The sequence below is a fragment of the Priestia sp. 179-F W1.4 NHS genome, assembly GCF_045369295.1.
Lineage (GTDB): Bacteria > Bacillota > Bacilli > Bacillales > Bacillaceae_H > Priestia > Priestia zanthoxyli.
This window is the reverse complement of sequence record NZ_JBIQFF010000011.1, coordinates 1-49308: the sequence shown is the minus strand read 5'-3', so window position 1 is coordinate 49308 and position 49308 is coordinate 1. Positions and strand designations below refer to the sequence as shown.

The window sequence follows — 49308 nt, the reverse complement described above, 5'->3', positions numbered from 1 at the left end:
GAACACGGAAGTTAAGCTCTTTAGCGCCAATGGTAGTTGGGACTTTGTCCCTGTGAGAGTAGGACGTTGCCAGGCACTTGAAAAAAGACTAGCTATTTTAGCTAGTCTTTTTTTATTATTCACAAAGTATAAGCTATCTACATAAAATGGGGTAAATGAACTGCATAAAGAAGTTACATCTTGTCGATACTTATTTAGTGGAGGTGGAGAGTAATGGAAAAACAAATTAAAACATGTTCCGTTTGTCATGAACAGCATACAAAGGGTATTGAGGTGTTTTCCAGCTTTATATGCCAACACTGCGAGGTAGAGATTGTAGAGGTGGATTCATCTCATTTTCGTTATCAATTGTTAGTAGATCAATTAAAGAGAATATCAGGAGCGTTTTCTTACTAAAAGCCCTTTTTTATAAGGGCTTCTTTATATGGCTCAAAAAAATCATCTAAGTTTGTTATAATGAAAGAAAAATGAATTTTGATAGGAAAAATGCTTACATATTCTTTTATCAAGTTAACAATGTTATATTTACAAAAAGTAAGGAATGGATGTATGGATACATATTTACCTTTATATAACCGTTTAGTAAGGCATAGCGAAAAGAGGTCACTCTCTTACCACGTGCCCGGCCATAAAAATGGTCAAATTCTACCTTCACATATTCAGTCTTCTTACGCAGATTTTTTGCAATACGATCTAACGGAAATTAGCGGATTAGATGATTTACATGAAGCAGAATCTGTTATTAAAGAAGCACAAGAGTTAACGGCAAAGTTGTATGGAGTAGATGAAAGCTTTTTTTTAGTTAATGGTTCTACTGTAGGCAACCTCTCAGCAATTTTATCTCTTTGTCAAGAAGGAGATAAAATTGCTGTTCAAAGAGATTCTCATAAATCTATTTTTAATGCTATTACTTTATCAAAGGCATCACCTATTTTTTTAGCTCCTGAAATAGATTCAAAAACACATCTTAGTACAGGTGTATCCATTAAAACAATTAAAGCGGCTTTAGAGCGTTCTGAGGATATAAAAGCATTTGTATTAACAAATCCTACTTACTACGGGGTGGCACGAGATTTAAAGGAGACCATTGACTTTATTCATAGCTACAATATTCCTATAGTTATTGATGAAGCTCATGGAGCCCATTTTATTTTAGGCAATCCTTTTCCGTCGTCAGCTGTTACGTATGGAGCTGACCTTGTCGTTCAGTCAGCACATAAAACGCTACCAGCTATGACAATGGGTTCTTATTTACATATGCAGGGAACATTAGTGAATAAGCAAGCGGTGCGCCATTACCTACAAGTACTTCAGTCAAGCAGTCCTTCATACCCTATTATGGCTTCTCTCGATTTGGCACGGTATTATCTGCAGCAGTTTACACAGCATGATATCGATAGAATGACTGACAATATTCATTCGTTTGTTGAAAAGATTAATAAGATTGATACACTTTCAACTATTAATGTGGAAACAGATCAAACTGCTACCGACCTTTTGAAAATGACATTGACTTGTTCGGCGGCAACAGGATATGATTTGCAAAAGGAACTGGAAAAACAAGATATTTATACAGAACTAGCTGACGTTAACTATGTATTGTTTGTTCTACCGTTAAGCAGCAGTTGGGACTTTAATGATACAATTAAGCGGGTTAGACAAGCAGTAGCAAATATACAGCGTAAGTCGTATGAAAAACCACTAATCAAACCATTTCGTTTTTCAAGGGCAACGGTTCTCCTGTCTATGGAAGAAAGAAAATTAAGGACAAAGCATATGTGTTCGTTTGAAGAAGCGATTGGGTGTGTAAGCGCACAATCTATTATTCCATATCCTCCTGGAATTCCTATTTTAATGGAGGGAGAAACGATTACGGGCAATCATATTGACTACATTTTGCATATTCAAAGGTTAAATGGTCATATTCAAGGCGGCTCTTGTATGGAAGAAGGAAAGATAGAAGTATTTAAATAGAGAAAGGAATTTATACATGTCAGGAACGTTTATTACATTCGAAGGGCCAGAGGGTGCTGGTAAGACGACCATCATCCATATGGTTCAACAAAAATTAATACAAGATGGCTATAACATTGTATTAACAAGAGAGCCTGGAGGCATACGAATTGCTGAACAAATTCGTGAAATCATCTTAAATCCATCTAACACGGAAATGGATGCCAGAACAGAAGCACTTCTTTACGCTGCGGCTAGGAGACAACATCTTGTAGAAAAAGTGATTCCTGAGCTAAATAAAGGGAATATAGTATTATGTGACCGTTTTATTGATAGCTCACTTGCTTATCAAGGAAATGCGCGGGGGATAGGTGTAGAAGATATTTTTGCTATCAATCAATTTGCTATTGAGCAAACGATGCCACAGGCCACTTTATATTTTGATATTGAGCCTGAGGTAGGATTAGAAAGAATTAATAAAGGTCGAAAAGATGAGATTAATCGATTAGATTTAGAATCCTTAGACTTTCATTACAAAGTACGAGATGGATATCTATCTCTTTTGAGTCAATTTCCAGAGCGTATTCGCCGAATTGATGCAAATCAATCCATTGAAAAGGTCTGTGAAGAAGCTTATAAACAGATACAATTGATTTTAAAATAAATACAGATGATTGTTATTCTTGCTATACTATTCTTAACAATAAAGTAAAATGAGGTGTTATTCATGAAATTAGTAATGGCCGTTATTCAAGATTCAGATAGCTCAAAGCTTTTAAATGCACTTGTAGAAAGAGGATTTCGTTCAACCAAATTATCAAGTACGGGCGGATTTTTAAAATCAGGGAATACAACAATTATGATTGGTACAGATGATCATAAAGTAGATGAAGTACTTGATATTATTAAGGGCCAATGTGAAAACCGCAGACAGATGATTTCTCCTGTGGCACCGATGGGTGGTAATGCAGATTCATACATTCCGTATCCTGTTGAAGTTGAAGTGGGCGGAGCTACAGTATTCGTACTACCAGTAGATCAATTTCATCAATTTTAAGAGAGAAGATTTTAAATAGAAAGTGATGATTGAATGGGAAATACATGGGAACAGCTTGAAGCTCTTCAGCCGAACGTATTAAAGATTTTGCAAAACAGCTTACTTAAAGAGCGAGTTGCTCATGCTTATTTATTTGAAGGAAGCAAAGGAACAGGTAAAAAACAAATTAGTTTTTTGTTTGCTAAAGCACTGTTTTGCCAAAATCCAGTTAATCATAGGCCATGCCATGAGTGCAGTAACTGCCGGCGAATTGATTCAGGTAATCATCCAGATATTCACTTGATTGAGCCAGCTGGTTTATCGATTAAAAAAGAGCAAATTCAATTCTTGCAATCAGAATTCACAAAAACCGGTGTTGAATCTAATAAAAAGTTATATATTGTGAATCATGTTGATAAAATGACAGTAAGCGCAGCAAATAGTTTACTGAAATTTTTAGAAGAGCCTGGCAACGGAACTTATGCAATTTTATTAACAGAAAATATACAGCGCTTATTAGATACGATTATCTCACGTTGCCAAGTAATATCATTTCGATCTCTTACACCAGAACAGTTAGCTGAAAAACTAGTAGAAAATGGCCTTTCCGCAGTAGATGCGTCCATCTTGTCTAATTTAACAAACAGCATTGATGAAGCAATTGAATTAAGTAAAGATGAATGGTTTGGACTTGCAATAAAGTTAGTGATACAATTATATGAAGTGTTAACAACGAGACCTCAACAAGCTCTTCTTTTTATTCATGAAAAGTGGGTAACACATTTTAAAGAAAAAGAACAAGCTCATATTGGTTTAACTTTATTGATGCTTCTTTACCGTGATTTGTTGACGCTGCAAGTTGGACAAGAGTCTAAAATCGTCTATCGTCATAAAATAGAAGAATTAAAACAGCAAGCTCTTCAGACAACGCAGGAAAAAGCGATTTATCGCTTAGAGGTTATCTTGAAGGCCAAAAATAAATTAAATTCAAATATGAATCTACAGTTATTAATGGAACAGCTGGTGTTGGATTTGCAGGAGGGATAAAAGCTTGTATGATGTAGTAGGCGTTCGCTTTAAAAAAGCGGGAAAAATATATTATTTTGACCCTGGAGAACTTACAATTCCAGATGGTGAGTTTGTTATTGTAGAAACAGTTCGTGGTGTTGAATTTGGCAGAGTGGTTATTAACAAAAAGCAAGTAAGTGAACATGATGTCGTGCTTCCTTTGAAAAAAGTAATCCGCATTGCTGAACAAAAAGACAGGCTGATTGTGGATGAAAATAAACAAGCTGCTAGAGAAGCGTATGACGTATGCGTGCAAAAAATTCAATCACACGATTTAGATATGAAGTTAGTAGATGTAGAATATACGTTTGATCGTAATAAAGTCATTTTTTATTTTACAGCAGACGGCCGTATTGATTTTAGAGAGCTAGTTAAAGATTTAGCTGCTATTTTCCGTACGCGAATTGAGCTTCGTCAAATTGGTGTACGAGACGAGGCAAAACTGTTGGGTGGGATAGGTCCTTGTGGACGTATGCTATGTTGCTCAACGTTTTTAGGTGATTTTGAGCCGGTTTCTATTAAGATGGCCAAAGACCAAAACCTATCGCTTAATCCAACGAAAATTTCTGGTTTATGCGGACGTTTGATGTGTTGTTTAAAATATGAAAATGATGAGTATGAAACGGCAAAAGAACAGCTTCCTGATATAGGCTCAACAATTAAAACTTCAGATGGTTCAGGACGTGTAGTAGGTTTGAATATTTTGGAAAGAATTATTCAAGTGGAACTGTCAGATCACGAACAAATTTTAGAGTATACTCTGGATGAGATCAATAATGAAGGTGCTGTTTCGTTTCAAGCCACAGATTAACGAGGTGGGCAAAGGTGGATAAAAAAGAGATTTTTGATTCGGTGACAAACATGGAGGAACAAATTGGTCATTTATATAAGCAGTTAGGTGAGTTGAAAGAGCATCTTGCTGAGCTAATTGAAGAAAATCATCATCTGCAAATAGAAAATGATCATTTGCGCCGTCGCCTTGACCAGACAAACTTCGAAACGAAGCTGAAAAATAGACATTCAAAAGCAAGCGCTCAAACAAAAGAGCAAAAACAAATTGATATCGGAGAAGGATATGACAATTTGGCTCGCCTTTACCAAGAGGGTTTTCATATTTGTAACATTCATTATGGAAGTGTGCGTAAAGATGGAGACTGTTTGTTTTGCTTGTCATTTTTAAATAAAAAGTAACAACACCTCTCCCTTTTGGAGAGGTTCTTTTTATGAGTAAAAGATGTAAATAATAGATGTACAAGGAGAAGAACGATTATGGTTGAGTTATATGGAGATGAACGTTTAGATTATCTATTAGCCGATGAGGAAATGCGCATTATTCAAAGTCCATCTGTCTTTTCCTTTTCATTGGATGCTGTGCTTTTATCTCACTTTGCTTATGTCCCAATTCGTAAAGGCAACTTGGTTGATTTATGTTCAGGAAACGGTGTAATCCCACTGTTTTTATCTAAACGAACAAAGGGAAAAATCATTGGTCTAGAAATTCAAGAGCGGCTACACAGTATGGCACAAAGAAGTATTGCGTATAATCAGCTGGATGGGCAGATTAAAATGATACATGGTGATTTAAAAAATGCACCTCAAGAACTGGGTTATGGAAAATATGATGTTGTAACATGTAATCCTCCTTATTTCACCACATCCAATAAAGAAGAAATAAATGAAAACGAACACTTTGCAATCGCTCGCCACGAAATTCATTGTTCGTTGGAAGATGTGATTAGAGCCAGTAGTCAACTAGTTAAGCAAGGCGGAAAAGTAGCATTGGTTCACCGTCCAGGGAGACTATTAGATATCGTTACGTTAATGAGGCAATACCGTTTAGAGCCAAAGAGACTTCAGTTTGTCTATCCTAAAGATGGGAAAGAAGCAAATACACTTTTAATTGAAGGTACGAAGGATGGAAGTCCAGATTTAAAGATTCTTCCTCCGCTGGTGGTCTACCAAGATAATGATGAATACACGGACGAATTAAAAAGGATTTTATATGGAACAGAATAATCATTATTTTTATGTAGTTGAATGCAAGGACTGTACGTATTACGCTGGTTACACGAATAATTTGCAAAAACGTATTTCTGTCCATAATGAAGGGAAAGGGGCAAAATATACGAGAGCAAGAAGGCCTGTTTCATTAATTTGGCATGAGGTGTTTACTTCTAAAACAGAAGCTATGCAAAAAGAGTATTGGTTCAAACAGTTAAGCAGAGTGCAAAAACAGGCTTACATTCGAAGGGAGCAAGAAAAGCAGAATGAAATCACAAAAAAGTTATGATGTATCGAATGAACGAGGCGTTTTATATTTAGTTCCCACTCCTATTGGAAACTTAGAGGATATGACATTTCGTGCGATTCGAATTTTAAAAGAAGTTGATTATATTGCCGCAGAAGATACGAGACAAACGAAAAAACTATGTAACCACTTTGAAATCGATACGCCTATTACAAGTTATCATGAACATAATAAACATACAAAAAGTGAACAGCTGTTAAGCGACTTGGACAGTGAAAAAAATATTGCTTTAGTAAGCGACGCGGGTATGCCCTGTATTTCAGATCCTGGTTATGAGTTAGTGGTAGCTGCCGTTAAAGAAGGATATACGGTTGTTCCGCTGCCGGGGCCTAACGCAGCATTAACAGCTTTAATTGCTTCTGGTCTACCTACAGGGCAGTTTTATTTCTATGGATTTTTAAACAGAAATAAAAAACAGCGTAAAGAACAGCTTCAAGAGCTTCAGTATATTAAAGAAAGCATGATATTTTATGAAGCCCCTCATCGATTAAAAGAAACGCTAAAGAGTATAGAAGAAATTTTAGGGAACCGATCTATTGTGTTATGTAGAGAGTTAACCAAACGCTATGAAGAATTTTTAAGAGGAAGCGTATTAGAAGCAATTGAATGGACAAATGCCACAGATATTAGAGGGGAATTCTGCTTAATTCTTGAAGGGACAAATGAAGAAGCGCCAGATGAAAGTAATCTATGGTGGGAACAGCTCACCATTATCGAGCACGTTGATCACTATGTAGAAGAAGGACTTTCAAACAAAGAAGCGATTAAGCAAGTGGCAAAAGACCGAGATGTATCAAAACGAGACATTTATAGTGAATATCACGTACATTAAAAAAAGCTGTCTATCATAGACAGCTTTTCGTTTTATTTAGAAGCTTGTAAAGAATCTTGAAGTTCTTTCATGATTTGTTCTGCACCTTCACGGCTTAGAATTAATTTGCCGCTAGCAAGTTGAATGTTATCATCAGATACTTCACCTGTTACTTGGCAAGTCATGTTTGGTTTATATTTTTTTAAGATGATGCGCTCTTCATCTACATAGATTTCTAGAGCATCTTTCTCTGCAATTCCTAATGTACGACGTAATTCAATTGGAATTACTACGCGTCCTAATTCATCAACTTTACGAACAATACCTGTAGATTTCATGTTAATCGTTCTCCTCTCAATGATCATTTTTCTATGTTATTACTTTCGTCATTATTCGACAATTTCAACGTACTTTCATAATACCAGCGTTTCCAAAACTAGTCAATCATTTTATATGTAAAAAAATGTAGCTGGGAAAAATTTTTTCCCCGACTCGTTTAGAAGCTAATTGTGACCGTCAGTCAAGGAATGACAAGGGGTTTCATTGGAAAAAAGATTAATCGCCTAAATAGCTTGATATTAACTATTTTGAAGATAGGGTAAATATAATTCGACATAAAACGACAAAATTAGACCTATTTGTCGTTTTTATCAAAGTGACTTTTTGAATGGGGGTATATTTTATATAAAAATAGGGCGAAGCTGATACAATTAACAGGATTATTTTTTGGGAAAATAGTGATTATTTAAAAATGAAGTGAATCCGTCATATTCCCGTGTATATAGGAAGAGAATGTTTTGAAATTATCATGTAAAATAGTATGATAGATAGTAGAATAAGAAGACAGGGTTTATATGATTACATCCATATAAATCAAAATGTTGAAATGGAATGTTGGAGGTTATGAACATGGCAGATGGAAATAATACATTTTACATTACTACGCCGATTTATTATCCGAGTGGTAAATTACATATAGGGCACGCATACACGACGGTAGCGGGAGATGCAATGGCTCGTTATAAACGTTTGAGAGGGTTTGACGTACGTTATTTAACAGGTACGGATGAACATGGTCAAAAAATTCAGCGAAAAGCAGAAGAGAAAAACGTGACACCTCAGCAATACGTAGATGATATTGTCTCTGGAATCAAAGAGCTGTGGGATAAGATGGATATTTCGTATGACGATTTTATCCGTACAACAGAACCAAGACATAAAGAAATCGTGGAAAAAATTTTCGCGCGCCTTTTAGAACAAGGTGATATTTATCTTGATGAGTATGAAGGTTGGTATTCAGTTCCCGATGAGACGTACTATACAGAGCATCAACTAGTAGATCCAATCGTTGAAAATGGAAAAGTTGTAGGTGGGAAAAGCCCGGATAGCGGACACCCTGTAGAGCTCGTTCGAGAAGAGTCCTATTTCTTTAAAATGGGGAAATACGTAGATCGTTTACTAGCTTTTTATGAAGAGAACCCTTCATTTATTCAACCGGAGTCTCGTAAAAACGAAATGATCAATAATTTTATTAAGCCGGGTCTTGAAGACTTAGCTGTTTCTCGTACGACGTTTGATTGGGGGGTAAAAGTTCCAGGTAACCCAAAACACGTTATTTACGTATGGATTGATGCGCTTTCTAACTATATCACCTCTCTTGGGTATGATACTGAGAATGATGAAAACTATCGAAAATACTGGCCGGCTAACGTACATTTAGTAGGAAAAGAAATCGTACGTTTCCATACCATTTATTGGCCAATCATGTTGATGGCACTTGATTTGCCGCTTCCTAAGAAAGTATTTGCTCACGGCTGGTTATTAATGAAAGATGGAAAGATGTCGAAGTCAAAAGGGAATGTAGTAGACCCAGTGACATTGATTGACCGCTATGGGTTAGATGCCCTTCGTTACTACTTGCTTCGTGAAGTTCCATTCGGTTCAGACGGTGTATTCACACCAGAAGCGTTTGTTGAACGTATTAACTTTGACTTAGCAAATGACCTTGGCAACCTAGTTAACCGTACAGTGGCGATGATTAATAAGTATTTTGATGGTGTTATTCCGACTTATGAAGGAAATGTAACAGAGTTTGATGCACTTATCGTACAAGCTCAAAAAGATACAGTGAATAAATATGAAGAAGCGATGGAGGATATGGAGTTTTCAGTGGCTCTTGCTTCTATCTGGCAATATGTAAGCCGCACGAATAAATACATTGATGAAACGCAGCCTTGGGCGTTAGCAAAAGATGAGAATAAGCGTGCAGAACTTGCTTCCGTTATGACACATCTAGCTGAATCAATTCGTCACATTGCGGTATTACTACAGCCATTCTTAACACGTACACCTGAGAAAATTTTTGCTCAGATCGGTGTAAAAGAAGATGTGTTAAAAACGTGGGAAAGCACGACGCGCTTTAATATGCTTAAAGAAGGCACAAAAGTAGAAAAAGGTGAGCCAATGTTCCCTCGTCTAGATCGAGAAGAAGAGGTAGCGTTTATTAAAGAGCAGATGCAAGGAAGTGCTCCGAAGGAAGAAAAACCTGTTGTGAAGGAAGAGCCTTCTGAAGAGATTACGATTGATGATTTCATGAAAGTAGAGCTTCGTGTAGCGCAAGTTACGCAAGTAGAACCAGTTAAGAAGGCAGATAAACTATTAAAGCTGCAGCTTGATCTTGGCTATGAAAAACGCCAAGTTGTATCAGGTATTGCCAAGTTTTATAAGCCTGAAGAATTAGTAGGTCGCAAAGTAATTTGTGTAACCAACTTAAAACCTGTAAAATTGCGCGGCGAACTATCACAAGGAATGATTTTAGCCGGTGAAGATGAGAATGGTCTTTCACTAGCAAGCGTAGATCAAAACTTAGCAAACGGCACGAAGATAAAATAAGTATAGGTAAAAGGGGTGTTTCACGTGTAACATGCGAGGACCCCCTTTTATTCATGGAAAGGATCGATTAGATGTTATTTGATACACATGTTCATTTAAACGCAGAACAGTATGAAGACGATTTGCAAGAAGTAATTAATCGCGCGTTAGAAAAAGGTGTTCAAAACATGGTGGTTGTTGGATTTGATGAACCTACCATTAAAAAAGCTATTCAAATAGCTGAAACGTACGAATTTATCTATGCTAGTGTAGGCTGGCATCCAGTAGATGCAATTGATATGACGGATGAGCATTTAGCTTGGATTGAAGAGTTAGCTCAGCATCCGAAAGTTGTGGCTTTAGGAGAGATGGGATTAGACTATCATTGGGATAAATCACCTAAAGAGGTTCAAAAGGACGTATTTCGCCGTCAAATTCGCTTAGCGCGCAAAGTGAATTTACCTATCATTATTCATAATCGTGATGCCACCGAAGACGTGGTAACCATTTTAAAAGAAGAGCACGTAGAGGAAGTAGGCGGGATTATGCATTGCTTCACGGGCAGTATTGAAGTAGCGAAGCAGTGTATGGATATGAATATGTATATTTCTTTTGGTGGACCTGTTACTTTTAAAAATGCAAAAAAACCAAAAGAAGTTGCTGCAGAACTTCCTTTAGATAAACTATTAATTGAAACAGACTGTCCTTATCTAACTCCTCATCCATTCCGCGGCAAGCGCAATGAACCTGGTTATGTGTCATACGTAGCGGAGCAAATTGCAGAGTTAAAAGGCATAACGTATGAAGAGTTGGCTGATATTACAACAGCTAACGCTAAAAAGCTATTTGGCATTAATGATTAAAACTTTTTCTCATATAACAATCATTTTCGTGTTAAAGTAAAGATAGGCGCAGAGGAGAATGTTATCCTCTGCCTTTTTCAGTTAAAATAACAGATAGATGCTTTTTAATTTAGTTGATAATAAGATAAAACGTTGATTTCATAGAAGAAAAATGATGTGAGTAACGAGCATTTCATTTTTACTGAAAAGCAAATGAACAAAACTGAATGTTTTGGAGGAAGAAATGAAGATTAAAGAAATTATTGTAGTAGAAGGTCGGGACGATACCGTAGCGATTAAACGTGCAGTGGATGCGGATACTATCGAGACAAATGGATCAGCTGTAAATGAAGAAACCATTGAAAAAGTAAAATTAGCTCAAAAAACAAGAGGCGTAATTATTTTTACAGATCCAGATTATCCAGGACAGCGAATTCGAAATATTGTTTCAGAACGTGTTCCAGGATGTAAACATGCATTTTTAGATAAAGAAGAGGCTCGCCCTAAAAACGGCAAAGGTATTGGAGTTGAACATGCTTCTATTGCGTCTATTCAAAAAGCACTAAAAGATGTAAAGCAAGAGTGGGTAGAAGCAGATATGGAGATTTCTCAAGAGGATTTAATCGTAGCTCGTTTGGTAGGAGATAGTAAAGCCAAGTCTCGACGTGAAAGAATAGGAAAGTTATTAAAAATAGGCTATGCCAATGGAAAGCAGCTTCATAAACGATTACAGATGTTCCAAATTTCAAAAGAGGAGTTTATCAAAGCTGTTGAGCAGATAAATAAGGAGGAAAAGGAATCGTGTTAAAAGATATTGCAACGCCTAATCGAACCAAGGAAATTTTAAAGAAATACGGTTTTACATTTAAAAAGAGTTTGGGACAAAATTTTTTAATTGATACGAACATTTTACATCGCATTGTTGATCATGCAGAAATAACAGAAGAAACGGGAGCAATTGAAATTGGACCCGGTATCGGAGCGTTAACTGAACAGCTAGCAAAGCGCGCAAAAAAAGTACTGGCATTTGAAATCGACCAGCGTCTGCTTCCGATTTTAGCCGACACTCTTTCTCCTTACCCAAATGCAAAAGTTATTCATCAAGATGTGTTAAAAGCGGATTTAAAAGAGACGCTCGAACAAGAATTCGAAAACATAGAAGATTTAATGGTCGTTGCGAATTTACCGTATTACGTGACGACACCCATTTTGATGAAATTATTAGAAGAGCAAATTCCGGTACGGGGAATCGTTGTTATGCTTCAAAAAGAAGTTGCAGACCGTATAGCAGCTAAACCGGGAACAAAGGAGTACGGTTCACTCTCTATTGCGATTCAATACTATACAGAGGCTGAGACGGTTATGATTGTGCCTAAAACAGTATTTAATCCGCAGCCTAATGTAGATTCAGCTGTTATTCGGCTGCTGAGAAGACCGAAGCCAGCGGTAGAAGTACAAGATGAAGCATTCTTCTTCCAAGTTGTACGAGCAAGTTTTGGACAGCGCCGAAAAACCATTTTAAACAATCTAGTGAACAACTTGCCAAATGGGAAACAGAAAAAAGCGGACATTGAGCAAGCACTTGCAACTGCTGAAATTGATCCGAAAAGAAGAGGCGAAACGCTGTCTATTCAAGAATTCGGAGCGTTAAGTGACCAACTTTTAAAATCATTTCGCTAAATCATCACATTTTTATCATGAAGTCATAGGCTATGAAGAGAATTTATTTTTGAAGTAGCAAAGACGGAGTGAAGCATATGAACATCAAAATTGGTGATATAGTTACACGACCTTCTTATCAAAGAGATTTGCTTTTTCGTGTTATAGCTATTAATGACAGCGAAGCGGGGAAATATGCGACTTTAATAGGAGAAGACGTTCGGTTGATTGCCGACGCTCCTTGTACAGATTTAGAGGTTGTGGATGCTAAAGAACAGGATCAAAGAAAAAAACAAGAAGAAGAACTTTTAGAAAGATCCTTGGAGCTTATTCAACAGGATTATCGGCTCGTTCGAGAGAAAACTGAATATAGCATGACTAATGGATACAGCCATTCACATCGCTTGTTTCAAATTCCTGGAAAGGTCCTGCACGTAGACGGAGACCCTAATTATTTACGTAAATGTTTATTAGTTTACGAAAAAATTGGTGTTCCTGTTTATGGTGTTCATTGCGTAGAGTCAGAGATGCCGGAGAAAGTTGGAAAGTTAATTGAGGATGTAAGGCCTGATATTCTGGTGCTGACAGGGCATGATGCTTATTCCAAAGGAAAAGGAAATAAGGATGATCTTCTTGCTTATAGACATTCCAAGCACTATATTCGAACAGTCCAAGAAGCAAGAAAAAGAGTTGGTAATTTAGATCAGCTGGTGATTTTTGCAGGTGCCTGTCAATCGCATTTTGAATTATTGATTCAAGCTGGAGCAAACTTTGCTAGTTCACCTTCGCGTGTAAATATTCATGCGCTTGACCCCGTGTATGTAGTAGCAAAACTAAGTTTTACTCCTTTCACGGATCGTATTAATGTATGGGACGTCTTACGTAATACATTAACGGGTGCTAAAGGTTTAGGAGGAGTAGAAACAAAAGGGCTGCTTCGCACGGGCATGCCTTATGAAAGCGATGAGTAGAAATAAAAACAACTGGTTACAGCATGTACACGCATGATGTGCAACCAGTTGTTTTTTCGTATGAAGCCAAAGTATACGCTGAATTTCACAAAATCATTTTCAATATTTGCTAAAGATATACATATTTCGTTAAAAAACGAGCATACTAACAGCGAAATGTAGATTCATGTTGAAAATTATTTATTGACACAATTAGAGATAGATTGTTATAATTTTATGTTTTTGACTATTTTTCTAACATGTGTTACACTATACATAGTGAGGTGGACCAATATGGCGAAAACTTTGTCTGATATTAAGCAAGCGCTGGATTTGCACCTAGGCCAACGATTAACTTTAAAAGCAAACGGTGGTCGTAGAAAAACAGTAGAACGTTCAGGTGTATTAACAGAAACGTACCCATCTGTTTTTATCGTTGAATTAGATCAAGAGGAAAACTCTTTGGAGCGCGTTTCGTATAGTTACGCAGATGTGTTAACGGAAACAGTGCAACTAAAATTTTTCTAAGAATGACATAGGCAATATAGCAAGTGGTGATGAGCAGTGGACATTGGTTTACTGCTTTTTTATTGGTCTTTTTTTCAAATTATATATACATTATTTTTTATACATACTATACATATCGTCCTCGCATTTTCATGTATAAAGAGCGAGGAGATTCAGGTTGAAATTTCATTTTATACGTAAAGGAGCCATGTACAATGTCAAGGCGTAGAGGGATTATGTCATCGAAGCTGAAAGAAGAACTGGCTAAAGAACTTGGTTTTTACGATACTGTACAAGCAGAAGGTTGGGGCGCTATTCGGGCAAAAGACGCAGGCAATATGGTGAAGCGAGCAGTGGAGCTTGCACAGCAGCAGCTAAGGCAATAGTGAAAATCAATGCTTATGCGATTATTTAAAGTGAAATGAGGAAAACCGAAGTGTATAACCGCTTCGGTTTTTTTGTCCCAAAATGAAAGATAAAACAGAGGATTAAACAAAGATGTTTAAATGAACAGCTATATCTTGTTCATTTTATGATAAAATAGCGTTAAACTCGATAAGATGAAGTAGGTGAAGTAAGTTGAAATTAATGGTGAAAGCACCGGCTAAAATAAATTTGTCACTTGATGTGTTACATAAACGCCCAGATGGTTACCATGAAGTTAAGATGATTATGACAACAATTGATTTAGCGGACAGAATTGAACTTTCTGATCGTGAAGATGGACGAATTGTTATTTATTCTCATAATCGCTTTGTTCCAGATGACCAGCGAAATCTTGCTTATCAGGCAGCGCAGATTTTGAAGCGACGTTATAACATTTCAAAAGGTGTAAATATATTAATTGATAAACATATTCCAGTAGCTGCTGGATTAGCTGGAGGCAGCAGTGACGCGGCTGCTACATTACGCGGTTTAAATACGTTATGGGAATTAGGGTTATCATTAGACACACTTGCAGAAATAGGGGCTGAGATTGGCTCTGACGTATCTTTTTGCGTGTACGGAGGGACAGCTCTTGCTACAGGGCGCGGAGAGATTGTAGAGCATATTGAGGCACCTCCAAGCTGCTGGGTGATTTTGGCTAAGCCTGAAATAGGTGTTTCTACAGCAGATGTATATCGAAACTTAAAAATTGAGGAAATGGATCATCCTAAAGTAGATGAGATGGTTCACGCCATACAATCAGGAAATTATGATCAAATGTGTAGCCTTGTCGGAAATGTATTGGAAGCAGTAACGCTGAAAATGCATCCGGAAGTAGCTCTCATTAAAGAACAAATAAAGCGTTTTGGCGCCGATGCTGTACTCATGAGCGGCAGTGGGCCAACTGTATTTGGACTTGTACAGCATGATTCACGTATGCATCGCATTTATAATGGATTACGTGGCTTTTGTGATAAAGTTTATGCAGTTAGGTTACTAGGTGAACGAATAACGCTTGAATAAATCCGTATGTTAATGTTATATTTACATTACAATATTCGGATTTTCAGGAGGATGTTATGAAGTTTCGACGTAGTGGACGATTAATTGATATGACCAACTATTTCATTCAAAACCCTCAGCGCCTTATCCCTCTTACGTATTTTGCAGATAAATATGATTCCGCAAAATCATCTATTAGCGAAGATATGGCGATTATTAAACAAACTTTTGAACAGCAGGGTATCGGAACTTTGGTTACGCTACCAGGGGCTGCCGGCGGAGTTAAATTCATTCCAAAGATGACGAATGAAGAAGCCGGTCAGCTTGTTCAAGAATTATGTGGGTTGATTGAAAAACCTGAGCGTTTATTGCCAGGTGGATATTTATATTTAACTGATATTTTAGGGAACCCCCGCGTTGTGAATAAAATCGGTCGCTTGTATGCATCGCTTTTTGCTAACCGCAAAATCGATGTGGTGATGACTGTAGCAACAAAAGGTATTCCTATTGCGTATGCGGTTGCTCAGTATTTAGACGTGCCCGTTGTTATTGTGCGCAGAGACAGTAAAGTAACTGAAGGATCGACCGTTAGTATTAACTACGTGTCAGGTTCATCTAAGCGCATTCAAACGATGCTGTTAGCTAAGAGAAGTTTAGCGGTGGGGTCAAATGTACTCATCATTGATGACTTCATGAAAGCCGGCGGTACGGTAAATGGAATGGTTAGTTTGCTTGAAGAGTTTGATGCAACTGTTGCTGGTATTGGAGTTTTAGTAGAATCAGAAGATATTGAAGAACGTTTAGTGGATGAGTATGTGTCTCTTGTACAATTAACAGATGTAAATATTAAAGATAAACAAATTCGTGTACAGGAAGGCAATTACTTAAAATATATTTGATCAAGTAAGGGAGAGGAACATATGTTACAGGTTCAAACAAAAAATGCACCGCAAGCTATTGGTCCATATTCACAGGGAATTGTTGTGAATAACTTGTTTTACAGTTCAGGTCAAATTCCACTTCGTCCAGATGGTACGTTGGTCGAAGGCGATGTTCAAGTACAAGCTACTCAAGTATTTGAAAATCTAAAAGCAGTTCTTGAAGAAGCAGGAGCTTCTCTAAATACAGTTGTAAAGGCAACCGTGTTCATTAAAGATATGAACGACTTCGCAGCATTAAATGAAGTCTATGGTGACTACTTCGGCGACCATAAGCCGGCACGTTCATGTGTAGAAGTAGCGAGACTACCTAAAGATGTACTTGTTGAAATTGAAGTTATTGCGCTTGTTAAAGGGTAATTAAATTAACAATTTTCTAACAAAAAGCAAGTAACTTCCAATTGTTCACTTTTTTTGCGAAAATTTTCTAAAAATTTTTTCTGAATAGCAGGAAAACACAAAATTCTGTGGAATTAAGTATGTAAAGCTTCGCATAGAAAAAGGTGGTGAACAAGATGGAAGTAACTGACGTAAGATTACGCCGCGTGAACACTGAAGGACGTATGAGAGCGATTGCTTCAATCACATTAGATGGTGAATTTGTTGTTCATGATATTCGTGTGATTGATGGTAATAATGGCTTATTTGTAGCCATGCCAAGTAAACGTACACCGGATGGTGAGTTCCGTGATATTGCACATCCAATCAATTCAAATACTCGCGGAAAGATTCAAGATGCTGTTTTAGCAGAATATCATCGTTTAGGTGAGGTAGAAGTTGAATTCGAAGAAGCGGGTGCTTCGTAAACATATGATACATTAAGAGTCTACTGAAAAGTAGGCTCTTTTCTTTTTGATTACCGCTTATATAATTTCACACCTTTGTAAAACTTTAGCATTACCAAAAAATAAAATTCATGACTTATAAATGATTCCTTGAAATGCTGTCATTTTTGATATAATATTCTTAATGGATAAAAAGGTAAAATTGGAGGCCTGTTATGTCAAAAAGATATGCAGTCATATTGGCAGCTGGTCAGGGTACACGTATGAAGTCATCTTTATATAAAGTGTTACACCCTGTGTGTGGCAAACCGATGGTGCAACACGTAATTGATCAGTTATCACGCTTAGATTTAACAAATTTAATTACAGTTGTAGGTCACGGTGCCGAAAAAGTGAAATCACATGTTGGAGATAAAAGCTTATTTGCTTTACAAGAAGAGCAGTTAGGAACAGCTCATGCAGTAATGCAAGCAGAATCTTTACTTGCACATGAAAAAGGTACGACAATTGTTGTATGTGGAGATACTCCGCTTATTACAGCTGAAACAATTGAATCTTTATTAAAGCATCATGAAGCAACAAATGCAATGGCAACTATTTTAACGGCTCATGCAGAAGATCCAACAGGATATGGACGCATCATTCGAAATGAACAAGGCTCTGTTGAAAAGATTGTTGAGCATAAAGATGCCACAGAACAAGAGCGTCTTGTACAGGAAATTAATACTGGTACGTACTGTTTTGATAATGAGAAATTATTTGAGACACTTTCAAAAGTTTCAAATGATAATGTACAGGGAGAGTACTATTTACCTGATGTTATCGAAATTCTAAAAAATGAAGGTCAAATTATTTCTGCATATCAAACATCCGATTTTGCTGAAACATTGGGCGTTAATGATCGATTTGCTCTGTCTCAAGCAGAAGAAACAATGAAAAAGCGTATCAACAAGCAGCATATGTTAAATGGAGTGACGATTGTGGATCCTTCTAACACGTACATTTCAGCAGATGCTGTCATTGGCAGAGATACGGTTATTTATCCTGGTACGGTTATTCAAGGAACAGTTGTAATTGGAGAGAACTGTGAAGTAGGACCTAACAGTGAAATTAAAGACTGTAAAATAGGTAATAATACTTCTATTCGCCATTCTGTTGCTCACGATAGTGAAATTGGTCACGAAGTCACAATTGGCCCATTTGCACATATTCGTCCTCAATCATTAATTGGAGATGAAGTGCGCGTAGGAAACTTTGTAGAAATTAAAAAAGCATCTTTTGGCAAAGGTAGCAAAGCTTCTCATTTAAGTTATATTGGAGACGCAGAGGTCGGAAAAGGTGTAAACTTAGGGTGCGGATCTATTACAGTTAACTACGATGGGAAAAATAAATTTTTAACAAAGATTGAAGATGGGGCATTCGTAGGATGTAACTCAAACTTAATTGCACCTGTAACAATTGGTGAAGGCGCCTATGTTGCAGCTGGTTCAACCGTAACGGATGATGTGCCAGGAAAAGCATTATCAATTGCTCGTGCGAAACAAGTAAATAAAGAAAACTATGCTGAAAAGCTTGATATTAATAAAAAATCCTGACGGAGGTTTCACAATAAAATGTCAAATGTATATGCTGATGAAAATTTAAAGTTATTTACGCTAAATTCAAACAAGGCTTTAGCTGAAGAGATCGCAAAAGTAATTGGTGTGGAATTAGGTAAATGTTCGGTTGATCGTTTCAGTGACGGTGAAATTCAAATTAACATTGAAGAAAGTATCCGTGGTTGTGATGTATTTATCATTCAATCAACAAGTGCTCCAGTTAACGAACACTTAATGGAATTATTAATTATGATTGATGCATTAAAACGTGCATCAGCTAAAACAATTAACATCGTTATGCCTTACTATGGCTATGCTCGTCAGGATCGTAAAGCTCGTGCACGTGAACCAATCACTGCCAAATTAGCAGCAAATATCATTGAAAAAGCGGGAGCTACTCGTATTATCACATTAGATTTACATGCTCCTCAAATTCAAGGTTTCTTCGATATTCCAATTGACCATTTAGTAGGTGTTCCAATTTTAGGTGAATACTTCAAGAGTAAAAACCTTGATGACGTTGTTGTTGTATCTCCGGACCACGGTGGCGTAACGCGTGCTCGCCGTTTAGCGGAACGTCTAAAAGCGCCAATCGCTATCATTGACAAACGTCGCCCACGTCCAAACGTAGCAGAAGTTATGAACATTGTTGGACAAGTGGAAGGGAAAACAGCAATCTTGATTGATGACATGATTGATACAGCTGGTACAATTACAATTGGTGCAAGTGCATTAATTGAAGCAGGTGCAAAAGAAGTATATGCTTGTTGTACACACCCAGTTCTTTCAGGCCCTGCGATTGAGCGTATTCAAAATTCTACAATCAAAGAGCTAGCTGTAACAAACTCTATTGCTTTAACAGAAGATAAGAAAATTGGTAAAGTAACAGAACTTTCGGTAGCTCCGTTAATTGGTGAAGCGATTATTCGTGTTCACGAAGAGCAATCAGTTAGTACGTTATTTGATTGATAAACAGAACCTCTTTCCATTTGGAAAGAGGTTTTTTTGAAAAAAATTAAATGGGCTAATCCTTGGTTTTAAAGGGATTTGGACGGGATGAGCAAAGATATATTGCTAATTGAAACGAGTTTTATGTTTAGCAGCCTTCTAAAAAGGGTACATTTTAAGTAGAAAACATACTGGAAGGTGAATAGAATGAGTATTTCAATTCAAGCAAATAAAAGAACGGATTTCAAAAATTCTACAAATAGAAAAATTCGCGACGAAGGAAACTTCCCAGCGGTTGTTTACGGAAATAAAACAGAATCCACACCTATTTACTTAAACAGTGCTGATTTTATTAAGACTATTCGTGAAGCAGGACGCAATGGAGTGTTAACATTACAAGTGGACAAGCAAAAATATTCCGTAATGTTACATGATATTCAAACCGATCCATTAAAAAACGAAATTGTCCACGCCGATTTCCAAGTGGTCGACATGAAGAAAGAAATTGATACTGAAGTTTCTTTATCTCTAGTAGGAGAAGCAAAAGGAACAAAAGAAGGCGGCGTATTACAGCAGTCTCTATATGAAATTTCATTAAAAGGCTTGCCGCAAGATATCCCATCATCTATTGATGTAGATGTATCAGATTTGGGAATTAACGATACAATTACAGTAGGGGATATTAAGGTAGATAAAAAGCTAGAAATTACGCATGATGCAGAAGATACAGTTGCTTCTGTACTACCTCCTCAACAGGAAGAAGAGCCGGATAGCGGCGAAGTTCAGGATGCTGAAGGCGACGTTGAAGCAACAAAAGAAAAAGATAGCGAAGAATAATATAAAAAGACGTAACCAAAAGGTTACGTCTTTTTGTGTGAATTGATTATAATAAAAGTGATACTATATAGTAATGTAAAACATTAAAGACATTTACCTATTATGTACAACTTACATAGAGTGGAAAGGAGTATCTATTTTGAAATTAATCGTTGGTTTGGGGAATCCTGGAAAAGAATATGACCGTACTCGCCATAACATAGGATTTATGGCAATTGATAAAATTGCCGAACAGTTTATGATTTCATTAGATAAAACAAAGTTTAACGGAATATATGGAACAGGTATAATAAGAGGAGAAAAAGTCATATTATTAAAGCCTCTAACATATATGAATTTATCAGGAGAAAGTATTCGCCCGTTAATGGACTATTTTGATATAGACGTCGAAGACTTGCTTGTTATTTACGATGACTTAGATTTACCGTGCGGAAAAGTAAGATTGCGTACAAAAGGAAGTCCAGGCGGCCATAACGGAATAAAATCAATTATTCAGCATTTAAAAACCCAAGAGTTTAACCGAATTCGTATTGGAATTGATCGTCCGAAAAACGGTATGAAAGTAGTTGACTATGTACTAGGGCGTTTTACAGAAGATGAAATGGTTCATATGGAAGAAGCGATGAAAACGTCTGTGCACGCGAGTGAAGACTTTTTAGGTCAAACGTTCTTAGAAGTAATGAATCGCTATAATTAAGCAGAATAAAATTTCTCTCAATCGTCCATACTAACACTAAAAGATTTGGGAGGATTTGTATGTCTATTCATTATTTCTGTAGACATTGTGGCGCAAAAGTCGGTATGATAGAAAAGACAGCTCACAATACAGAAGCACTCGGTTTTAATCACCTGACCGCAGATGAACGAAAAGACTTTATTCACTACCATAATAGTGGAGACATCGTGGTTAAAATTATTTGTGAAGACTGTCAAGAAGCGCTAGAACGAAATCCAGACTATCATCAGTACGAAACATTTATACAATAAAAAGCTTTGGTCTCAAACCAAAGCGTTTTTCTGTTTAGTTTAGACATATCATGGGAGGAGGGAATTCCTTTGCGAGGGATTAGACAGCAATTTGAAGAAAATAAAGAAATTGGAGCTGTTGTCAGCAGTTTAGAAGAAGGTTTGAAAGAACAGTTAGTAACGGGAATTTCCGGTTCAGCTCGATCTGTATTAATGGCACTCTTAAATGAGGATAAAAAATACCCCTTATTAGTAGTGACTCATAATTTATATCAAGCCCAAAAAGTGTATGAAGACCTTTTGCACCTTTTACCGGAAAAAGACGTTTTCTTATACCCTGTTAACGATTTAGTTGCTACAGAAGTGGGGATTGCAAGTCCAGAATTAAAGGCTCAGCGAATTGAAGTACTCAATTATTGGAGTCAACATACAGGTGGAGTAGTTGTAACCCCGCTTGCAGGAATTCGAAAGCTGCTGCCTCCTAAAGCAAGATGGGAGCAAACGCAGCTGCCGTTTCAAATGGGAATTGACATCGACGTTGATCATTATTTAAAAAGGTTAGTTGAGTTGGGTTATGAGCGGGCATCGATGGTTTCAGCTCCGGGTGAGTTTAGTGTGCGCGGAGGAATCATTGATATTTATCCGTTAACAGAAGAGCTACCTGTCCGAATTGAACTATTTGATACCGAGATCGATTCCATTCGTACTTTTACAATTGAGGATCAACGCTCTCAAGAACAGTTAAAAGAAATTTCAATCGGCCCTGCTACGGAAATCATTGTGAACCAAAATGAAGTGGCCCAAGGAATTGAAGAACTAGAAGCACAGCTGGCTTCGACGCTGCAGCAAGTGAAAAACGCAGCGCTAAAAGCTACCTTAACAGAAAATATTAAAGGTGAAATTGAACAGCTGCGTCAAGGTCAACTTCTTGAAAATATGTTCAAGTATTTATCATTCTTTTACGAATCGCCTGCTAGTTTACTAGATTATTTACCAGAAGGTGGCCTTGTCATCTTTGATGAAACAACTCGAATTCAAGAGACGTCTGATCAGCTTGAAACAGAGGAAGCTGAATGGATAACAGAATTATTAGGACAGGGGCAAATTGTTCGAGATGTTCAATTATCTCATAAGCTCCCATCTCTTATTCAGCGAGCAAAACATCAGTTTTTATACTTATCGTTATTTTTGAAGCACGTATCGTATACGAGTCCGCAAAATATTATTAATATTTCATGTAAGCAGATGCAGCAGTTTTACGGCCAAATGAACTTATTAAAAAGTGAAATTGAACGTTGGAAAAATGCTAATTATACGGTAGTCCTCTTAGGAGCAGATAAAGAGCGCGTGAAAAAACTCGAAGGTGTGCTAGCAGATTATGATATTGATTCATCTATTTTAGATGGAAATGGCCAGCTTGTGCCAGGTCTTGTTCAAATTATTGAAGGCGATTTACAAATGGGCTTTGAACTGCCGATGCAAAAATTAGCAGTTTTAACCGAGGAAGAATTGTTTAAAAAGCGGATCAAGAAATCAAAGCGTCGTCAAAAGCTTTCCAATGCAGAGCGTATTAAAAGCTATTCAGAGTTAAACGTAGGTGACTATGTCGTTCACGTGAACCACGGTATTGGCCGTTATTTAGGAATGGAAACGTTAGAGATTAACGGTAATCATAAAGATTATATCCATATCAAATATGAAGGCTCTGACAAGCTGTACGTTCCTGTTGAACAGATTGATCAAGTACAAAAATATGTAGGCTCTGAAGGGAAAGAGCCGAAAGTATATAAACTTGGCGGAAATGACTGGAAGAAAGTGAAACGAAAAGTTGAGTCTTCTGTTCAAGACATCGCTGATGACTTAATTAAACTGTATGCAGAGCGCGAAGCAAGTAAAGGTTATGCATTTTCCCCGGATGGCGATTTACAGAGAGAATTTGAAACAGCTTTCCCTTATCAAGAAACCGAAGATCAGCTTCGTTCTGTACAAGAAATTAAAAAGGATATGGAACATGAAAGACCAATGGATCGTCTGCTTTGTGGAGACGTTGGATACGGAAAAACAGAAGTAGCCATTCGTGCTGCGTTTAAAGCTGTGACAGATGGAAAACAAGTGGCTATTTTAGTACCAACCACTATTTTAGCTCAGCAGCATTATGAAACCATCCGTGAGCGTTTTCAAGACTACCCAATTAATATTGGGCTATTGAGCCGCTTTCGCAGCCGTAAACAGCAGCAGGAAACAATTAAAGGGCTAAAAAACGGGACCGTAGATGTAGTGATTGGTACACATCGTTTACTATCTAAAGATGTGATTTATAAGGATTTAGGGTTGTTAGTTATCGATGAAGAGCAACGTTTTGGTGTAACGCACAAGGAAAAAATCAAGCAAATGAAAGCAAACGTTGATGTCCTTACACTTACAGCAACACCTATTCCACGAACATTACATATGTCTATGTTGGGCGTAAGGGATTTGTCTGTTATTGAAACGCCGCCTGAAAATCGTTTTCCGGTTCAAACATATGTAGTGGAGTATAATCCGGTTCTAGTTCGTGAAGCGATTGAGCGTGAGTTAGCGCGTGATGGCCAAGTTTACTTTTTATATAATCGCGTAGAAGATATTGAACGAAAAGCAGAAGAAATTTCGATGCTCGTGCCTGATGCTAGGGTAACGTATGCCCACGGAAAAATGAATGAAACAGAACTCGAAGCGGTTATCTTAAGCTTTTTAGAAGGCGAATATGACGTGATTGTGAGTACAACTATTATCGAAACAGGAGTAGATATTCCAAATGTAAATACGCTCATTGTTAACAATGCTGATAAGATGGGATTATCACAACTGTATCAATTAAGAGGACGCGTAGGTCGTTCAAATCGCGTGGCATATGCGTACTTTACGTATCATAAAGACAAAGTACTGACAGAAGTAGCTGAAAAGCGTCTGCAAGCTATTAAAGAATTCACCGAATTAGGTTCTGGTTTTAAAATTGCTATGCGTGATCTTTCAATACGTGGCGCCGGAAACCTACTGGGTGCTCAGCAGCATGGATTTATCGATTCTGTCGGTTTCGATCTCTATTCACAAATGCTTAAAGAAGCGATAGAGGAAAGACGCGGGTCTGACGGAGAAAGTGTGAAATTTAATGTGGAAATGAACCTGGACTTAGACGCGTATATCCCTGATCAGTACATTACAGACGGCCGCTTGAAAATTGAGATGTATAAGCGCTTTAGAGGAATTGAAGCGCTAGAGGATATTCAAGAACTGCAAGATGAAATGATTGATCGTTTTGGAGAGTATCCGGCTGAGGTTGAGTACTTGTTTAAAGTAGCTGAAACAAAAGTATATGCAACGCAGAACCTAGTAGAATCTATTCTTCAGTCAAAACAAGAAATTTCTATTCTGCTGTCTGAAGAAGCGAGCTCAACGATAGACGGCCAAAAACTATTCATGCTAGGTGATCAATTTGGCAGAATGGTCAGCTTAGGTATGGAAGGCAAGAAAGTAAAATTAGTGGTTAACGTAAAAGGACTTGCTCAAAAAGAATGGCTCAATATTGTGTATCAGTTAGTAAAAGGAGTAGCCACTGTTAAAAAAGAACAAGTTACGAATTAAAAAGAAGGCTCATTTTTGAGCCTTCTTTTTATATAGCCGAAATAAAAATGTCCAAATCCCCATATTTTGGCGGTTTTTTGGACATTTTTTTAATAAAAGCACACTTTTTAACAAAAAAAGAGATGGTTGGTGAATAGAAGTTGTAGAGTGAAGAATACTAACCTCAACAAAGGTGAACCTTTTATCATATAGCCATCAGTGATATTCACCAACTATTTTAATCATCATATGAAAGAGAGGCTTCAATGAATGAAAGCAACAGGTATTGTTCGTCGTATTGATGATTTGGGTCGCGTTGTGATTCCAAAAGAAATTAGAAGAACACTTCGCATCCGAGAGGGAGACCCGCTAGAGATTTTCGTCGATCGCGATGGAGAAGTTATTTTAAAGAAATATTCGCCAATTAGTGAATTAGGAGATTTTGCAAAAGAGTATGGCGAAGCGCTATACGATAGCTTAGGTCATCCTGTACTTATTTGTGACCGCGATGTATTTATTGCGGTAGCAGGAAGCTCTAAAAAAGAATACTTAAATAAAAACATTAGTTCTTTAGTAGAATCTGTTATGGAAAGCCGCAGTTCTTCTTTAGTAACTGATGGGAAAAACCTTGAATTTGTCGATGGATACGAAGAAAATATTTCTTCTTACACAATCGGTCCGATTATTGCAAATGGAGATCCGATTGGAGCTGTTGTCATCTTCTCAAAAGAGAAGTCTCTTGGTGAAGTAGAGCATAAAGCAGCCGAAACGGCAGCTAGCTTCTTATCTCGTCAAATGGAGCAGTAAGCGTAATTATCTTTATTTTACATTATTTACTGAAAAGGTAGCAGTTTCTGCTACCTTTTTTCATGCTGTCTTACCTTAGAAATAAAGAGAACATGATATAATGGTACGGTATTTTATTTATTGGAAAGTGCAGGATGTTTTATAAGAACAAAGCGCTATTCTTCTACAGTTAGCGGCTCATAAAAAGCGTTGTTCACATAATTACAAGCTGCAGGTGAAAGGTGTAGGAATGCAGAAACAATCAAAGCTCTATTCTATTTTTAACGGCGCGATTATTTTAACGCTCGCAGGTTTATTTACGAAAATCTTAAGTGCTACTTACCGTATTCCATATCACCATATTGCGGGAGATATAGGGTTTTATATCTATCAGCAAGTTTATCCGCTATATGGAATTGCGCTACAGCTAGGTACATACGGTTTCCCTGTAATTATTTCAAAGTTAGTAGCCGATTATGTGGCAACAAATCGGAGAAAGGAAATCCGAGGAATACTTCAAGTTTCATTTGCTTTTTTGTTTGTAGTAGGCTGCATAATGTTTTCCCTCCAATATATCTTTGCAGAAACGATTGCCGAGTGGATGGGAGATCGTCAGTTAACGCTTCTCATTCAAATTATTTCATTTTCGTTTTTACTTATTCCGTTTATTGCTGTCATTCGTGGTTATTATCAAGGATTATATAATATGTTTCCTACTGCGTTGTCTCAAATCGCAGAACAAATTGTTCGAGTAGGGACTATTTTGTGCCTATCTATTTTCTTTATCCACCATGGGTATGGTCCTTATACTGCAGGAGCAGGAGCTATTTTTGGTTCCATAACAGGCGGTATAACATCTCTTATTATTTTATGTTTATTTGTTTTTAGAACAAAGACAAATTCTAAGGGAGTATTTCAACGCACAAAAAAAGCAGACATCAAAAAAGTAGTGAAAATCCTTATTATTCAAGGTTTATTAATTTGTATCAGCGCTATGGGTCTGCTGTTTATTCAGCTTATTGATTCCTTTACATTATATTCCGGTCTGACGGCGCATGGCATGGCTGAACAGGCAGCAAAAGTTTCAAAAGGTATTTATGACCGTGGACTTCCGTTGATTCAATTAGGTACAGTAGTAGGTACAGCTTTTTCACTTTCACTTGTACCCGTTATTTCTTCAGCCATTGCGAAAAAGAACTTGTCATTTATGCTTGAAAAAGTTCAGCTGTCTCTCCGACTATCGCTTGTAGTCGGAGTTGGAGCAGCCTTTGGCTTGATTGCGCTGATGAAACCCATTAATATGCTTTTATATAGTAACTCCGACGGAACGGACGTTTTACAAATTTTGAGCTTGTTAGTTATATTTACAACCGTAGCAGCAACTGCTGGAGCTGTGCTTCAGGGGATGGGAGCTGTTTTCGCACCTGTAATAGCCGTCATTGCTGGCATGACGGTTAAACTGATATTGAATCTTTGGCTAATACCAGATTTTCAAACCATAGGAGCAGCCATTGCTTCCTCAGCTGGATTCGCTATTGTTGCAGCAATCAATCTATTTTGTCTGTATAAAAAGCTAGCTGTATCGCTCGTTCCGAAAAAGGCGAGTGGAGGTATTTTTATAACGGGCATAGCAATGGTCATTCTTTTGCAAAGCTATTTATTTTGTTTACATCACTTTGTATGGTCTAATGGTTTAGATACAAGTAAACAAGTGGTTGAAACAGGATCTGGTGTTTTAATAGGCGGTTTGTTTTATTTGTTTATCATTATGAAACAACATATTTTTACCGAAGAGGAATTACGTTTACTTCCAATGGGAAGTGTTTTAGCTAAATACGTATTAAAAAATAAATAAGAAGGTGAAGCAATGACAGGTAAAGTAACAGTTATTGGTTTAGGAGCAGGCGATTTAGAGCAGCTACCCGTAGGCATCTATCGCTTGCTGCAGCAGGAAAAGCATATTTATATGCGCACAAAAGAACATCCTGTAATCAAAGAATTAGAAAGTGAAGGCTTGACGTACGTATCCTATGATGACGTATACGAATCTTATGATGGATTTGAAGAGGTATATGAACATATATCAAATGATTTAATCGATAAAGCTTCAGTAGAAGAAGTGGTGTATGCCGTTCCCGGGCATCCTTTAGTGGCAGAACGTACGGTTCAATTACTTTTACAAAAAGGAAAAGAACGCAGCATTCCTGTTGAAATTAAAGGGGGACAAAGCTTCTTAGATCCAATTTTTGGCGCACTAAAGATCGATCCTATTGAAGGATTTCAGCTGCTAGACGGAACAGACTTAAAGCGAAGCGAAGTAGAGTTAACGGGTCATGTTCTAATTGCTCAAGTGTACGATCAGTTCGTTGCTTCAGAGGTAAAACTAACGCTGATGGAACACGTTCCTGATGATTACCTCGTTTACATTGTAACGGCAGCGGGAAGCAGTGAAGAAAAAATCCAGCCGGTCAAGCTGTATGAATTAGATAGAGAAATGTCGCTCAATAACTTAACGACTATTTATGTCCCTCCAGTAGCGGACGAAACGGTTTTATACCATCAATTTGACTCATTCAGAAGGATTATTGCCACGCTCAGAGGGCCAAACGGATGTCCTTGGGATCAAAAACAAACGCATGAATCGCTCAAGCGCTATTTGCTAGAAGAGTCTTATGAGTTATTAGATGCAATTGACCGTCAAGATGACGATAATATGATTGAAGAGCTCGGTGATGTATTGCTGCAGGTATTGCTTCATGCACAAATCGGTGAAGATGAAGGAATGTTTTCAATTGATGACGTCATTCGCAGTGTTTCAGAGAAAATGGTAAGACGCCATCCGCATGTATTTGGGGAAGTGAGCGTGAATGATGCAGATGAGGTCTTAAAAAATTGGGATGAAATCAAAAAAGAAGAAAAAGGAGAGGAGCCTTCTTCTCTGTTAGCTTCTGTACCTGGGGCTATGCCTTCTTTAATGAAAGCGCACGGATACCAAAAACAAGCTGCAAAAGTTGGTTTCGATTGGTCAGAAGTTGAACCTATGTGGGAAAAAGTACAGGAAGAACTTGCTGAATTCCAAGATGAAGTACAGCATGCTGATAAAGAAAAAATGAGCGATGAATTTGGAGATATTTTATTTGCTTTAGTGAATATTGCAAGATTTTATAAAATCGACTCTGAAGCTGCATTAGCTAAAACGAATACAAAATTTTTAAATCGATTTCAATATATTGAAGAAAAAGTGAGAGCTTCTGAAAAACCATTTGAATCTTTTTCGTTAAAAGAGTTAGATGAATTTTGGGAAGAAGCCAAAAAAACAGGTTTGTAAAACAGAAAGGTGAGGGAATTATGAGGTTAGATAAATTTTTAAAAGTATCACGTTTAATTAAGCGCCGTACATTGGCAAAAGAAGTATCAGACAAGGGCCGTATTACGATTAATGGTATCGTTGCAAAAGCAAGCACAAATGTGAAAGTAGGAGATGAATTAGCCATCACATTTGGCACGAAGAAAATTACCGTTAAAATAGAGGCTCTTCAAGAAGCAGCTAAAAAAGAAGAAGCAGCTAATTTGTACTCAATTGTCAAAGAAGAGCGTATTTCATCTGAAGTATAACTGATGAAGGCTTGTTCTAAATCACCTTTCTCATTCATATGTTTTAAACAACAGATAACAAGAGCGAATGCTCTTAATGAATGAGGTGGGGATGAAGATATGAGCCAATTTTATGAAACAAGCAATTCAAACAAAGACCATACTCCAAATCATGATTTAGTGATGAAGGGTCGGCGTCTCTTAGATATCACGGGTGTGAAGCAGGTAGAGAGCTTTGATAATGAGGAATTTTTACTTGAAACAGTGATGGGTTTCTTGTCAGTTAGAGGGCAAAATCTGCAAATGAAAAATTTAGACGTTGATCAAGGAATTGTATCGATAAAAGGAAAAATCTTTGATATAGTTTACTTAGATGAGAACCAATCGGAGAAGGCTAAAGGATTCTTTAGTAAGTTGTTTCGATGAGTTTAAACATTCAGCTCTATACAATGCTTGCGATGGTATCGATGGGAAGCGGTTTAGGTGCTTCTCTCGATACTTATCGTTACTTTGTTAATCGCTCTAAATCACGCCCATGGTTTGTATTTGTAAATGACGTATTGTTTTGGATGGTGCAAGCTCTTCTCATTTTTTATGTGTTGTTTTTAGTGAATGAAGGAGAACTGCGTTTGTATGCGTTTCTTGCTTTGTTTTGCGGCTTTGCCGCGTATCAAAGCTTATTTCAATCACTGTATTTAAAAGTATTAACATTTACTGTCTCGAGCGTATTAAGTTTATATCGAGGTGTTTTAACGCTTAGTAATATTTTTTTGGTCAAGCCTATCCGCTTCTTTATTCATATTCTACTTGTAGTCGCTTTAGGGATCTACCGAGCTGTTCATAAGCTGCTCGTATTCTGTCTAAAGCTTATTTACTTACCGACTAGGTGGGTTCTTTTCGTATTTTGGAGAATGATGCCTAAACCTGTAAAACGATTTTTACATATGGGTTTTCGGTATATAGAAGGAATTTACAATCGTGCAAAGAATATGATAATGAGAGTCGTTGCATGGGTGAACACTTTAAAAAACAAGGGGGACGACTAATTCAATGAGTGCGGTACGAAAAAAAAAGGTCGCGAAGTTAAATACTGATTATAGCCATAAACAAGAACAAATTAAACAAAATACAGATCGAAAGCGTATCGGTTTAATTAGGCGTTTGACTGTTTTCGGAGTGTTGGCCTTAATCATTGGTGGATTGATGGTATCAGCTTTAATTACGCAAACCTCAGCTATTGAGAACAAAAAAGCTGAGAAGGTAAAATTAGAACAGCAGCTGACAAAATTACAAAGCAAGCAAAAACAGTTAAAAGGTGAAATCGTCAAGTTGAATGACGATGATTATATTAAAAAGATTGCCCGCAGAGATTATTTTTTATCAGAAGACGGGGAAATTATCTTTAATGTAAAAAAAGACTAAACGTATGGTTCGTTGACAGTGTATTTTTGCTTTTTGTATAATATAATAAATTGATTTCTTTTATCATTTAAGGAGGAGCATTTTTTTTATGTCAATCGAAGTAGGCAGCAAGTTACAGGGAAAGGTAACAGGTATTACGAACTTTGGAGCTTTTGTTGAGTTACCAGGAGGTTCAACAGGCTTGGTTCATATCAGTGAAGTAGCTGATAATTACGTAAAGGACATTAACGACCATTTAAAAGTGGGCGACGAAGTTGAAGTCAAAGTAATTAACGTTGAGAAAGATGGTAAAATTGGTCTTTCAATTAAGAAAGCGGTAGACAAACCAGAACGTCCAGAAAGACCAGAGCGTCCTGCAAGAGCGCCACGCTCAGACCGTCCACGTGATTCACGCCCACAACGTAATAACAATCGTGGTGGCGGTAATGATTTCCGTACAAAAGAAACATTCGAACAAAAAATGAATCGTTTCTTAAAAGACAGTGAAGAACGTTTATCTTCCCTAAAACGCCATACCGAATCAAAACGCGGTGGACGCGGTGCAAAACGCGGTTAACTTGCTGCTTATATCAAATAGATAGCGAGTTTTTGGAAAGTACCTTTTATCTAAAAGGTGCTTTTTTTATATGTTTATATGTAAAAAAGAGTAGAAAAAAAGCATGTACTTGTTGTACATGCTTTTTGATGACCCGTACGGGATTCGAACCCGTGTTACCGCCGTGAAAGGGCGGTGTCTTAACCGCTTGACCAACGGGCCGTTATTCGAGTAGCGGCGGAGGGGATCGAACCCCCGACCTCACGGGTATGAACCGTACGCTCTAGCCAGCTGAGCTACACCGCCATTATACGTTCTCTAAAAGACATTTATAATAATATAAAAAAGCAGGGTTATTGTCAATAATTTTTTTGTTACTTTTATAGACTTTTATTTGCTTTTAAAAAAGAATGATGAGCATAGGCTTTCTCTGGGGCGAACAGTATCTCTCATATTTTTTAAATCTCCATGTAAGATTGTACATCTTTTTGTATAGTTTTCAATATAATACTAGAAAATAGTCGAACGATTATAGGTATTTTGCTAGTCCGTTTGACAAAATTTCACCTTTCGCCGCGATATAATAACGAATAAGTATAATTAGCGGGTGGTGGGAGAATGCAAAAGACGGAAAGAGATTTTGCAAGTCCAACAACAGAGGCGGTATTTAACCGAACTAGATTAGAAATGTCCCGTGTATTTACAAAGGCGGGTATGAAAACGGAAAAGGTGTTATTTCAATGGGGATTATTGCTGCTAGTCGTAGGTTTCTTATTAGGACGAGCGTTAATTTTAATGAAAATCATGCCATTTGCTTTGCCATTCTTTGCAGCCGTAATGGCTATAAAGAAAGAAAAAGCACCGTTAGCAAGTTTAGCCGTATTGGCAGGAGCATTTAGTGTTTCCATTCAAAATGGAGGTACCGTATTTGCTACACTATTTGTTTTCTTACTAATTCATCGATTTAGCGGCATACTGACAATGGATCCGTTAAAGAAACTGCCGTTCACTGTATTTAGCGCGATGTTACTTACAAAACTAACTATTTTTTATGTGTTTACCAAGGAATTCACCATGTATGATTTTACATTTGTGGCAGTAGAAGCAGGGTTGAGCTTTATCTTAACAATGATTTTCCTACAAAGCGTGCCTTTAATTTCATATCGAAAGCGAAAACAATCATTAAAAACAGAAGAAGTGATTTCTCTTATTATTTTGTTGGCATCTGTTATGACAGGGACAATAGGGTGGATGATTTACGGCCTTTCGGCTGAACATATATTATCTCGTTACTTAGTATTAGTTTTTGCGTTTGTATCTGGCCCTACGATAGGAGCTACGGTCGGGGTCGTAACCGGTTTAATTTTAAGTTTCGCGAATGTTTCTAGTTTGTACGAAATGAGTTTACTCGCTTTTTCTGGCTTGCTTGGAGGACTTTTAAAAGACGGTAAAAAGCTAGGGGCAGCTCTAGGGCTGGTTGTTGGTTCATTGCTAATTGGCCTATATGCTCAGGCAGATCAAGGATTGACGACTAATTTGTATGAATCACTGACGGCCGTTGTCCTATTTTTATTAACCCCATCTTTTGTTTTGAAAAACTTAAGTAAACTAGTACCAGGGACATCTGAAAATATGCTTGAACAACAGCAGTACGTGCGTAAGATCCGAGATGTAACAGCAAATCGCGTAGAACAGTTTTCAAATGTTTTTCAAGCACTTTCCAAAAGCTTTACGCAAAATGGATTTTACGATGAAAAGCCAAGCGCTGATAAAGAAGTTGATTATTTCTTAAGCAGCGTTACCGAAAGAACGTGCCAATTTTGTTTTAAAAAAGAACAATGCTGGGCACAGCAGTTTGATACAACCTATGAATATATGAAGGAAATTATGCTTGAAGTTGATAATGGCACTCTTGAACAAAATCCAAGGCTAATTCGAGAAATGGACAAACATTGCGTGAAATCGAAAAAAGTCATCGATGTGATTGAGCATGAACTTACGTATTTTAAAGCCAATCAGCACTTAAAAGCACAAATTCAAGAAAGTAGAAGGATTGTAGCAGAACAGCTTCACGGTGTCTCTGAAGTCATGGGGAATTTTGCAAAAGAAATTAAGCGAGAGCGCGAAAATTTAAATGTACAAGAAGAACAGATTTTAGAAGCTCTTCGTAACTTTGGGATGGAAATTAATCAAATTGAAATTTATAGCTTAGAACCTGGAAATGTAGATATTGAAATGTGGGTGCCATATTGTCACGGAAGAGGAGAATGCGAGAAAATTATTGCGCCAATGCTTACGGATATTTTAGGTGAAAGTATTGTAGTAAAGAACGAAGAATGTGCTAAATACCCTCAAGGCTATTGCCACGTTTCGTTTGGCTGTACAAAAGCATACGTTGTTGATACAGGCGTAGCACATGCTGCTAAAGGCGGAGGGTTTGTATCCGGTGACAGCTATTCCATGATTGAGCTAAACGCCGGTAAGTATGCACTAGCTATTAGTGATGGCATGGGAAATGGAGAGCGTGCCCACTATGAAAGCAGCGAAACGCTTCAGCTGTTAAAACAAATTTTACAAACAGGAATAGAAGAGACAATTGCAATCAAATCGATTAACTCTATTTTATCCCTGCGTACAAACGATGAGATCTTTTCGACCTTAGATTTAGCGATGATTGATTTACAAGATGCCAATGTAAACTTCTTGAAAATCGGTTCTACGCCAAGCTTCATCAAACGCGGAGATAAGGTTATTAAAATACAGGCAAGCAATTTGCCAATGGGCATTATTGAAGAATTTGAAGTGGATGTTGTGAATGAACAAATGAAGGCGGAAGACTTGTTAATTATGATGAGTGACGGTGTATTTGAAGGACCGAAACACGTTGAGAACTACGAAATGTGGATGAAGCGAAAAATTGGCGAGCTTCAAACAAACGATCCACAAGAAATTGCAGACTTAATTATGGAAGAAGTTATTCGAACAAAATCAGGTTTAATTGAAGATGATATGACGGTAGTTGTGGCAAAACTTCAGCACAATACCCCGAAATGGTCATCGATTCCTTCTTACGCTTATCGTAAAAAAGCACAATAGTTAGATAGAAGTATATTTTATCTCCTCCTCGTCTATCATGTTAATACTGATAATGAGGAGGGGATTTTTTTATGAAAAAAGGTACATTGAAACAGATGTTGGTCATTACGGACGGTGGTTCGAATACAGGTGAAGATCCGGTAGCAATGGCTGCACTAGCTAAAGAACAAGGAATTAGTGTAAACGTTATTGGTGTGATGGAAGAGGATACAATTGATGAGCAAAGCACGAATGAAATAGAAGGCATTGCCATGTCAGGCGGTGGCGTGAGTCAAATTGTTTACGTAAAACAGCTGTCTCAAACTGTTCAAATGGTTACAAGGCAGGCAATGACGCAAACACTTCAAGGCGTTGTAAATAAAGAACTTCAGCAAATTCTAGGTTCCTCTAATTCAAGATTAGAAGAGTTATCTCCTGAGAAGCGTGGAGAAATCATGGAAGTGGTTGATGAACTTGGGGAAACGGTTGACTTAGAGATTCTTATTTTAGTTGACATGAGCGGAAGTATGAAAAATAAGCTCCCTACTGTAAAGGAGTCGCTGTTAGATTTATCGTTAAGCTTGAATGCTCGCATGGGGCACAATCAATTTTCAATCTTTTTATTTCCTGGGAAAAAGAAAGATGTAGAGAAGCTAATGGACTGGAATCCAAGATTAGAGTCGCTTTCAACGATTTTCCCAAAACTAACAGCAGGAGGTATTACGCCTACTGGACCGGCTATCAAAGAGGCTACTCATTATTTCACCAAAAAGCGCTCATTGAGAGGGTTGTTAAAAAATAATGAACAATACATTGAAGAATCAGGTATGTAACCTATCTCCGGGAACAGAAATTCAAGGGAAATGGCATCACGTCCATTATAAAATTCTTGAGAAATTAGGCGTGGGAGCAACTGGAGTTGTCTACTTAGTCCAATTAGTAAACGGAACGCTAGCGGCGTTAAAAATAAGCTTTTCCAACATGTCCGTTACAGCAGAAGTGAATGTATTAAAAAAGTTGTCTCAAGTCAAAGACAAAGTGCTAGGACCGCGTTTACTTGATGTAGATGATTGGAGCTATGGTTCTCACGCTCTTTCTTTCTATGTAATGGAGTATGTGAAAGGGCAGCCTCTCCTTTCTTTTATCTCAACAAGAGGGACAGAATGGTTGCAAGTGTTTGCAAGTCAGCTCTTAACAGACTTAGAAAACCTTCATGAAGAAGGATGGGTATTTGGCGATTTAAAACCCGAAAACCTGGTCGTAACATCTAACCCTGTAAAAGTTCGATGGATCGACGTGGGAGGAACAACTCTGCAAGGGCGGTCAATAAAAGAATTTACCGACTTTTATGATCGAGCGCACTGGGGGCTTGGCTCCCGAAAAGCAGAACCGACCTATGATTTGTTTGCCGTATCTATGGTTTTGATTCACGCGGCTTATGGCAAGCGAATTAATAAAACAGACAAACCGGCTGAACAATTAAAACAATTTATATTAACAACAAAGCAGTTGGAACCTTTCGGAGACGTTTTGTATCAAGCGGTTACGGGAAAGTATAGGTCAGCTAAAGAAATGAAAACAGAGGTGTTATCGGTCGAGAAAAGAAGAGGGGCAAAAAGTAGAGGAACAAAGCCTCAAAACGTTCGTCAACCGTCTGCCCCTCGTGTTAAAGTAAAGAAGAAGCGTTCTCACGTGTTAGAGACGCTACTACTTTGTACGTCTGTAATGTTGATTTATATTTTGTATCTATTTATTCAAGTGCTATAAAGTTTGGAGAAATTGTGAAACTTTCCTTATAGTCATTCGTATAAAGTAAATTAATGATACATTATTGCGTGTACATTATAAGGATGAGTCATTCCTATGGAAAAGCAAGTGAACAATTTTATGACAAAACATCAGTTATTATCCGCAGGCTCTACGGTGGTTGTAGGTATTTCTGGTGGTCCTGATTCTTTAGCGCTGCTGCATTTCTTATGGAGTCTGAAAGAGCAAAAATCTCTTACGATTATTGCTGCTCATGTTGATCATATGTTCCGGGGCCAAGAGTCACAGCAAGACATGGAATATGTGCAGAACTACTGCAAACAATTGAATATTAAATGTGAGGCGAAGCAGATTGATGTTACTGCCTATCAGAAGGAAAGAAAGCTATCTTCTCAAGTAGCTGCCAGAGAATGCCGCTATGCATTTTTTACTCATGTTATGAAGAAGCACAAAGCAAACCTTCTTGCATTAGGACATCACGGAGATGATCAGATTGAAACGATGTTAATGCGAATGGTTCGAGGTAGTACGATGAATGGATACGCAGGGATGCAGCCCAAGCGGCCATATGGGCATGGATTTATTATTAGGCCTTTCCTAGCCGTAACGAAAGAAGAAATCAATCGCTACTGTAAGCTACATGGGCTTACACCTCGAATTGATCCGAGTAATGAGAAAGACTCGTACACGAGAAATCGGTTTCGTCATTACGTTTTGCCATTTTTAAAGCAAGAAAACGTCGCTGTACATGAAAAATTTCAACAATTTAGCGAGAACTTGCATGAAGATCAAGCATACTTAGAGGAATTAACGACCGATGTGATGAATAAAGTAATGAGAAAGAAATTGCAAAATGAAATTCTCATTGATAGAGATTGTTTTCTAAGGATACGCAAGCCTTTACAAAGGCGTGGTATTCAACTAATATTAAACTATCTCTATAAAGAAATTCCTCCAACCCTTTCCTCAGCGCATGTTGACACGTTAGTAGGATTTTGTGAAAGTGAAAAACCGTCTGGGACGCTTGACTTTCCAAATGGTTTACGCATTATCCGATCTTACAACGACTGTCTTTTCACCTTTAATGAGGGGAACATCGAGCCATATGAATTTATTGTTCCGATTCCAGGGGTCGTTGAGCTTCCAAATGGTCACCAGCTTATTTGTGAAATACATAATAAAGTCGAAGATATAAAAGGAAACGATGTTTTTCTTTTAGATGAAGCTCACGATTTACAATCATTAAAGGTAAGGACACGAAAAAATGGCGATAAAATGCGAGTAAAGGGCATGAAGGGACATAAAAAAGTAAAGGATATTTTTATCGATGAAAAAATCCCTTTACACTTCAGAGATCATTGGCCGGTAGTGGAAGATAGCCAAGGAACTATTTTGTGGCTACCTGGTTTGAAAAAATCTGCTTATGAACTGCATACACATAAGTCCAGATATGTTATTTTATACTATAAGTAGCGAAAACTTCTAGGAGGCAAGTAAGGAATGAAGCAGGATATTCAAGAAATTTTGATTTCAGAAGAAGAAATACAACAGAAAGTAAAAGAATTGGGTAAGCTATTATCTGAGGAATACGCTGACCGTTTTCCTTTGGTAATCGGTGTACTAAAAGGCGCTATGCCTTTTATGTCTGATCTAATTAAGCGTGTTGATACATATTTAGAAATGGATTTTATGGATGTATCAAGTTATGGCAATGCGATGGTTTCTTCTGGTGAAGTAAAAATCCTAAAAGATTTAGATACATCAGTTGAAGGTCGAGACATTCTTATCTTAGAGGATATTATCGACAGCGGCTTAACACTTAGCTATCTTGTAGAGTTATTCAAGTACCGTAAAGCTAAGTCAATTAAGATTGTCACACTCTTAGACAAACCAACAGGTCGTAAAGCAGCTATTAAAGCAGATTACGTTGGATTTGAAGTACCTGATGCGTTCGTAGTAGGGTATGGATTGGATTATCAAGAAAAATATCGTAACCTGCCGTATATTGGGGTTCTTAAACCGCAAGTATACAGCAATTAAGAAGCACATATCCAAGTGCAATTTATTGGATAGGATAAATGTTCTATGTTAGTATTGAATACAGTATTTGTTTATCGTGGGAGGAGGTAAGAAATGAATCGGATCTTCCGTAATACCATCTTTTATTTACTTATATTTTTAGTCATTATTGGCGTGGTAAGCTTCTTTAGTGGCTCTAATCAAAAAGCAGAACCAATGAGATACGATACATTTGTTCAACACTTAGACAAAGGTGATGTGAAATCACTCTCTATGAAGCCTGAAAGAGGCGTGTATGTTGTGCAAGGAAAGTTAGATTCTTATAAAAAGGATCAAACGTTCCAAACTTACATCGTAGATGGTGACAAAGCACTTGATCGTATTGACGCTGCTTCAGAAAATAATCAAGTAGAAGTTGATTTTAAACCTGCTGATGAAACAAGCGGCTGGGTAACGTTCTTTACGTCAATCATTCCGTTTGTTATTATTTTCATCCTATTCTTCTTCTTACTGAACCAAGCTCAGGGCGGCGGAAGTCGTGTTATGAACTTCGGTAAGAGTAAGGCTAAGCTTTACAGCGAAGAAAAGAAAAAGGTTAAATTTAAAGACGTAGCTGGTGCAGACGAAGAAAAGCAAGAACTTGTGGAAGTTGTTGAGTTCTTAAAAGATCCTCGTAAATTCGCAGAGCTAGGTGCAAGAATTCCGAAGGGTGTCTTACTTGTGGGACCTCCTGGTACTGGTAAAACATTATTAGCAAGAGCTGTTGCTGGTGAAGCAGGCGTTCCTTTCTTCTCTATCAGTGGTTCGGACTTTGTTGAAATGTTTGTTGGGGTCGGTGCTTCTCGTGTTCGTGATTTATTCGAAAATGCGAAGAAGAATGCTCCATGTATTATCTTTATTGATGAAATCGATGCTGTAGGTCGTCAACGTGGCGCAGGTCTTGGTGGTGGACACGATGAGCGTGAACAAACATTGAACCAGTTGCTTGTTGAGATGGATGGTTTTGGTGCTAACGAAGGTATCATTATTATTGCAGCAACAAACCGCCCGGATATTTTAGATCCAGCGTTATTACGTCCAGGCCGCTTCGACCGTCAAATTACGGTAGATCGTCCAGATGTAAATGGCCGTGAAGCAGTGCTTAAAGTACATGCTCGCAATAAGCCTTTAGATGAATCAGTAAACTTAAAAGCAATTGCTATGCGTACGCCAGGTTTCTCAGGTGCAGATTTAGAAAACTTGTTAAACGAAGCTGCCTTAGTAGCTGCTAGACAGGACAAAAAGAAAATTGAAATGGTCGATATTGACGAAGCAACAGACCGCGTAATTGCAGGTCCAGCTAAGAAAAGTCGAGTTATTTCTAAAAAAGAACGCAATATTGTTGCTTATCATGAAGCAGGACATACAATTATCGGTGTCGTATTAGACGAAGCTGATATGGTACATAAAGTAACCATTGTTCCACGTGGGCAAGCTGGTGGATATGCTGTTATGTTACCAAAAGAAGATCGCTACTTTATGACGAAGCCAGAGCTGCTGGATAAAATTGTTGGATTGCTTGGTGGTCGCGTAGCTGAGGAAATTATTTTCGGCGAAGTGAGTACAGGTGCTCACAATGACTTCCAGCGTGCAACAAGCATCGCTCGTAAAATGGTAACAGAATACGGTATGAGTGAAAAGTTAGGACCAATGCAATTCGGTCAATCACAACAAGGCCAAGTATTCTTAGGTCGTGATTTACACAGTGAACAAAACTACAGTGATGCGATTGCTCATGAAATTGATAATGAAATCCAACGTTTCATTAAAGAAAGCTATGAGCGTGCGAAGCAGATCTTAACGGAAAACCGTGACAAGTTAGAGCTTGTAGCTCAAACATTGTTAGAAGTAGAAACGTTAGACGCTGAGCAGATCAACCACTTAGTAGATCATGGAACTCTTCCAGACCGTTCTAGTCACGTAACAGATGAAGATGTTAAAGTAAACATCCAAACAAAGACAGACGATGAAGAGCCAAAAGCATAAGATCAAAAAAGATCAGTGGAGACAATCTCCACTGATCTTTTTTATTTGGTAGAAGTTAGGTTTGGCAAAAAGTTTTTCATATATATAGTGGATAAGTAGGATATCCACTAGAGAATTGTGTCATTATATTCCTATTTTATCTAGAATATACACGTCTATTTACCAGTTATGGTATGATGGTTTCAGTGTGAATACTGAATTTAAATAAAGTGGTGATTGAAATGATTTTTGTATTAGATGTTGGAAATACCAATACGGTATTAGGTGTATACGATGGAGATGAATTAAAGTACCATTGGCGTGTAGAAACAAGCCGTAATAAAACAGAAGACGAGTATGGCATGACAATCAAAGCCTTGCTTGAGCACGTTAGTTTATCTTTTAAAGATATTCATGGTATTATTATTTCCTCTGTTGTTCCTCCTATTATGTTTGCATTGGAGAGAATGTGTCAAAAGTATTTTCATTTAAAGCCGCTTGTTGTTGGTCCTGGAATTAAGACGGGTTTAAATATTAAATATGAAAATCCACGTGAAGTGGGAGCAGACCGTATTGTCAATGCTGTTGCTGGAATTCAGCTGTACGGAAGCCCTTTAATTATCGTTGATTTTGGTACCGCAACCACATATTGCTACATTGATGAAAATAAGCAATATATGGGTGGTGCAATTGCCCCTGGTATTAATATTTCGACAGAAGCTCTTTATTCAAGAGCATCTAAGCTTCCACGTATTGAAATTGCGCGACCAAATAGCATTGTTGGGAAAAATACAGTATCTGCGATGCAAGCAGGTATTTTATATGGATACGTTGGACAAGTAGAAGGAATTGTAGCAAGAATGAAAGAGCAAGCAACAGTAAATCCTAAAGTTATTGCTACTGGAGGACTCGCAACATTGATTGCTAAAGAGTCGGATATTATTGATATTGTGGATCCATTTTTGACTTTAAAAGGATTACAAATAATCTATACAAAAAATATGGAGTAAGAGGTGTATATTATGGGCGACTATTTAGTAAAAGCACTAGCTTACAATAGTCAAGTTCGCGCTTATGCGGTAAAAACAACGGATACAGTTGGAGAAGCGCAGCGCCGTCACTATACATGGCCTACAGCCTCTGCAGCATTGGGACGTTCAATGACTGCGGGAGTTATGATGGGGGCTATGCTAAAAGGTGAGCAAAAGCTAACAATTAAAATTGAAGGCCGCGGCCCAATTGGTGTTATCTTAGTAGACAGCAATGCCAAGGGTGAAGTGCGTGGATATGTAACGAACCCGCAAACGCACTTCGATTTAAATCAGCATGGAAAATTAGATGTAGCACGTGCTGTAGGTACAGATGGTACGCTGAGTGTTGTAAAAGATATCGGGATGCGTGATCAATTTAATGGACAAGTACCTATCGTATCGGGAGAATTAGGAGAGGATTTCACGTATTATTTCGTGACATCTGAGCAAGTTCCATCTTCAGTAGGTGTAGGTGTACTTGTTAACCCTGATAACACAATCTTAGCTGCGGGTGGATTTATCATTCAGCTTATGCCAGGAACAGATGATCAAACGATTACAGCTATTGAACAACGTTTACAAACGATTGAACCCATTTCAAAACTGATTCAAAAAGGTCTTTCTCCTGAGGAAATCTTAGAAGAAGTTCTTGGAAAAGAAAACGTAAAGTTTCTAGAGACAATGCCTGTAGAGTTCAAATGTCAGTGCTCAGAAGAAAGAATTGCTAATGCCATTATCAGCTTAGGAAAAGAAGAGATTCAATCGATGATTGAGGAAGACGGCCAAGCTGAAGCACAGTGTCATTTTTGTAATGAAACCTATCGTTTTGATAAAAAGCAGCTAGAAGAAATGAAAGAACAAGCAATTTAAATGAAATAAAAGATTCTTTAAAGGCGTCATTTTATAAATGAACGCCTTTTTTTATAAGTGTTAAGTCCTATTTATGTATATATTGATCTAAAAATATAACAAAAATAGGTAAATGGGAAGACAAAATGATTGACAATTTAGAAAACATCTGATAAATTGTATACAAAATCAATAAAATTAGTTGGTATTAGGAGTGGTCATATGGCACGTATTGCAAATTCAATTACAGAGTTAATTGGTCAAACACCAATCGTAAAACTAAACCGTCTAGTTGAAGAAGATATGGCGGATGTATATTTAAAATTAGAATTTATGAACCCAGGAAGCAGCGTAAAAGATCGTATCGCATTAGCAATGATCGAAGATGCTGAAGCAAAAGGTGTATTAAAGCCTGGAGACACCATCATTGAACCAACAAGCGGTAACACAGGAATTGGCTTAGCAATGGTAGCTGCAGCAAAAGGATACCGTGCTATTTTAACAATGCCTGAAACGATGAGTATTGAGCGTCGTAATCTGCTTCGTGCGTACGGTGCAGAGTTAGTGTTAACACCAGGTCCAGAAGGAATGAAAGGTGCGGTTAATAAAGCAACTGAGCTTGCAAAAGAGCACGGCTACTTTATTCCTCAGCAGTTCCAAAATGAAGCGAACCCAGAAGTGCACCGTCAAACAACGGCTAAAGAGATCATCGAGCAGTTTGGCGATCAGCTAGATGGATTTGTGGCAGGTATCGGTACTGGCGGTACTATTACAGGTGCTGGCGAAGTATTAAAAGAAAAGTATCCAAACATCAAAATTTATGCGGTAGAGCCAGCTGATTCTCCGATCTTAAGTGGTGGTCAACCAGGACCTCATAAAATTCAAGGAATCGGTGCAAACTTTGTTCCGGATACGCTTAACACGGAAGTATATGACGAAGTTGTCGCTGTTCAAAACGACCAAGCTTTTGAATATGCACGTAAAGTAGCAAAAACAGAGGGCGTACTAGTAGGTATCTCTTCTGGGGCTGCGATTTATGCTGCGTTAAAAGCTGCAAAACAGCTAGGAAAAGGTAAAAAAGTGTTAGCGATTATTCCAAGTAACGGTGAGCGTTACTTAAGTACTCCATTGTTCCAATTCGAGGAACAAACACAAGCATAAAAACCATAAAAGAACAGCTTCTATATGAAGCTGTTTTTTTTCATCTGAGAATCATGTAAAATGAAAGCAGGTGATTTATTTTTAGGAGAGTGAACAAATGCAGCAAAGAATGACTTGGGGCGAATCTATTTCTATCTCTAAAAACCAATGGTTCAAAAAATATCAAGAGTTGTCAAAAGAGGAACCGAATCATATCCTGCTTGAAAGCGGTCGAGGCGGAAAGTTTCAAATGATGGGATTAAAACCTGTAGCCATTTTGCGAGGCGAACAAAACGAGCTTCATATCAAAACGGATGGCCAAGCTACTGTTCAAAAAGGTAATCCGCTTCATCTTATGCGAGACTGGATGAAGAAGTTTGAAGCAGAGGTGAATCCAGATCTTCCTCCTTTTCAAGGTGGAGCAATTGGCTTTATTAGCTATGATTATATCCGCTATGTAGAAACCATACCTGATTTTGCTGAAGATTCATTGAAAACGCCGGACGTTTATTTCCTTATTTTCGATGACGTATTTGTATACGATCAAGAAAAGGAAAAGCTCTGGATTATCGTTAACGATGAAGCAGATTGTAAAGAGCAGGCACATAAGCGTATTGATCAATACAAAAAGGACTGGATGGAGACAAGTGCTGAAGGGCTCTCATATGAGCGTATTCATCGTGTTGCCGAAAAGAGTGAGGTTTCAATGTCTGAAGCTGCTTTTTCAGATGCCACAACTCGCGTACATGAGTACATCGGGCAAGGCGATGTGTTTCAAGTGAACTTATCTGTTCGACAGTCTCAACAGCTTCAAACTCATCCTATGCATATCTACGAACAGGTACGAAAAATCAACCCGTCTCCTTATATGTCTTATATGCAGACAGAAGAATTTCACATTGTGAGCTGTTCACCAGAACTATTAGTGAAAAAAGCCGGTGACGAAATCAGTACGAGACCAATTGCGGGAACGCGCTCTCGCGGTAAGGATGATCAAGAAGACCAACAGTTAGCGGATGAGCTTATTCATAACGAAAAAGAGCGTGCAGAGCATGTGATGCTTGTTGATTTGGAGCGTAATGACCTTGGTAGAGTAAGCGACTATGGTACCGTTCATGTTGACGAGTTTATGGTTATTGAAAAGTATTCACATGTGATGCATATTGTGTCTAATGTAAAAGGCAAGCTCGCGCGCAATAAAGATTTTGTAGATATTGTAGATGCGGTTTTTCCTGGAGGAACGATTACTGGAGCGCCTAAAGTTCGTACAATGGAAATCATTGAAGAACTTGAACCTGTAAGGCGAGGAATTTATACAGGATCGATTGGTTGGATTGGGTTTAATGGAGATATGGAATTAAATATTGCGATTCGCACTATGATTATTCAAGACGGCCAAGCTTATGTGCAGGCTGGTGCGGGTGTTGTAATTGATTCAAATCCGAAACACGAATACAAAGAATCACTGAAAAAAGCAATTGCACTATGGAAAGCAAAAGAGCAGAGCGAAAATGAGCTGAGTGAGGGTGAGTAAAGATGATATTAATGATTGATAATTATGATTCTTTTACGTTTAATTTAGTACAGTATTTAGGTGAGCTAGGGCATGAGCTTCTTGTAAAAAGAAATGATGAAATTACACTTTCTGAAATTGAAGTGCTAAATCCAGATTTCTTGATGATCTCCCCGGGACCTTGTAGTCCCAACGAAGCGGGAATCAGTTTAGAAGCCATCGAGTATTTTGCAGGTAAGATTCCAATATTCGGCGTATGCTTAGGGCATCAGTCGATTGGGCAAGCTTTTGGAGGGAATGTGATTCGTGCGGATAAATTAATGCACGGTAAAACATCTGAAATGCATCATGATGGCCGTACTATCTTTAAAGATCTTGATAATCCGTTCACGGCAACTAGATATCATTCTTTGATTGTAGAAAAAAGTTCACTGCCGGATTGCTTTGAGATTTCAGCGTGGACAGCAGAAGATGAAATTATGGCGATTCGCCATAAATCATTACCTATTGAAGGGGTACAGTTCCACCCTGAATCTATCATGACTTCTTACGGTAAAGAAATGCTGAAGAATTTTATTGAAACTTACGAAAAAAAGCGAGTGTAATGATATGTATATATACGTAAATGGTGAAGTAAAGCCTGCGTCTGAAGCCACTATTTCTCCGTTTGATCACGGATATATGTATGGTCTAGGGCTATTTGAAACGCTACGAGTTTATGATGGTCATCCATTTTTAGTGGAAGACCATCTGGATCGACTGCGTAGCAGCTTACGTGAATTAAATATTGTATGGGACTACTCCACACAGGACGTGTTGGCAATTATTAATAGTCTGTTAATGAAAAACAATGAGAGAAATGCGTATGTTCGATTAAATGTTTCAGCAGGAAATGGCGGAATTGGACTGCAAGTGGAAGAATACGACAAGCCATCTACAATTGTATACATGAAATCAATGCCTCATCCATCGAGCCCCCTTGTAAAAGAGGGGCTTATTCTTGAGACAAAGCGAAATACGCCCGAAGGAACCGTGAGGTTGAAGTCTCATCATTATTTAAACAATGTACTGGCTAAGCGAGAAGTTGGTTCAGACTTAAATAAAGAGGGTATTTTTTTAACAAAAGAAGGGTTCTTAGCCGAAGGTATTGTGTCCAATTTATTTTTTGTAAAAGATGATTGTGTATATACACCGTCTCTTGAAACAGGTATCTTAAATGGAATTACGAGACAGTTTATCTTTACGCTTTTAAAAAAGAAAAACATAGAAGTTGTAGAAGGTTTATTTACGGCGGAACAGCTTTTGGAGAGTGATGAAGCTTTCGTTACAAATTCCATTCAAGAAATCGTACCTCTTCGAAGTATAAAGGATAAGAAGTTTTCAGTCGGAGACCATACGTTAACAGCTCAGTTGCAAAAAGAGTATCGCTCTTACACGATGTCGCTAATGAGTCGACGCGAGCTACATGTATAAAAGCGAAAGGAGAGGCTAAAGATGGATAAAATTTATGTGAATGATATGCGTTTCTATGGATATCATGGTGTATTTCCAGAAGAAAATAAATTAGGGCAGCGTTTTCACGTGGATTTAACTGTAGAACTAGATTTAAAACAAGCTGGTACTACGGACAATTTAGAATACTCGGTGAGCTATGCAGATTTATACCAAACATGCCAGGAAGTTGTAGAGAAGCGCACGTTCAAGTTAGTTGAAACGGTGGCCGAAACGATTGCATCTGAATTGCTTGCTAATTACGAACTCGTGCAGGCTTGTACAGTAAAGGTATATAAGCCTGATCCGCCAATTCCCGGTTATTATCAATCGGTAGCTATTGAAATTAAAAGGAGCCGTTGAATGACAACAGAAGCATATATTGCATTAGGATCAAATATTGAAAATCGAATGGAACATTTGAAGTCGGGAGTTACTGGCTTGATGAAACATTCTGAGGTTAAGGTAGTGGCTGTTTCATCTGTTTATGAAACGGCCCCGGTCGGGTATACGAATCAAGCAAGCTTTTTAAACATGGTAGTAAAAATACAAACAACGTATTCGTCAGAGCAACTTTTAGATTGTTTGCAAGCCATTGAACAAGCGGCAGGTCGAAAAAGAGAGATTGTATGGGGACCTAGAACCCTTGATTTGGATATCTTACTTTATAGTAATGAAATCATTCATACGGATAGGCTGAACGTCCCTCATCCCCGAATGTTTGAACGGGCGTTTGTGATGGTTCCTCTGAACGAACTAGCTCCATCTCTTATTCTCCCTGTAGCAGAAGAAAAAGTTGAAACCATCACAAAACGGTTATCGGATTTAAAAGATGTAAAATTATTTCGAGAGCAAACAACTGATATACTAGATATGTTCGAAAATAATAGGAATGATTTACATAAGTAAAAATGAATCTTATTAGTTGATTCATTTTTATATTGGCGTAAAGTAGAGTTCACAGTGAAAACTTTAAGGTTTGGGTTCGCAGGTTGTTGGTTTATTCGGTAGCTTGTTAGAGAAATCGAAGAAAAAGAGAAGCGAAGCAAGAATAAAGCGATTTGACATAGAGAAACGACTGAACCTATAATAATTTTAAAGAAACGTAGTAGTTGCCAGTAAACATGCTGGCCTTTTTTCTGTTTCGGAAAACTTAATTATACGATGGAGATGAGTAAACGATGAGTCATGAAGAATTAAATGATCAATTTCTCGTTCGTCGCGAAAAAATGAGCAACCTACGAGATCAGGGTATTGATCCGTTTGGTCAACGTTTTGAACGTACACATACATCACAGCAATTAATTAGTGAGTATGACGAGTTAACAAAAGAACAGTTAGAAGAAAATGAAGTGCCTGTGTCACTAGCTGGTCGTATTATGACAAAGCGTGGAAAAGGAAAAGCAGGTTTCGCTCACGTTCAAGATTTAACAGGACAAATTCAGCTTTATGTACGTAAAGATGCAATTGGCGAAGAACAGTACGAAATCTTCAGCAGCGTAGATATCGGTGACTTGGTAGGGGTTGAAGGTGTTTTATTCAAAACAAAAGTTGGCGAACTTTCTATTAAAGTAAAAGATTTCACGTTACTAACAAAAGCGCTTCGTCCACTTCCAGATAAATATCATGGTTTAAAAGATATTGAACAGCGCTACCGTCAACGTTACTTAGATTTAATTACAAACCCAGAAAGTAAACAAACATTTATCTCAAGAAGCCGCATTATTCAATCGATGCGCCGTTACTTAGATAATCACGGATACTTAGAAGTTGAAACACCGATGATGCATTCAATCGCAGGTGGAGCAGCAGCTCGTCCGTTTGTGACACACCACAATGCGCTTGATATGGAACTTTATATGCGTATTGCGATTGAACTTCATTTAAAACGTTTAATCGTAGGTGGATTAGAAAAAGTATATGAAATTGGCCGTGTATTCCGTAATGAAGGTGTATCTACACGTCACAATCCTGAATTTACAATGATCGAATTGTACGAAGCGTATGCGGACTACAAAGATATCATGGCTTTAACAGAGAACTTAATTGCACACATTGCGCAAGAAGTACTTGGCACAACAAAGATTCAGTATGGTGATCAAGAGGTAGACCTAACGCCAGAATGGACAAGACTTCATATGGTCGATGCTATTAAACAATATACGGGCGTAGACTTCTGGGGAGAAACATCTGTTGAAGAAGCTCGTGCTTTAGCAAAAGAACACGGGGTAGAAATCACTGAACATATGCAATATGGACATATTGTAAATGAATTCTTTGAACAAAAAGTAGAAGAGCAGTTAATTCAACCGACGTTCATTTACGGACATCCTGTAGAAATCTCTCCACTTGCTAAGAGAAATGCGGAAGATCCGCGTTTTACTGACCGTTTTGAGCTGTTTATCGTGGCGCGTGAACACGCGAACGCATTTACAGAGCTAAATGATCCAATTGACCAACGTGAGCGCTTTGAAGCTCAGTTGAAAGAGAAAGAACAAGGAAACGATGAAGCACATGAGATGGATGATGACTTCATTGAGGCATTAGAATACGGTATGCCACCTACAGGTGGTCTAGGAATCGGTATTGACCGCCTTGTTATGTTACTAACCAATGCACCGTCAATCCGTGATGTGCTATTATTTCCACATATGCGTCAACGCTAAAAAAGAGATGGCTACGGCCATCTTTTTTTAGGTGTTAATATTAGAAAATTTAAACTTTTAATTTACCCCTTGTTTTTATGAAATTGATTTGGTATATTTATATCTGTTGCTAACGCAGACAAGCGAAAATAACAAAAAGAAATAAAAAGGTTGTTGACATTACGTTGATAACTTGATAAGATAGTAAAGTCGCTTAAGAGCGGCGGTTGAACTTTGAAAACTGAACAAAGCGATAAACGTCAACGTTAATTTTTATTTTTTAAATGAGCAAGTCAAACATTTCTTCGGAGAGTTTGATCCTGGCTCAGGAT

Annotated in this window: 51 protein-coding genes and 2 tRNA genes; 50 read left to right on the top strand and 3 right to left on the bottom strand. The window is 37.8% G+C overall.

Annotated features, from left to right (window positions below):
• The first annotated feature begins 213 nt into the window (after positions 1 to 213).
• The 10 genes from ACH0CI_RS25335 to rsmI all read left to right on the top strand — a co-directional run bounded on the left by ACH0CI_RS25335 (position 214) and on the right by rsmI (position 7197).
• The gene (locus ACH0CI_RS25335) at positions 214 to 396 is read left to right on the top strand and encodes a sigma factor G inhibitor Gin (protein WP_013054842.1); all 183 of its coding nucleotides are present in this window, start codon (positions 214 to 216) and stop codon (positions 394 to 396) included.
• A gap of 153 nt (positions 397 to 549) precedes the next feature.
• On the top strand, positions 550 to 1974 hold the full coding sequence (locus ACH0CI_RS25330; protein WP_335706555.1) for an aminotransferase class I/II-fold pyridoxal phosphate-dependent enzyme: 1425 nt from the start codon (positions 550 to 552) through the stop codon (positions 1972 to 1974).
• A gap of 16 nt (positions 1975 to 1990) precedes the next feature.
• Positions 1991 to 2617, top strand: a complete 627-nt coding sequence (gene tmk / locus ACH0CI_RS25325) for a dTMP kinase (protein WP_028412632.1) — start codon at positions 1991 to 1993, stop codon at positions 2615 to 2617.
• Between the two features lie 63 nt (positions 2618 to 2680).
• A complete protein-coding gene (locus ACH0CI_RS25320; protein WP_013054845.1) occupies positions 2681 to 3010 on the top strand; it encodes a cyclic-di-AMP receptor in 330 nt (109 codons plus the stop codon).
• Between the two features lie 33 nt (positions 3011 to 3043).
• Positions 3044 to 4036, top strand: a complete 993-nt coding sequence (gene holB / locus ACH0CI_RS25315; RefSeq protein WP_013054846.1) for a DNA polymerase III subunit delta' — start codon at positions 3044 to 3046, stop codon at positions 4034 to 4036.
• 4 nt (positions 4037 to 4040) lie between these two features.
• Positions 4041 to 4868, top strand: coding sequence for a PSP1 domain-containing protein (locus tag ACH0CI_RS25310; protein WP_013054847.1), 828 nt, complete (start codon positions 4041 to 4043; stop codon positions 4866 to 4868).
• Positions 4869 to 4882: 14 nt separating this feature from the next.
• The gene (yabA, locus tag ACH0CI_RS25305; RefSeq protein WP_013054848.1) at positions 4883 to 5248 is read left to right on the top strand and encodes a DNA replication initiation control protein YabA; all 366 of its coding nucleotides are present in this window, start codon (positions 4883 to 4885) and stop codon (positions 5246 to 5248) included.
• Between the two features lie 78 nt (positions 5249 to 5326).
• On the top strand, positions 5327 to 6073 hold the full coding sequence (locus ACH0CI_RS25300; protein WP_406902404.1) for a tRNA1(Val) (adenine(37)-N6)-methyltransferase: 747 nt from the start codon (positions 5327 to 5329) through the stop codon (positions 6071 to 6073).
• Positions 6060 to 6347: a GIY-YIG nuclease family protein gene (locus ACH0CI_RS25295; RefSeq protein WP_013054850.1), complete on the top strand. Its 288-nt coding sequence runs from the start codon at positions 6060 to 6062 to the stop codon at positions 6345 to 6347. The genes ACH0CI_RS25300 and ACH0CI_RS25295 overlap by 14 nt, the downstream gene beginning before the upstream one ends.
• Positions 6325 to 7197, top strand: coding sequence for a 16S rRNA (cytidine(1402)-2'-O)-methyltransferase (gene rsmI, locus ACH0CI_RS25290; protein WP_016762698.1), 873 nt, complete (start codon positions 6325 to 6327; stop codon positions 7195 to 7197). The genes ACH0CI_RS25295 and rsmI overlap by 23 nt, the downstream gene beginning before the upstream one ends.
• Positions 7198 to 7229: 32 nt before the next feature.
• On the opposite strand, the gene ACH0CI_RS25285 is transcribed toward rsmI, so the two are convergent.
• The gene (locus ACH0CI_RS25285; RefSeq protein ID WP_170836841.1) at positions 7230 to 7520 is read right to left on the bottom strand and encodes a transition state genes transcriptional regulator AbrB; all 291 of its coding nucleotides are present in this window, start codon (positions 7518 to 7520) and stop codon (positions 7230 to 7232) included.
• A 565-nt stretch (positions 7521 to 8085) separates the two neighbouring features.
• On the opposite strand from ACH0CI_RS25285, the gene metG reads away from it, so the two are divergent.
• The 25 genes from metG (at position 8086) to ACH0CI_RS25160 (ending at position 31463) form a co-directional block, all read left to right on the top strand.
• Positions 8086 to 10068, top strand: a complete 1983-nt coding sequence (gene metG, locus ACH0CI_RS25280; RefSeq protein WP_028412634.1) for a methionine--tRNA ligase — start codon at positions 8086 to 8088, stop codon at positions 10066 to 10068.
• A 71-nt stretch (positions 10069 to 10139) separates the two neighbouring features.
• Positions 10140 to 10910 carry a TatD family hydrolase gene (locus ACH0CI_RS25275; protein ID WP_045294824.1) on the top strand — a complete coding sequence of 257 codons (771 nt, stop codon included), beginning with the start codon at positions 10140 to 10142 and terminating at the stop codon, positions 10908 to 10910.
• A gap of 223 nt (positions 10911 to 11133) precedes the next feature.
• Positions 11134 to 11697 (top strand): ribonuclease M5, encoded by a 564-nt coding sequence (gene rnmV, locus ACH0CI_RS25270; protein WP_028412636.1) that lies wholly within the window; start codon positions 11134 to 11136, stop codon positions 11695 to 11697.
• Entirely contained in the window at positions 11691 to 12569 is an 879-nt protein-coding gene (gene rsmA, locus ACH0CI_RS25265; protein WP_028412637.1) for a 16S rRNA (adenine(1518)-N(6)/adenine(1519)-N(6))-dimethyltransferase RsmA, read from the top strand. The genes rnmV and rsmA overlap by 7 nt, the downstream gene beginning before the upstream one ends.
• Positions 12570 to 12646: 77 nt before the next feature.
• Entirely contained in the window at positions 12647 to 13519 is an 873-nt protein-coding gene (yabG, locus tag ACH0CI_RS25260; protein WP_028412638.1) for a sporulation peptidase YabG, read from the top strand.
• Between the two features lie 273 nt (positions 13520 to 13792).
• Positions 13793 to 14026, top strand: a complete 234-nt coding sequence (veg, locus tag ACH0CI_RS25255; protein ID WP_013054859.1) for a biofilm formation stimulator Veg — start codon at positions 13793 to 13795, stop codon at positions 14024 to 14026.
• A gap of 194 nt (positions 14027 to 14220) precedes the next feature.
• Positions 14221 to 14391, top strand: coding sequence for a small, acid-soluble spore protein, alpha/beta type (locus ACH0CI_RS25250; RefSeq protein WP_016762700.1), 171 nt, complete (start codon positions 14221 to 14223; stop codon positions 14389 to 14391).
• 193 nt (positions 14392 to 14584) lie between these two features.
• Positions 14585 to 15454 carry a 4-(cytidine 5'-diphospho)-2-C-methyl-D-erythritol kinase gene (gene ispE / locus ACH0CI_RS25245; protein ID WP_013054861.1) on the top strand — a complete coding sequence of 290 codons (870 nt, stop codon included), beginning with the start codon at positions 14585 to 14587 and terminating at the stop codon, positions 15452 to 15454.
• Between the two features lie 56 nt (positions 15455 to 15510).
• The gene (purR, locus tag ACH0CI_RS25240) at positions 15511 to 16332 is read left to right on the top strand and encodes a pur operon repressor (protein ID WP_013054862.1); all 822 of its coding nucleotides are present in this window, start codon (positions 15511 to 15513) and stop codon (positions 16330 to 16332) included.
• A 21-nt stretch (positions 16333 to 16353) separates the two neighbouring features.
• Positions 16354 to 16731, top strand: coding sequence for a RidA family protein (locus ACH0CI_RS25235; protein ID WP_013054863.1), 378 nt, complete (start codon positions 16354 to 16356; stop codon positions 16729 to 16731).
• 155 nt (positions 16732 to 16886) lie between these two features.
• Positions 16887 to 17177, top strand: a complete 291-nt coding sequence (spoVG, locus tag ACH0CI_RS25230; RefSeq protein WP_013054864.1) for a septation regulator SpoVG — start codon at positions 16887 to 16889, stop codon at positions 17175 to 17177.
• A gap of 194 nt (positions 17178 to 17371) precedes the next feature.
• On the top strand, positions 17372 to 18751 hold the full coding sequence (gene glmU, locus ACH0CI_RS25225) for a bifunctional UDP-N-acetylglucosamine diphosphorylase/glucosamine-1-phosphate N-acetyltransferase GlmU (protein WP_014462060.1): 1380 nt from the start codon (positions 17372 to 17374) through the stop codon (positions 18749 to 18751).
• Between the two features lie 18 nt (positions 18752 to 18769).
• Entirely contained in the window at positions 18770 to 19723 is a 954-nt protein-coding gene (locus tag ACH0CI_RS25220) for a ribose-phosphate diphosphokinase (protein WP_014462059.1), read from the top strand.
• Positions 19724 to 19909: 186 nt separating this feature from the next.
• Entirely contained in the window at positions 19910 to 20539 is a 630-nt protein-coding gene (locus tag ACH0CI_RS25215; RefSeq protein ID WP_028412640.1) for a 50S ribosomal protein L25/general stress protein Ctc, read from the top strand.
• Between the two features lie 139 nt (positions 20540 to 20678).
• Complete coding sequence (gene pth, locus ACH0CI_RS25210) at positions 20679 to 21236, top strand: aminoacyl-tRNA hydrolase (RefSeq protein WP_028412641.1); 558 nt, start codon at positions 20679 to 20681, stop codon at positions 21234 to 21236.
• Positions 21237 to 21295: 59 nt separating this feature from the next.
• Positions 21296 to 21526 (top strand): anti-sigma-F factor Fin, encoded by a 231-nt coding sequence (gene fin / locus ACH0CI_RS25205; protein ID WP_013054869.1) that lies wholly within the window; start codon positions 21296 to 21298, stop codon positions 21524 to 21526.
• Positions 21527 to 21595: 69 nt separating this feature from the next.
• Entirely contained in the window at positions 21596 to 25126 is a 3531-nt protein-coding gene (gene mfd / locus ACH0CI_RS25200; RefSeq protein ID WP_048021886.1) for a transcription-repair coupling factor, read from the top strand.
• 249 nt (positions 25127 to 25375) lie between these two features.
• Positions 25376 to 25912 carry a stage V sporulation protein T gene (gene spoVT / locus ACH0CI_RS25195; protein WP_028412643.1) on the top strand — a complete coding sequence of 179 codons (537 nt, stop codon included), beginning with the start codon at positions 25376 to 25378 and terminating at the stop codon, positions 25910 to 25912.
• A gap of 229 nt (positions 25913 to 26141) precedes the next feature.
• Entirely contained in the window at positions 26142 to 27746 is a 1605-nt protein-coding gene (locus ACH0CI_RS25190) for a putative polysaccharide biosynthesis protein (RefSeq protein ID WP_335706552.1), read from the top strand.
• Positions 27747 to 27758: 12 nt separating this feature from the next.
• Positions 27759 to 29219 (top strand): bifunctional methyltransferase/pyrophosphohydrolase YabN, encoded by a 1461-nt coding sequence (gene yabN, locus ACH0CI_RS25185; protein ID WP_335706551.1) that lies wholly within the window; start codon positions 27759 to 27761, stop codon positions 29217 to 29219.
• A gap of 20 nt (positions 29220 to 29239) precedes the next feature.
• Positions 29240 to 29506 (top strand): RNA-binding S4 domain-containing protein, encoded by a 267-nt coding sequence (locus tag ACH0CI_RS25180; protein ID WP_013054875.1) that lies wholly within the window; start codon positions 29240 to 29242, stop codon positions 29504 to 29506.
• A gap of 99 nt (positions 29507 to 29605) precedes the next feature.
• Positions 29606 to 29911, top strand: a complete 306-nt coding sequence (gene yabP, locus ACH0CI_RS25175) for a sporulation protein YabP (protein ID WP_013054876.1) — start codon at positions 29606 to 29608, stop codon at positions 29909 to 29911.
• Positions 29908 to 30531, top strand: coding sequence for a spore cortex biosynthesis protein YabQ (gene yabQ / locus ACH0CI_RS25170; RefSeq protein WP_028412646.1), 624 nt, complete (start codon positions 29908 to 29910; stop codon positions 30529 to 30531). The genes yabP and yabQ overlap by 4 nt, the downstream gene beginning before the upstream one ends.
• A gap of 4 nt (positions 30532 to 30535) precedes the next feature.
• The gene (locus tag ACH0CI_RS25165) at positions 30536 to 30907 is read left to right on the top strand and encodes an FtsB family cell division protein (protein WP_013054878.1); all 372 of its coding nucleotides are present in this window, start codon (positions 30536 to 30538) and stop codon (positions 30905 to 30907) included.
• Between the two features lie 88 nt (positions 30908 to 30995).
• The gene (locus tag ACH0CI_RS25160; RefSeq protein ID WP_013054879.1) at positions 30996 to 31463 is read left to right on the top strand and encodes a S1 domain-containing RNA-binding protein; all 468 of its coding nucleotides are present in this window, start codon (positions 30996 to 30998) and stop codon (positions 31461 to 31463) included.
• 129 nt (positions 31464 to 31592) lie between these two features.
• On the opposite strand, the gene ACH0CI_RS25155 is transcribed toward ACH0CI_RS25160, so the two are convergent.
• Both ACH0CI_RS25155 and ACH0CI_RS25150 read right to left on the bottom strand, forming a co-directional pair.
• Positions 31593 to 31664, bottom strand: a tRNA-Glu gene (locus ACH0CI_RS25155).
• A gap of 10 nt (positions 31665 to 31674) precedes the next feature.
• Positions 31675 to 31748 (bottom strand) — tRNA-Met (locus tag ACH0CI_RS25150).
• Positions 31749 to 32060: 312 nt separating this feature from the next.
• On the opposite strand from ACH0CI_RS25150, the gene spoIIE reads away from it, so the two are divergent.
• The 15 genes from spoIIE (at position 32061) to lysS (ending at position 48997) form a co-directional block, all read left to right on the top strand.
• Positions 32061 to 34538: a stage II sporulation protein E gene (gene spoIIE, locus ACH0CI_RS25145; protein ID WP_013054880.1), complete on the top strand. Its 2478-nt coding sequence runs from the start codon at positions 32061 to 32063 to the stop codon at positions 34536 to 34538.
• 71 nt (positions 34539 to 34609) lie between these two features.
• A complete protein-coding gene (locus ACH0CI_RS25140) occupies positions 34610 to 35350 on the top strand; it encodes a VWA domain-containing protein (RefSeq protein WP_013054881.1) in 741 nt (246 codons plus the stop codon).
• Positions 35319 to 36284 (top strand): protein kinase domain-containing protein, encoded by a 966-nt coding sequence (locus ACH0CI_RS25135; RefSeq protein ID WP_406902403.1) that lies wholly within the window; start codon positions 35319 to 35321, stop codon positions 36282 to 36284. The genes ACH0CI_RS25140 and ACH0CI_RS25135 overlap by 32 nt, the downstream gene beginning before the upstream one ends.
• Before the next feature lie 96 nt (positions 36285 to 36380).
• Complete coding sequence (gene tilS, locus ACH0CI_RS25130) at positions 36381 to 37757, top strand: tRNA lysidine(34) synthetase TilS (protein WP_028412648.1); 1377 nt, start codon at positions 36381 to 36383, stop codon at positions 37755 to 37757.
• 27 nt (positions 37758 to 37784) lie between these two features.
• Positions 37785 to 38324 carry a hypoxanthine phosphoribosyltransferase gene (gene hpt, locus ACH0CI_RS25125; RefSeq protein WP_028412649.1) on the top strand — a complete coding sequence of 180 codons (540 nt, stop codon included), beginning with the start codon at positions 37785 to 37787 and terminating at the stop codon, positions 38322 to 38324.
• 93 nt (positions 38325 to 38417) lie between these two features.
• Positions 38418 to 40328, top strand: a complete 1911-nt coding sequence (gene ftsH / locus ACH0CI_RS25120) for an ATP-dependent zinc metalloprotease FtsH (protein WP_013054885.1) — start codon at positions 38418 to 38420, stop codon at positions 40326 to 40328.
• 221 nt (positions 40329 to 40549) lie between these two features.
• Entirely contained in the window at positions 40550 to 41317 is a 768-nt protein-coding gene (locus ACH0CI_RS25115; RefSeq protein WP_013054886.1) for a type III pantothenate kinase, read from the top strand.
• Positions 41318 to 41329: 12 nt separating this feature from the next.
• Complete coding sequence (hslO, locus tag ACH0CI_RS25110) at positions 41330 to 42208, top strand: Hsp33 family molecular chaperone HslO (RefSeq protein WP_028412650.1); 879 nt, start codon at positions 41330 to 41332, stop codon at positions 42206 to 42208.
• Between the two features lie 201 nt (positions 42209 to 42409).
• Positions 42410 to 43348 carry a cysteine synthase A gene (gene cysK / locus ACH0CI_RS25105; protein ID WP_013054888.1) on the top strand — a complete coding sequence of 313 codons (939 nt, stop codon included), beginning with the start codon at positions 42410 to 42412 and terminating at the stop codon, positions 43346 to 43348.
• A gap of 97 nt (positions 43349 to 43445) precedes the next feature.
• Entirely contained in the window at positions 43446 to 44861 is a 1416-nt protein-coding gene (gene pabB / locus ACH0CI_RS25100; protein ID WP_335706549.1) for an aminodeoxychorismate synthase component I, read from the top strand.
• 2 nt (positions 44862 to 44863) lie between these two features.
• The gene (gene pabA, locus ACH0CI_RS25095) at positions 44864 to 45445 is read left to right on the top strand and encodes an aminodeoxychorismate/anthranilate synthase component II (protein WP_028412652.1); all 582 of its coding nucleotides are present in this window, start codon (positions 44864 to 44866) and stop codon (positions 45443 to 45445) included.
• 4 nt (positions 45446 to 45449) lie between these two features.
• Positions 45450 to 46313 (top strand): aminodeoxychorismate lyase, encoded by an 864-nt coding sequence (gene pabC, locus ACH0CI_RS25090; protein WP_033580816.1) that lies wholly within the window; start codon positions 45450 to 45452, stop codon positions 46311 to 46313.
• 21 nt (positions 46314 to 46334) lie between these two features.
• Positions 46335 to 46694 carry a dihydroneopterin aldolase gene (gene folB, locus ACH0CI_RS25085; protein ID WP_028412654.1) on the top strand — a complete coding sequence of 120 codons (360 nt, stop codon included), beginning with the start codon at positions 46335 to 46337 and terminating at the stop codon, positions 46692 to 46694.
• Positions 46695 to 47240, top strand: coding sequence for a 2-amino-4-hydroxy-6-hydroxymethyldihydropteridine diphosphokinase (gene folK / locus ACH0CI_RS25080; protein ID WP_033580815.1), 546 nt, complete (start codon positions 46695 to 46697; stop codon positions 47238 to 47240).
• A gap of 272 nt (positions 47241 to 47512) precedes the next feature.
• Positions 47513 to 48997, top strand: a complete 1485-nt coding sequence (lysS, locus tag ACH0CI_RS25075) for a lysine--tRNA ligase (protein ID WP_335706547.1) — start codon at positions 47513 to 47515, stop codon at positions 48995 to 48997.
• Positions 48998 to 49308: the final 311 nt, after the last annotated feature.

Coding starts and splice junctions, on each gene's coding strand:
- ACH0CI_RS25335 (WP_013054842.1), top strand. CDS start 214: ATGGAAAAACAAATTAAAACATGTTCCGTTTGTCATGAACAGCATACA.
- ACH0CI_RS25330 (WP_335706555.1), top strand. CDS start 550: ATGGATACATATTTACCTTTATATAACCGTTTAGTAAGGCATAGCGAA.
- tmk (WP_028412632.1), top strand. CDS start 1,991: ATGTCAGGAACGTTTATTACATTCGAAGGGCCAGAGGGTGCTGGTAAG.
- ACH0CI_RS25320 (WP_013054845.1), top strand. CDS start 2,681: ATGAAATTAGTAATGGCCGTTATTCAAGATTCAGATAGCTCAAAGCTT.
- holB (WP_013054846.1), top strand. CDS start 3,044: ATGGGAAATACATGGGAACAGCTTGAAGCTCTTCAGCCGAACGTATTA.
- ACH0CI_RS25300 (WP_406902404.1), top strand. CDS start 5,327: ATGGTTGAGTTATATGGAGATGAACGTTTAGATTATCTATTAGCCGAT.
- ACH0CI_RS25295 (WP_013054850.1), top strand. CDS start 6,060: ATGGAACAGAATAATCATTATTTTTATGTAGTTGAATGCAAGGACTGT.
- rsmI (WP_016762698.1), top strand. CDS start 6,325: ATGAAATCACAAAAAAGTTATGATGTATCGAATGAACGAGGCGTTTTA.
- metG (WP_028412634.1), top strand. CDS start 8,086: ATGGCAGATGGAAATAATACATTTTACATTACTACGCCGATTTATTAT.
- ACH0CI_RS25275 (WP_045294824.1), top strand. CDS start 10,140: ATGTTATTTGATACACATGTTCATTTAAACGCAGAACAGTATGAAGAC.
- rnmV (WP_028412636.1), top strand. CDS start 11,134: ATGAAGATTAAAGAAATTATTGTAGTAGAAGGTCGGGACGATACCGTA.
- yabG (WP_028412638.1), top strand. CDS start 12,647: ATGAACATCAAAATTGGTGATATAGTTACACGACCTTCTTATCAAAGA.
- veg (WP_013054859.1), top strand. CDS start 13,793: ATGGCGAAAACTTTGTCTGATATTAAGCAAGCGCTGGATTTGCACCTA.
- ACH0CI_RS25250 (WP_016762700.1), top strand. CDS start 14,221: ATGTCAAGGCGTAGAGGGATTATGTCATCGAAGCTGAAAGAAGAACTG.
- purR (WP_013054862.1), top strand. CDS start 15,511: ATGAAGTTTCGACGTAGTGGACGATTAATTGATATGACCAACTATTTC.
- ACH0CI_RS25235 (WP_013054863.1), top strand. CDS start 16,354: ATGTTACAGGTTCAAACAAAAAATGCACCGCAAGCTATTGGTCCATAT.
- spoVG (WP_013054864.1), top strand. CDS start 16,887: ATGGAAGTAACTGACGTAAGATTACGCCGCGTGAACACTGAAGGACGT.
- glmU (WP_014462060.1), top strand. CDS start 17,372: ATGTCAAAAAGATATGCAGTCATATTGGCAGCTGGTCAGGGTACACGT.
- ACH0CI_RS25220 (WP_014462059.1), top strand. CDS start 18,770: ATGTCAAATGTATATGCTGATGAAAATTTAAAGTTATTTACGCTAAAT.
- ACH0CI_RS25215 (WP_028412640.1), top strand. CDS start 19,910: ATGAGTATTTCAATTCAAGCAAATAAAAGAACGGATTTCAAAAATTCT.
- fin (WP_013054869.1), top strand. CDS start 21,296: ATGTCTATTCATTATTTCTGTAGACATTGTGGCGCAAAAGTCGGTATG.
- spoVT (WP_028412643.1), top strand. CDS start 25,376: ATGAAAGCAACAGGTATTGTTCGTCGTATTGATGATTTGGGTCGCGTT.
- ACH0CI_RS25190 (WP_335706552.1), top strand. CDS start 26,142: ATGCAGAAACAATCAAAGCTCTATTCTATTTTTAACGGCGCGATTATT.
- yabN (WP_335706551.1), top strand. CDS start 27,759: ATGACAGGTAAAGTAACAGTTATTGGTTTAGGAGCAGGCGATTTAGAG.
- ACH0CI_RS25180 (WP_013054875.1), top strand. CDS start 29,240: ATGAGGTTAGATAAATTTTTAAAAGTATCACGTTTAATTAAGCGCCGT.
- yabP (WP_013054876.1), top strand. CDS start 29,606: ATGAGCCAATTTTATGAAACAAGCAATTCAAACAAAGACCATACTCCA.
- yabQ (WP_028412646.1), top strand. CDS start 29,908: ATGAGTTTAAACATTCAGCTCTATACAATGCTTGCGATGGTATCGATG.
- ACH0CI_RS25165 (WP_013054878.1), top strand. CDS start 30,536: ATGAGTGCGGTACGAAAAAAAAAGGTCGCGAAGTTAAATACTGATTAT.
- ACH0CI_RS25160 (WP_013054879.1), top strand. CDS start 30,996: ATGTCAATCGAAGTAGGCAGCAAGTTACAGGGAAAGGTAACAGGTATT.
- spoIIE (WP_013054880.1), top strand. CDS start 32,061: ATGCAAAAGACGGAAAGAGATTTTGCAAGTCCAACAACAGAGGCGGTA.
- ACH0CI_RS25140 (WP_013054881.1), top strand. CDS start 34,610: ATGAAAAAAGGTACATTGAAACAGATGTTGGTCATTACGGACGGTGGT.
- ACH0CI_RS25135 (WP_406902403.1), top strand. CDS start 35,319: ATGAACAATACATTGAAGAATCAGGTATGTAACCTATCTCCGGGAACA.
- tilS (WP_028412648.1), top strand. CDS start 36,381: ATGGAAAAGCAAGTGAACAATTTTATGACAAAACATCAGTTATTATCC.
- hpt (WP_028412649.1), top strand. CDS start 37,785: ATGAAGCAGGATATTCAAGAAATTTTGATTTCAGAAGAAGAAATACAA.
- ftsH (WP_013054885.1), top strand. CDS start 38,418: ATGAATCGGATCTTCCGTAATACCATCTTTTATTTACTTATATTTTTA.
- ACH0CI_RS25115 (WP_013054886.1), top strand. CDS start 40,550: ATGATTTTTGTATTAGATGTTGGAAATACCAATACGGTATTAGGTGTA.
- hslO (WP_028412650.1), top strand. CDS start 41,330: ATGGGCGACTATTTAGTAAAAGCACTAGCTTACAATAGTCAAGTTCGC.
- cysK (WP_013054888.1), top strand. CDS start 42,410: ATGGCACGTATTGCAAATTCAATTACAGAGTTAATTGGTCAAACACCA.
- pabB (WP_335706549.1), top strand. CDS start 43,446: ATGCAGCAAAGAATGACTTGGGGCGAATCTATTTCTATCTCTAAAAAC.
- pabA (WP_028412652.1), top strand. CDS start 44,864: ATGATATTAATGATTGATAATTATGATTCTTTTACGTTTAATTTAGTA.
- pabC (WP_033580816.1), top strand. CDS start 45,450: ATGTATATATACGTAAATGGTGAAGTAAAGCCTGCGTCTGAAGCCACT.
- folB (WP_028412654.1), top strand. CDS start 46,335: ATGGATAAAATTTATGTGAATGATATGCGTTTCTATGGATATCATGGT.
- folK (WP_033580815.1), top strand. CDS start 46,695: ATGACAACAGAAGCATATATTGCATTAGGATCAAATATTGAAAATCGA.
- lysS (WP_335706547.1), top strand. CDS start 47,513: ATGAGTCATGAAGAATTAAATGATCAATTTCTCGTTCGTCGCGAAAAA.